We start from the raw sequence: 48,868 nt of genomic DNA on the forward strand, positions 1-48,868 counted from the left end.
CATTACGGGCATCAGGCTGGCGATGACTGCCTGCGAAGCATTGCTAATACGTTGAAAGAACATGCCCAACGGGCCGGTGACCTGGTGGCGCGTTATGGCGGTGAAGAGTTTGTCCTCATCACCACGACGCCCAATGTCGACAGTGCGTTCCAGCATGCTCAGGCCCTGGGCGATGCCGTGGAAACCATGGCGCTGCCCCACGCCAAGTCACCGTTCGGCTTCGTGACGGTGAGCATTGGCCTGGCGGTCACGGTGCTCATGGAAGAGGTGACGGCGCAAGACCTGCTCAAACAAGCCGATCAGGCGCTCTACATGGCCAAAGGCCCGAGGTCGCAATCGGACCATGCTGGCGAATGCTTCGATCCTGTGATTTAAATGAACCCAGTGCCACTCCCTCCTGTCACTCGTTTGTCCAGGAACGACAACAGGGAGTCCACTGATGCGACCTTTGCATTTCACCAGCCTGTCCTTCGCCGTCGTGCTTTGCACGGCCTGTTCCAGTCAATCGCCGGCAACATGGAGCTACGCCGATGCCCAGGGCCGGGCCAATTCGCCGCCTGACCAGGCCTACCCGGAGCTGTTCGAAGCAGTGCAGCGTGGCCAGCTGTTTACCGACCAGAAACACTTCGTCGACGCGCTGCCCAACCGCGACCCGGCGCAGATCCGTGCCGATTACCTGGCCCGTCGCGACAGCGCCGGCTTCGATCTCAAGGCTTTCGTGAAGGACAATTTCACCGAATCCGGCCAAGCCGAAAGCCCGGCTCCCAAACCCGGCGCGCCGATCCGGGAGCACATCGACAATCTCTGGCCGGTGCTGAGCCGAACCTACAGGGAAGTGCCTCAGTACAGCAGCCTGTTGCCCTTGCCCCAACCCTATGTGGTGCCGGGCGGGCGTTTTCGCGAGATGTATTACTGGGACTCCTATTTCACCATGCTCGGCCTGGAGCAAAGCGGCGACAAGGCCCAGGTGCGGCAGATGGTCGACAACTTCGCCTACATGATCGACACCTACGGCCATATTCCCAATGGCAACCGCACGTACTACTTGAGCCGGTCGCAGCCGCCATTCTTTGCCTACATGGTGGAGTTGCAGGCGCACATCGAGGGTGACCAGGCCTACAGTCGATACCTGCCACAACTGCAAAAGGAATACGCCTACTGGATGGCCGGCGCGCAGACGCTCAAGCCCGGCGCGGCGACCCAGCATGTGGTCAAGCTGGCCGATGGTAGTGTGCTCAATCGCTACTGGGATGCCAGCCCGACGCCGCGGCAGGAGTCGTGGTTGCAAGACGTCAAGACCGCCTGGCAGACGGACAGGCCGAAGCAGGAGGTCTGGCGTGACCTGCGTGCCGGGGCAGAAAGTGGCTGGGATTTCAGCTCCCGCTGGCTGGGCGACAGTAAGGACCTGGCGACAATACGTACCACCTCCGTCGTGCCGGTGGACCTTAACAGCCTGATGTATCACTTGGAACGTACCATCGCCAAAGGCTGCGAGACCGTCCAGAACCTGCCTTGCGTCCAGAACTATGGCCAGCGCGCCGACCAGCGTCAGCGTGCCATCGAACAACATATGTGGAAGGCCGATGGCGGTTACTACGTGGACTACGATTGGCAGCTGAATCAGCAACGCCCCAACCTGACCGCTGCGACATTGTTTCCGCTATACACCGGTTTGGCCTCGGCCGAGCGCGCAGGTCGTACTGCCGATGCGGTACGTTCAGGCTTGCTGCGTCCGGGAGGTATCGCGACCACTCAGGTCAGCAACGGTCAGCAGTGGGATGAGCCCAATGGCTGGGCGCCGCTGCAATGGGTGGCGGTGGAAGGCTTGAGCCGTTATGGGCAAGCCGCGCTGGCGGAGCAGATTGGTACACGCTTTTTGCAGCAGGTGCAGAACCTCTATCGCGACGAGGACAAACTGGTGGAGAAATACGATGTGTCCGGCGCGGGGCAGGGCGGCGGCGGGGGCGAGTATGAGTTGCAGGATGGCTTCGGCTGGACCAATGGTGTCACGCTGAAGTTGTTGGAGAAATATGGCGTAAGCGCCGAATCCGGCAGCCATTGACCGTGAAGTTTCGAGGGGCTTGGTCATGAACAATGTTTATACGATAGGTCATTCGACCAGGACCCTCGAACAGTTCGTGGACACCATCGCAAGCTTCGGTATCGACACTGTGGTCGACGTGCGAACGGTTCCGCGATCCCGGACGAATCCCCAGTACAACCTGGATAGCTTGCCTGGAGAATTGGCCCGGCTTGGGATCAACCATGAGCAGATCGTGGAGCTGGGCGGGCTGCGAAAGAAGTCGAGCACCGTCCCGGAAGAGGCCAACGCGTTCTGGACCAATCGCAGTTTCCACAATTATGCCGACTATGCGCTCTCAGAGGCGTTCGAGGCCGGTCTGAACCGGCTGCTGGCGCTCGGTGAAAACCAGCGGTGCGTCATCATGTGTGCGGAAGCGGTCTGGTGGCGCTGCCATCGCAGGATCATCGCCGATTATCTGTTGCTTCGCGACGTCGAGGTCATCCACATCATGGACAAAGATAAATCGAGCAAGGCGATATTGAACTCCGCCGCCAAGGCGCACGGTCTCAAGCTGACTTACCCGGCGTCGGACCTGCAGGGTGGTGGGCCAAGTTCCACCACCCTTTAGCTTCAGCGAGTCGACAAGGGTGGCGTGCGCGCTGGTACCCGGCGCTTCGACCCGGTCGCTTCGAAGGCCGAAGCCAGGCGCAGCAGGTTCGAGTCGTCATAGGCGCGACCGGCAAACGTCAGCCCGACAGGCATGCCGATGTCCGCCATGACGCCCATCGGCACGGTGACGGTAGGCACGCCCAGGTGGCGGATGGCGAGGTTGCCGTTGGCGACCCAGACGCCGTTGCTCCAGGCGATATCCGCAGAGGCCGGGTTGACGTCGGCGTCCGCCGGCCCGACATCGGCGACGGTGGGGAAGATCACCGCATCGAGTCCAAGCCGTTTCATCCAGTCTTCCAGGTCGATCTGACGGGTCTTCTCCAACCCCCGCAGGCCGTCCGGCAACGTCGGGATCTGGTCCCAGGGCGTGATGCCGCGCTCGGCCATTTTCACGTATTCGTCCATGCCGGCGGCCAGATCGTCCTCGCGGTTGGGCAGGGTGCCTGGGTCGTGGGGGAAGATCAGCGGGCCGTTCACGTCGGCCAGGCGATTGAGTTTCGGATCGCCATTGGCCCGCAGGAAATCATCGAACGCCCAGGCCGACAGGTCCCACAGTTCGTGGTGGAGGAATTCCTTGGAAACCAGGCCACGGGTAAACACCGTCGGTGCGCTGGGGCGATCGCCCTCGCAATTGGACACCAGCGGGAAATTCACTTCGATCACCTCGGCGCCGCAAGCTTCGAGAGCCTGGCGTGCTTCTTCCCAAAGAGCGATCACCGAAGGCCGGGTGATGATGCGTTGCCCGGTCGGGCCACCGATGCCCGGGGCTTCGGCTGTGCCGGCGTCGGGATCGGCATTGATGTACATGCGCGGAACCCCGAAGCGGATACCTGCCAACGCTTCGGAAGAGGCGGCGAGCGCGGGGTAGGAGGCAGGCCGCACGGCGTCGACGCTCGGAATGGGCACCCAGGGTTGCAAGCGCCACAGGTCGCCCCGGGCGTCCGGGTCCTGCGCGACCACCACATCCAGCACTTCCAGCAGATCGGCCATGGTCCGGGCGTATGGCACCACCACGTCCATCGTTGGCGTCAGCGGCCAGTTGCCGCGCACTGAAATCACGCCACGTGACGGTGTGTAGGCGCACAAGCCATTGTTCGAGGCCGGGCCGCGCCCGCTGGACCAGGTTTCCTCGGCCAGGCCGAATGCGGCGAAACTGGCCGCCGTTGCCGTGCCGGCGCCGTTGGAAGAGCCGGAGGCAAAGGGTGCGGTGAGATAGTCGCCGTTGTACGGGCTCTCGGCGCGGCCGTATACGCCGCGCTGCATGCCGCCGTTGGCCATGGGCGGCATGTTGGTCTTGCCCAGGCAAATCGCTCCGGCACCGCGCAGCCGCTCGATGGTGAAGGCATCGCGGTAGGCAATCAGATCCTTGAAGGCCGGGCTTCCCGAGGCGGCGGTGAGGCCTTTCACCAGGTAGCTGTCCTTGGCGGTGTAGGGGATGCCATCGAGCGGACCCAGTGTCTTGCCCTGGGCCCGGCGGGCATCGGATGCCCGCGCTTCGTTCAACGCCTCCGGGTTTCGCACCACCACCGCGTTCAGGGCGGTGGGCGTGTCCGGCCCATCGTAGGCTTCGATCCTGGCCAGGTAGGCCTGGACCAGCTCCACGGCTGTGGCCTGTCCGGACTCGAGCGCGGCGCGCAATTGGGCAATGGAAACTTCAGTGATTTCGATCATGCTTGTTATCGCTGCGGATGACGAGAGATGGAGGTTGGACACCCCGGGCCTCTCAAAGTGGGTTCACATTCGATTGCCGTGCACTTTACCACCGCCATCGCGAGCAGGCTCGCTCCAACATTGGACCGGCGGTGGATGCATTACTCTCGTGCGACACAGGGCCCTGTGGGAGCGAGCCTGTTACCGGCGCGGGGGCTTCCTATTACATACGGGAAAACATATATTCGCTTTTTCGCATATGAGTTCAGACAACATGACGATCAAAGTGGGCATCAATGGTTTTGGCCGGATCGGTCGTCTCGCGATGCGGGCTGCCTGGCATTGGCCCGAATTCGAGTTTGTACAGGTCAACGACCCGGCCGGTGATGCGGCCACCCATGCGCATCTGTTGAACTTCGACTCCGTGCACGGCCGCTGGAACCATCAGGCCGACGCAGACGGCGACGACATCGTCATCGAGGCCAAGCGGATCAAGGTGACGGCCAACAAGACCATTGTCGAAACCGACTGGTCCGCCTGCGATCTGGTGATCGAGGCCAGCGGCAAGATGAAGAGCGTCGCCGTGCTTCAGGCATACCTCGACCAAGGCGTGAAACGTGTGGTGGTGAGCGCGCCGGTAAAGGAAAAGGGCGCGCTGAACATCGTCATGGGGGTCAATCACCACCTGTTCAAACCCGCCGAGCACCCCATTGTCACCGCCGCGTCCTGCACCACCAACTGCCTGGCCCCGGTGGTCAAGGTCATCCACGAAAAACTCGGCGTCCGCCACGGCTCGATCACCACCATCCATGACCTGACCAACACCCAGAGCTTGCTCGATCAGCCTCACAAGGATCTGCGCCGTGCCCGCGCTTGCGGTATGAGCCTGATCCCCACCAGCACCGGCTCGGCCACCGCCATCGCGGAAATCTTCCCCGAGTTGCGTGGGCGCCTGAACGGCCACGCCGTGCGGGTGCCGCTGGCCAATGCGTCGCTGACCGATTGTGTCTTCGAAGTCGAGCGAGCCACCACTGTCGAAGAAGTGAATCAATGGCTCAAGGACGCCGCCGAGAACGAATTGAAAGGCATCCTCGGTTTCGAAGAGCGCCCCCTGGTGTCCATCGACTACCGGACCGACCCAAGGTCATCCATCATCGATGCGTTGTCGACCCTGGTCGTCAACGGTACCCAGGTCAAGCTCTATGCCTGGTACGACAATGAGTGGGGCTATGCCAACCGCACCGTCGAGCTGGCGCGGATGGTCGGTCTGGCCGGGCATCCATGAGGACATTGGCGGCCCTTGCGCCAGAAGTGCGGCAATACCTGCTCGTCACGGGTAACTACTGGGCGTTCACCCTCACCGACGGTGCCTTGCGCATGTTGGTGGTGCTGCACTTTCACGCGTTGGGCTACAGCCCGCTGCAGATCGCCGCGTTGTTCCTGTTCTACGAACTGTTCGGCGTCATCACCAACCTGGTGGGTGGCTATCTGGGGGCCCGGCTCGGTTTGAACCGCACCATGAACATCGGCCTGGGGATGCAGGTCGTAGCCTTGCTCATGTTGACGGTGCCGGCCGTGTGGCTGAGCGTTCCCTGGGTCATGGCGGCCCAGGCCCTGTCCGGGATCGCCAAGGACCTGAACAAGATGAGTGCCAAAAGCACCCTCAAGCTTCTGGTCCCCGACGGTCAACAGGGCACGCTCTATCGGTGGGTGGCGATGCTCACCGGCTCGAAAAATGCCCTCAAGGGCTTAGGATTTTTCCTCGGCGGCGCCTTGTTGGCGACGCTGGGATTCAGGGGCGCGCTGCTGACAATGGCGAGTGCGTTGGGGCTGATCTGGATCGGCAGTCTGATCCTGCTGAAGAGGGACCTGGGCAAGGCGAAAGCCAAGCCCAGGTTCCGCGACTTGCTGTCCAAGAGTCGGGCGATCAACCTTCTGTCGGCGGCACGGCTGTTCCTGTTCGGCGCCCGTGACGTCTGGTTCGTGGTGGCCTTGCCGGTGTACCTGAGCAGCGCCTTCGGCTGGGACTTCTGGAAGGTCGGCGGTTTCCTCGCCGCCTGGGTGATCGGCTACGGCCTCGTGCAGTCATGCGCGCCCTACATCACCGGCAAAAAACGTGGGCATGTACCGGACGGCCGCGGCGCGTTCCTCTGGGCGCTGGCACTGGCGGGGCTGCCAATGGCTATTGCGCTGGGCCTGGGCACCGGGCTGTCGCACCAGATGGTGCTGCTCGGCGGACTGGCGGTGTTCGGTGGGTTGTTCGCGGTGAATTCGTCCTTGCACAGCTACCTGATCGTGTCCTATGCCAAGGAGGACGGTGTGTCGCTGGACGTGGGCTTTTACTACATGTCCAACGCCATGGGCCGGTTGATCGGCACGCTGCTTTCCGGTTGGGTCTATCAGGTTCAGGGGCTGGAAGCATGCCTATGGATTTCCAGCGGCTTTGTCTTGCTCGCCGCAGTGATCTCCAGGGCATTGCCCCGTCACGCGGGTCATTGATCAAAGGTGCGATCGGTTTTCCAGCACAGAAAACACCGCCATGCCCGCCAGCATGGCCAAGGTGAAGACAACGACCTGCCAATGTCCGGTCAGCAGGGTAGTCACGGCGGGGCCCGGGCAGATGCCCGCGATGCCCCAGCCGACGCCGAACACCAGGCTGCCGCCGATCAGGCGCCGGTCGAGTTCGCGCTTGACCGGTAACTGCATCATGGCTCCCAGCAGCGAGCGCGATTGCCGGCTCGCCCAGGCCAGCGGTCCGATGGCAACGCCAATCGCCCCGATCATCACCAAGGCCAGTGACGGGTCCCAGGCGCCGCTCAAATCGAGGAAAGCCAACACCTTGGTCGGGTTGGTCATGCCCGCCAGCAGCAAGCCGATGCCAAACAGCAGACCGGCCATGAACGCAGTCAGTTTGCGCATGTTCAAGCTCCCAACCCATGGCGCAGCACAAATACCGTCGCGAAGCCGCAGACCATGAAACACGCCGTGGCGACCATCGAGCGCGGCGAGAGCCGTGAAATGCCGCACACGCCGTGGCCACTGGTGCAACCCGAGCCGTAGCGGGTGCCGATACCGACCAGCAAACCTGCAACAACCAGCCCGATCCCGCTGGTCTGGAATTCAATCCGTGGCACGAAGGCGAACAAACCCCATACAAGCGGAGCAACGAGCAACCCCAGGAGAAACAGCACCTTCTCGCTTGCACCCTCGCGGCTGCGTTGCAACAGACCGCCAATCAACCCGCTGACCCCGGCAATGCGCCCATTGGCGACCACGAACAGGCTGGCCGCCAGGCCGATTAATGCACCGCCTGCAAGGGATGACCAAGGTGTGAAATTCAGCCAGTCGATGCTCATCAAGCTTCTCCGCTCATGGATTCCAGGCAAGCGTAGTGTACGCGAGCCTTGCCATTCGTCAGTTCTCTAGTGAACCCATTCTTGACAACCTCCTGATCGGGACGAATACTCGGCGCATATTCATATATATGACTAGATAATAAGGTGAATAAAGTCGATGAAAGCCCTTCCCAGCGATGTTCGCTTGCCGCTTTATCAACGTCTGCGAGACCAGTTGGCCGAGCAGATCGCCAATAATCGCTGGCGTCCGGGAGAAGCGATTCCCACTGAAGCGGCACTTTCGGCGGAATACCAATTGTCTACCGGTACCGTGCGCAAGGCGGTCGATGCGTTGGTAAGCGAGGGCATCCTCGAACGTCAGCAAGGGCGCGGTACTTTCATTCGCCGGCCTCAGTTCCAGTCTTCGTTGTTCCGCTTCTTCCGGTTTCAAAGCGCGTCGGGAGAACGTCGGGTTCCAGAGAGTCGCATTTTGTCCATCGAGCCGGTGGCTGCGCCATCGGCGGTGGCGCAGGCGCTGGGATTACCCGTCGATGCGCCGGTGATCCGCATCGTTCGTGTGCGTCTGCTGGAGGTCGAGCCGGTGCTTGCCGAAGAGATCTGGTTGCCACGTGGTCGCTTTCAACCGTTGCTCGACATCGACCTGAGCCAGAAAGGGCCGCTGCTTTATCCCATCTACGAAGAAACCTGCGGCCAGGTGGTCGCCTATGCCGAAGAAACCCTCACTGCCGAATCGGTGAATGACGTTCACGCGCGGTTGCTGCAAGTGCCGGTCAACAGCCCGGTCGTGGTGATCGAGCGTCTGGCGCGGGACTACGCCGGCAACCCGCTGGAGTGGCGACGCTCTCGCGGGCATGCCGAGCATTTCCGCTACAGCGTGGAAATCCGTTGACCCTGCCGGATTAGCGGGGCACCCGGCGGCGCGTCGTTCGCCGCAGCTTTTACCGTTGTGTTTGCCATTACTGGCCCTGTAGCGGCGCGGTTCGCTCTCGGCTGCCTTTCGTTCTGCTTATAAGGATAAAAATCATGTTCAGCTGGTATCGCCAAGTCACTGCGCGGGAGCGCAAAACGTTCTGGGCCTGTTTCGGCGGATGGTCACTCGACGCACTGGAAGTGCAGATGTTCGGCCTGGCGATACCGGCGCTGATCGCTGCGTTTGCCTTGTCCAAGGGCGATGCGGGGTTGATCAGCGGCGTGACCCTGGTGACCTCGGCCCTCGGTGGCTGGGTCGGCGGCACGTTGTCGGACCGCTACGGTCGGGTGCGCACGCTGCAATGGATGATTCTCTGGTTCTCGTTTTTCACCTTTCTGTCCGCGTTCGTCACTGGGTTTCACCAACTGTTGGTCGTCAAGGCGTTGCAGGGCTTCGGCATTGGTGGCGAGTGGGCCGCTGGTGCGGTGCTGATGGCCGAAACCATCAATCCCAAGTACCGCGGTAAGGTCATGGGCACGGTACAAAGCGCCTGGGCGGTGGGTTGGGGGCTGGCGGTCGGGGTCTTCACGCTGATCTACTCGTTCGTGCCCCAGGATACGGCTTGGCGGGTGATGTTCATTGTCGGCCTGTTGCCGTCGTTCCTGATCATTTGGGTCCGACGCAATGTCGAGGAACCGGACAGTTTTCAGCGTCTGCAAAAAGAACAGGCCATCGCGCAGAGTTTCTTCAAGTCTCTGGCAGGCATCTTTCGCCCTGAACTGATCCGCGTGACGCTGCTCGGTGGGTTGCTGGGGCTGGGCGCCCATGGCGGTTATCACGCGGTGATGACCTGGCTGCCGACCTTCCTCAAGACCGAACGCAACCTGTCGGTACTCAACTCCGGCGGCTATCTGGCGGTCATCATCTTCGCCTTCTGGTGTGGCTGCGTGGTCAGCGGCTTGTTGATCGATCGCATTGGTCGTCGCAAGAACATCGTGCTGTTCGCGTTGTGTTGCGTCGTGACCGTACAGTGCTATGTGTTCCTGCCACTGACCAACACGCAGATGCTGTTCCTGGGGTTCCCGCTCGGCTTCTTTGCCGCCGGCATTCCTGCGAGCCTTGGCGCATTGTTCAACGAGTTGTACCCGGCGGATGTGCGCGGCGCCGGCGTGGGCTTCTGCTACAACTTCGGTCGGGTGCTTTCGGCGGTGTTTCCTTTCCTGGTCGGCCACATGAGCGATTCGATGTCCCTGGGATCAGCCATTGGCATTGACGCGGGGATTGCCTACGGCGTAGCAGTGCTCGCGGCACTGTGTCTTCCGGAAACCCGCGGGCGCAGCCTTGAAGCCGCCATGGCGCCGGCAAATGCCACGCTCGACGGTAACGAGCGTGCCCATGCCTGAGACGTTTTTTACGCCGATCACCGGCATCGACTCCCATGCCCATGTGTTCAGCCGTGGGCTGGAGTTGACCTCCGAGCGGCGCTATACACCTGACTATGATGCGACGCTCGACCAATACCTGCACCACTTGCAAGCCCATGGCCTGAGCCATGGCGTCCTGGTGCAGCCAAGCTTTCTCGGCACGGATAACAACTATTTGCTGGCAGCGCTCCAGCAGGCACCGCGGCAATTGCGTGGGGTCGTGGTACTGGAGCCAGACGCCAGCCGTACCGAGATGGATAGCATGGCTCGCCTGGGCGTGGTTGGCGTTCGTCTGAATCTGATGGGCAAGGACCTGCCTGATTTTCGCGACGCAGCCTGGCAGGGCTTCTTCGGCCACTTGGCTGAGCTGGACTGGCATGTCGAGTTGCACCGCAGCGTGGAGGATCTGCCAGGACTGATTCGCCACCTGCTGCCGTTTGGCATCAGGCTGGTGGTCGATCATTTCGGGCGCCCGGACTCCCGTTTGGGTATCGAGCAAGCGGGTTTTACCGAGTTGCTGGCGCTGGGCTCGAGCGGACAAGTATGGATGAAGGTGTCCGGTATTTACCGATTGGCAGGGACGGATCAGCAGAACCTCGAGTTCGCCCGAGCCTCGTTGGCCTTGCTGGAGCGCAGCTTCGGCCCGCGCCGGCTGGTATGGGGCAGTGATTGGCCGCATACGCAACATGAACCCACCATTGGGTTCGAGACGGTGATGGAGCAGTTGCAGGCATTGGACTGTTCGGCGTCGCTGAGGCGAGCACTGATGCTGCAAGCGCCTCAAGAACTGTTCGGTTTTTGAGCGCCAGGGGCTGGGGTATCCAGTCAATCTGAACTCGTACGACGAATAGGGATCTAGACTCCATTGTTCCTGTATGCAAGATACCCCACCTGACTTCAGAGTGCGTTATTCGAGCCGGCACCGCCGGCACGGGCATACGCATGGGGCGATGGACAGCAAGGGCGCTTAGCCAGGTGGATTGAGGATCGCTGATGTCAAACGTTGAAGAACTTCCCAGGGAAACGCTGGTGCCAAGCGAGTATGAAAGCCTGGTCTCGATGGGGGTAAATGCGCTCGAGGCCATTCCCGGCGCGGTGTACCTGTGCGACCGCGACGGTTGGCTCGTCAGGTACAACAGTGAGGCGGCTGAATTGTGGGGGCGCAAGCCGGAGCTCGGCGTGAACGGCGATCGCTTCTGTGGTTCCCATCGGTTGTTCTTGAGCGATGGTACGCCTTTGGCGTTTGAGGACTGCCCGACCGCCTCGGCGCTCAGCACGGGGGATGTGACGCGCAACCAGGAAATCGTCATCCAGCGCCCGGACGGGTCGCGGTTCGTGGCACTCATGAACATCCGGGCCTTGAGGGATCGGCGAGGTGTCATTCAAGGGGCGATCAATTGCTTCCAGGACATTTCTGCACAACACGCCATGGCCGAGGAGCTTCGGCGCAAGAGCGCCGACCTTGAAGATTTCTTCGAAAACAGCGCCGTGGGCCTGCATATCGTCAGTGGCGAGGGCGTCATCCTGCGCGCCAACAAGGCCGAACTGGCCCTGCTGGGTTACTCGGAAGAGGAATACATCGGTCGCCATATCACCGAGTTTCATGTCGATGAACCGGTCATTGGCGACATTCTCAATAAACTGGGCAGCGGTGATTGCCTGGAGAGCTATCCGGCGCGCTTACGAGCCAAGGACGGCTCCATCAAACATGTTTCGATTACTTCCAATGGGCGGTTCGAGGAGGGGAAACTCTTCAACACCCGCTGTTTCACCATCGACATGACTTGTGTTCATACCGCCGAGGCGGCGCGCCAGGAGAGCGACGACAGGCTTTCGGCCACCTACGAGGCGGCGACCATCGGCATTGCCGAGGCCGACGAGGACGGTCGCCTGCTGCGGGTAAACGATGCCCTTTGCCGTATGCTGGGCCGTACTCGCGAACAACTGCTGGCAATGACCTTCCTGGACTATACCCACCCGGACAGTGTCGGGCAGGACGCGGCCCTGTACGCACGGCAGGTTGCCGGCGAACTGGACCATTACGTGCTGCGCAAGCGCGCGTTCAAGCTCGATGGCGAGATCGTCTACCTCGACATCCACAGCTCGTCGGTACGCGATGCCGACGGCGAGTTCCGCTATGGCGTGCGGGTGTTGCAGGACGTCACCCTTGCGCAGCGCATGGAAAACCAGGTTCGCGAGAGCGAGCGGCAACTGCGCAATGTGCTCGAAGCAATGCCCGCTGCGGTCTACACCACTGATGCAGAAGGCCGCATCACCTTCTATAACCGTGCGGCTATCGAGCTGTCGGGACGCACGCCCGAATTGGGCGATATGTGGTGCGTGACCTGGAAGCTGTTCAACACCGACGGAAGTCCGCTTCCCCATGACCAATGCCCCATGGCGGTGGCGTTGAGGGAAAACCGGGCCATTCGAGGTGCCGAGGCTATTGCCGAACGGCCGGATGGAACCCGTGTGCCGTTCAATCCCTATCCCACGCCCCTGCATGACGCCGATGGCAACGTCGTGGGCGCGATCAACATGCTGGTGGACATTACCGAGCGCAAGCAGGCGGAAAACCGCCAGAAGACGTTGATCGACGAACTCAATCACCGGGTCAAGAACACCTTGGCCACGGTGCAATCCCTGGCGGCCCAGACTGCGCGCAACGCCGAGGATGCAAAAGATGGCTATCGGCGGTTCGAAGCCCGGTTGCTGGCGCTGTCGCGGGCCCATGACCTGTTGACGAAGCGGCACTGGGAAAATACACCCCTGGACGCCCTGGCCAAGGAAGTGCTGATGCCGGTCTTCGGGCTCGAGCCCGATCGCATCACGATCGAAGGCGCGACCATCGACGTCGGCACCCGGGTGGCGCTCAACCTCACGATGACCCTCAACGAACTGGCGATCAACGCGCTCAAGTATGGCTCGATGTCCGTCGAGACGGGCACGCTTTCGGTGACCTGGGAGCTGTTGCCCCAGCCAAACGGCACTTTGTTGACCCTGGATTGGCGGGAGCAGGGCGGACCGCCCGTCGCTCGACCGGAGCGGGAAGGGCTGGGGTCACGGTTGATGAAGCGCTGCATCGAGCGCGACCTGGGCGGCCAGTTCGACCTGACCTTCGCCCCGGAGGGTGTTTGCTGCCGCTTCTCGTTTCTGATCGGAGTCTAGGCATGCCTCCATTCGCTGGCGTCAGGGTGCTCGTCGTCGAAGACGAAGGCGCGATTGCCATGTTGATCGAGGAAATGCTGGAGGATTTCGGCTGCGAAGTAGTGGCTTCGGTGGCCCGGCTCGCAACGGCGCAGGATCAGGCAAGTACAGCACTCGTCGACCTGGCTATCCTGGACGTCAACCTGGCCGGCGAGCGGGTTTTTCCGGTGGCCGAGGTCCTGCGCAATCGTGGCATTGCGTTCTTGTTCAGCACCGGATACGGCGCCAGCGGAGTGCCCGGTGAGTTTGCCGGGTACCCGGTTCTGCACAAGCCGTTTTCGGAAAGCGAGTTGCTGCAGCGGATGACCCAGGCATTGAGGCATCGAGCGTCGACGTCGGCTTGATTCCCTTCCGTAAGCTGATCCACCGCTATCGCGAGCAGGGGATTGGTGGTGGACGCTGCTTCTGTGAACACCTCGGAAAACTGTGGGAGCGAGCCTGCTCGCGATAGCGGCGGCACATTCAATCAAGCCGCGACCGGGTAATGACAGGCTGATCAACCATGCTGTCGATGCGCTAATATCCGCGCTCACTTCCCGTACCTTGGACTTTCCCTCCATGAAATTGCACTTGCTTGCCGCCAGCTTGTTCCTCGCCTGTACCCTGACTCACGCCGCCGAGCCAAAGTCTCTTCCAAAGCCTCTGGAGGAACAGGTCGGGCATCTGGTCGCGCTCCTCAAGGACAGCTACGCCACCGGCTACCCCGAAGCGACGCTGGTGCAGACGCTGGGTACCGGGGAGGATAGCGAAGTAACGCTCGCAGTGTTCACCATCGAAGGTTTCGGCATGGGCAACAATTACAGCCAATACCTGGCGGCCTTTACCCCTGAAGAAAACGAAGAAGGCCAGCAGCACTACAGCTTGCTGGACGTGATTCGCATCGGTGGGGACAGCTGGCGTTCGATCGATAAACTGAATGCCAAACTGGTCAGCGATCCGGCGGGGGAGCAAACGTTGATCGATATTCCAGTCATGGAGAATACCGACGACGATGCGCCGAATTTTCCTAGCCGGGCGGTCACCATTCACCTGTCGCTGGACGGGTCGCAGTCGCTGCGGTTGGTGGAGTTGAAGTAGGGGCGGTGTTCATGGGCCAGGTTCGTGGGAACGGACGGCGTAGGCGCCATGGGTTCGCGGATGGCAGCTTGCAGCGGATTTGGCCGAAAATGTCACGCAGGTCGCCGACTGGTTGGAAAACACCACGAAAGATATGAGTGAGCCTGCTCGCGAAGATTATCCATTGAATATCGATGCAATCTAATCCGCCGCCATCGCGAACAGGCTCGCTCCTGCAGTATTGATGGCGGCTGAACATCCTTCCGCTTGTCCGCACTGTCATGTCTGACAGTAGAGTAGTCGTTGTGCTTGCTCTAGATTTTGAACAACGAATAAAGCGTGTCATGAGTGTTCAAGACTCATAGGGTTACATGACTTAAAAGAACTGGACGTCCGCTGTTGGTCTCGATAAGCATGGATCGGGTCGTTGGAGTGTGCACCGTTTTATGGGCCGCTTGATTTGCAAGGGAGTGAGGAAACTCACGATTGCGTAATTGACGAGGGCCGATTCATGAAAACTTTTTTCCAATTGTTTGGATTTGCGCTGTTTGCTGCCTGTTATCAGGCAAATGCCCAATGGGTCGCGGGTAATGCGGAAAACTCATTGGCCGAGGGCAGTGCGACACTGACGGCTATTCGTAATCAATATGCCAATGTGGCTGAGAATTGTGGCACAAATAACAGACCGGCATTTCTTTGCAGTGGCGTGACCTTAAGAGTGACAAAAAAATCCACCCAGTATAGGTCTTGGGACCCGAGCCCTTTGTCGCAACAGCGAGGAGGTGTTGCGTTTTCCTATTTGAGGGCGGATGCCAAATTCCAGACATTTGCCTGGGGTTTTAATAATGGTTATGTGCTTTATCCTAAATTCATGGCGCCTGCCAATAAACTTTCCCTCGGGGTTATTTGTTCATTTCCAATGGATTCGTGGGATTGGCATCGCGATGCCCTGTGTGGCCGAATCACATTGGAAGAAAACAAGCACTACGAAGCCAGCCGACCCTGTCAGTCACAAGGCATAGTCAATTCGGATCAGTGGGCCAGTCACTGGAATCAATCGGTCGCCAGTAATCCCCACATGGATGCGTGTGGGTTTGATGTGGCAAGCGGTACCGCCAACGGTGCTGTGTTCTTCTATGAATCACTCAAAGCCAAACAAAAGATCAATGGTTTCTATGAGTGGAATGAGATGCAGGTGACTACCTGGCCCCAGAGCAGTGCGGGCACGCTGCCGGTCCAGGCGTTCTTTTATTCTGATCCTGCCGGTCTGCCAGATGCGCGAACTAATCAGAAGGAGTTCTATACCGATAGCGGAGGCATCGTCGTTCCGATTATCAAAGTCAGTCTTCCAACTTCGGTGGACCAGGATGTTACCTTCGACTTCTCTACCCAAGATCAAGAAGTCATGGCGGGAGAAGGAACCGTCCCGTCTTCATCGGAGCAACCCTGGATTGTCAATCCGCAGGAGGGCGCTACCGTTGCGACACCCTTCAGGATTTCAGGTAAAAGTGCCGCGGGCGCAACTATTGATGTATGCCTGGAAGGCGGGGGGTATTGTTTTGGTTCGCCAGTGGTTGCCGATGGTAATGGATACTGGTTTATCGATGGCGCCCAATTAAGCTCGGGAGCTTATAGATTTACGGCGAGGCAGAGATTGAATGGTCAAGTGTCGAGCTGGGCGGTTAATCGAACTATCACGGTTCCCTGAGTGCTTGGAGCAAAGACTGTAGATTCATCTCCAGTTGGCGAGGGTTCGCCAGTGTGAGCGTTAAACGGGCAGGCAGGAGAATGGTGATGAGACTTTACATGCTGGTTTTATTGTTTGTAATCCAGGTTTCTTATGGTGACGTGGAGGGGGGGGCCATGTGAACAATATATTGCTTCCGCAACTTGGACCCTGCGTGACGATCCCGGGACCCATAAACAAGAATGGAGTTTATCTGTCATACCGACTGAATGTGGCAGAGGGGTAAACTCGAATTGGACTAATGCCGAATATGCTGAGCTTGTTCAGAAATATGGCAATGATTGGCAATGGAAAAATAATGATGGGGGAGGGATGCGTCGTCAGTTGGTATGTCATCTGTTCATCGCCCGAGGCAAGGTGCCGTGGAATCTGGAGCCCTACCGGCCCGATGTGTCACATGAAGAGTCGATTCAGAATGGTTGTAACAATGGTTTGCCAGCGTTCTCAGGACCCCCATTGATTTCAAGCCCGACGGAGGGCGACACTGTGGCGGTACCCTTCATCATTTCGGGGAAAAGCGCAGCGGGCGCGATGGTGGATGTATGCCTTGAGGGCGGAGGCTACTGTTTTGGCAATCCAACCGCGGATGGCAACGGAGACTGGCGTATAGAGGGCGCTCAGTTAGGCTCGGGTTCTTATAGGATGACAGCGCGACAAACCCTGGGAGGGCAGGTGTCGAAGTGGGCCGATTACCGGACGTTCACCGTCCCTTGAATGTCGGCAAAGGTTTCGCCCTCGAGTCGCTTTCAGAACGCGTTTTGTCGTCCATGTGCAATTGCCAGTTCCCGGGAGTGGCAAGCTGTAAAGATGCCCCGGATCAGGCGCGCCAAGACGCCTGACCGGAGAGCGAGGAGGGCGACCGGACAACCACGCTTCCGTGACGTGGCCGGACGCCGCAGCCAAGACTCCGGGCGACTGCCAACATTGCGCAGGGTCGTCCGAGATGCCGAGGTAAGTTTATGCCCGATGAGACGCTTCACCTGCCTCTGATTCAACGTGTATTGGAGCGCGAAAAGGACACCCCCGGTGCCTTGCTGCCGATTCTTCATGCCATCCAGGAGGGTTGCGGGTACGTTCCCGACGCCGCCGTCCCGGAGATCGCCCATGCCCTCAACCTCAGCCTGGCTGAAGTGCGCGGGGTGATCAGTTTCTACCACGATTTTCGTACCACGCCGCCCGCGCGCCATACCTTGCGTCTGTGCCGCGCGGAGTCGTGCCAAAGCATGGGGGCCGAACAGCTGGCTGCCCAATTGCGCGAACAGTTGTCGCTTGACGATCACGGCACCAGCGCCGATGGCAGCATCAGCCTGCGGCCGGTCTACTGCCTGGGCGCCTGTGTCTGCTCGCCGGCCCTGGAGCTGGATGGTCAGTTGCACGCACGGCTGACGCCTGAGCGCCTGCGTGAACTGGTCAATGGCTGCCTGGAGGGAGGCACATGCTGAAGCTCTGCATTCCCCGCGATTCGGTAGCCCGTGCCGTCGGCGCGGACACGGTGGCCGTTGCGCTGATGCGCGAGGCCGAGCGTCGGCAGTTGCCGCTGGAGGTGCAGCGCACCAGTTCCCGTGGCCTCTATTGGCTGGAACCGCTGCTGGAGCTGGAAACCACCAGCGGCCGGCTGGGCTTCGGCCCCGTCACACCGGCGGACGTGCCTGGGCTGCTCGACGCCCTGGCAGGCGACCCCGGCAACCATCCATTGGCCCTGGGGCTGGTGGAGGAAATCCCCTATCTCAAGAGCCAACAGCGCCTGCTGTTCGCTCGCGCCGGTATCACCCGGCCGCTGTCCCTGGATGACTACCGCGCTCATGGCGGCTTCCAGGGCCTGGCTCGCGCCATTCAACAGGATGGCGTGCAAGTGGTTGCCAGCGTGCTCGACTCGGGTCTGCGCGGCCGGGGCGGTGCGGCGTTCCCGGCGGGCATCAAATGGCGCACCGTGCGCGATGCACCGGGTACGCAAAAATATGTGGTATGCAACGCCGACGAAGGTGACTCGGGCACATTCGCCGACCGCATGCTGATGGAAGGCGATCCTTTCCTGCTGATCGAAGGCATGATCATTGCCGGTATCGCCGTCGGCGCCACCATGGGCTACATCTACGTGCGCTCGGAATACCCCGATGCTGTCGCGACGTTGAACGACGCCCTGGGCATCGCCCGCGAGGCCGGCTACCTGGGCGCCAACGTGGCGGGTAGCGGCTGCGCCTTCGAGCTGGAAGTCCGGGTGGGCGCCGGTGCCTACATCTGCGGCGAAGAAACCGCCTTGCTGGAATCCCTCGAAGGCAAGCGCGGCACAGTTCGCGCCAAGCCACCGTTGCCTGCGCTGCAAGGCCTGTTCGGGCTGCCGACCCTGGTCCACAACGTGCTGACCCTGACTTCGGTGCCGGTGATCCTGGAGAAGGGCGCCCAGTTCTACCGCGACTTCGGCATGGGTCGTTCCCTGGGCACGATGCCGTTCCAATTGGCCGGCAACATCCGTCATGGCGGCCTGGTGGAACGCGCCTTCGGCCTGACCCTGCGGGAGCTGGTGGAAGAATATGGTGGTGGTACCGCCAGCGGTCGGCCATTGAAGGCCGCCCAGGTGGGTGGCCCGCTGGGCGCCTGGGTGCCGCCTTCACAATTCGACACGCCGCTGGACTACGAGGCGTTCGCCGCCATGGGCGCGATGCTCGGCCACGGCGGCGTGGTGGTGGCCGATGACAGCCTGGACATGGCCCACATGGCCCGTTTCGCCCTGCAATTCTGCGCTGAAGAATCCTGCGGCAAATGCACGCCGTGCCGGATCGGCTCCACCCGTGGAGTGGAAGTGGTGGACCGACTGCTCGCCAGCACCGATGCCGGTGCCCGCCAGGAACAGGTCCTGTTGCTCCAGGATCTTTGCGACACCCTGCAATACGGTTCGCTCTGTGCCTTGGGTGGGATGACGTCCTATCCTGTCGCCAGCGCCCTCAAGCATTTCCCTGCCGACTTCGGTCTGGCGACCACGGAGGCCGACCAATGATCAATATTTTCGATCCCGCCAGCGATATCGACCTGGGCACCCCGGAACGCGAAAGCGAGGTGCAGGTCAGCCTGAGCATTGACGGCCGCGAAATCACCGTTCCCTCCGGGACTTCGGTGATGCGCGCCGCGGCATTGCTCGGCACCACCATCCCCAAACTCTGCGCCACCGACAGCCTGGAGCCGTTCGGCTCTTGCCGCATGTGCCTGGTGGAGATCGACGGCATGCGCGGCTATCCGGCCTCGTGCACCACGCCGGTCACCGAAGGCATGGTGGTACGCACCCAGACGTCGCGACTCGCCGGGCTGCGGCGGAACGTGATGGAACTGTACATCTCCGACCACCCGCTGGACTGCCTGACGTGCTCGGCCAACGGCAATTGCGAATTGCAGACGGTGGCGGGGCAGGTCGGCCTGCGTGAAGTGCGCTATGGCTACGAGGGTGACAACCACCTGGCCGAAACGAAGGACGTTTCCAACCCTTATTTCGACTATGACCCGAGCAAATGCATCGTCTGCAACCGCTGCGTGCGTGCCTGCGAGGAAACCCAGGGCACCTTCGCGCTGACCATCACCGGACGCGGCTTCGATTCGCGCGTGGCGGCCGCTGGCGGCGACAACTTCCTCGACTCCGAATGCGTGTCCTGCGGCGCTTGTGTGCAAGCCTGCCCGACGGCCACGCTGATGGAAAAAAGCGTGGTGGAAATCGGTCAGCCGGAGCGCAGCGTCATCACCACCTGCGCGTACTGTGGTGTCGGGTGCTCTTTCCGTGCGGAAATGAAAGGCGACCAGCTGGTGCGCATGGTCCCGGACAAGAACGGCCAGGCCAACCATGGCCATTCCTGCGTCAAGGGTCGTTTCGCCTGGGGCTACGCCACCCACCCGGATCGCATCACCAAGCCGATGATCCGCAAGCACATCAACGATCCGTGGCAGGAAGTCAGCTGGGACGAAGCCGTCAATTACGCGGCCAGTGAATTCCGCCGCATCCAGCTGAAGTACGGACGCGATTCTATCGGCGGCATCACCTCCAGCCGCTGCACCAACGAAGAAACCTACCTGGTGCAGAAGCTGGTGCGTGCCGCTTTCGGCAACAACAACGTCGACACCTGCGCGCGGGTCTGCCATTCGCCGACCGGTTATGGCCTCAAGCAGACACTCGGCGAGTCCGCCGGCACTCAGACCTTCGACTCGGTGATGCTGGCCGACGTGATCCTGGTGATGGGCGCCAACCCCACCGATGCCCACCCGGTATTCGGTTCCCAGCTCAAGCGTCGCCTGCGCCAGGGCGCACGGCTGATCGTCATCGACCCACGGCGCATCGACCTGGTGGATTCGCCCCATGCCCGTGCCGAGCTGCACCTGCAGCTTCGCCCAGGCACCAACGTGGCGATGCTCAATGCACTGGCTCACGTGATCGTCACCGAAGGACTGGTCAACCAGCCTTTCGTCGACGAGCGTTGTGAAGCGGCGGAATTTGCCCGCTGGCGTGACTTCGTCAGCCTGCCGGAGAACGCGCCCGAGGTCTTGGGCCCGGTCTGCGGCGTGCCTGCCGAGCAGATCCGCGCCGCCGCGCGGCTCTACGCCACGGGTGGCAACGCGGCCATCTACTATGGCCTCGGCGTGACCGAACACAGCCAGGGCAGTACCTCGGTGATGGGCATTGCCAACCTTGCGATGGCCACCGGCAACATCGGCCGCGAAGGTGTCGGCGTGAACCCGCTGCGTGGACAGAACAACGTGCAGGGTTCCTGCGACATGGGCTCGTTCCCCCACGAACTGCCCGGTTATCGCCACGTCTCCAACGAGGTGGTACGCGCCCAGTTCGAGCAGGCCTGGAACGTGACCCTGCAACCCGATCCGGGGCTGCGCATTCCGAACATGTTCGAGGCGGCGCTGGATGGCTCCTTCAAGGCACTTTATTGCCAAGGCGAGGACATCGCCCAGAGTGACCCGAACACCCAGCACGTGACTGCGGCCCTGAGCGCCCTGGAATGCGTGGTGGTCCAGGACATCTTCCTCAACGAGACGGCCAAGTTCGCCCACGTATTCCTGCCGGGCAGTTCGTTCCTCGAGAAGGACGGTACGTTCACCAACGCCGAGCGCCGCATTTCCCGGGTACGCAAGGTGATGGAGCCCCTGGCCGGCAAGGCCGACTGGGAAGCAACCATCGCCCTGTCCGAGGCCCTGGGTTACAAGATGGACTACAAGCATCCTTCCGAAATCATGGATGAGATTGCCCGCCTGACGCCGACCTTCACCCGGGTCAGCTACGCCGAACTGGATCGCCATGGCAGCCTGCAATGGCCGTGCAACGATGAGGCGCCGGACGGTACGCCGATCATGCACATCGAGCAATTCGTGCGCGGCAAGGGGCGCTTCATGCTCACCGGCTACGTGCCGACCGATGAGAAGGTCAACAGTCGCTATCCATTGCTGCTGACCACCGGGCGTATTCTCAGCCAATACAACGTGGGTGCTCAGACCCGACGCACGGAGAACGTTGCCTGGCACGAGGAAGACCGGTTGGAGATCCATCCGACCGACGCCGAGAACCGCGGTATCGTCGAGGGCGATTGGGTCGGCATCGGCAGCCGTGCCGGGCAGACGGTGCTGCGCGCCAAGGTCTCCGAGCGAGTGGCGCCGGGGGTGGTCTACACCACCTTCCACTTCCCGGAATCGGGTGCCAACGTGATCACCACCGACAACTCGGACTGGGCCACCAACTGCCCGGAATACAAGGTGACGGCGGTGGAAATCGTGCGGGTCAGCCAGCCTTCGGAATGGCAGAAACGCTACCAGGCCTTCAGCGATGAACAGGGGCGCCTGCTGCGCGAACGTCGTCATGCCGAGAAAGCCGAGGTGCGTCGATGAGTACCGAAAGCCTGATCAAGATGGCCAACCAGATTGGCCAGTACTTCTCCAGCGAGCCGGACAAGACATTGGCCGTGAATGGCGTGCGCCAGCATATCCAGAGTTTCTGGACGCCGGTCATGCGCAATCAGCTGATGAAGTGGCAGGTGGAGAACCCGGGCGATAGCCTGCACCCACTGGTGCAGGCGGCATTGAGGGAGTCGTAGCGGATGGTTCGGTGCACCGCCCCGGTGGGGTTGTGCACCGATCAGTTGCCGCTCAGTTGACGGTGATGAAGGGGTCCCAGCTGTACTCCTGACTGGATTTCAGGTTTTGGTCCAGCAGGACGAAGGTAATGGTGTAGGAGAGTTTGCCTTTGTTCACGGCCAGGGCCGGCCATAAAGTGTATTGCACTGGGGTTGAGGAGTAGCCGCCCTTGGCATTTGGATCTATGAAGGGCACCACGCCAGGGAGGGTGGCAGGAGGGTCGATGGTGATGCTACCCAAGTAATCACCGCCTACCTTGGAGGTTTGTTGCACCGCGGTAATCATTGCGATGCGGTCGAAGTTTCGTGACAGGGTCGTGGCACGCCAGCGAATGTTGTCGCCGGAGTTGACGTCGAACCATAGCTCGTCGCCACCGTTCAAGCCATCGCCGCTGGCGTGGCTGTCGATCAGATCGCGATTCACCAGCATGGAAACCGACTTCGCTACATCGTTGTGGGCCAGCAGGTAGTCGGCATCAATGGTGACAAGTACATCAACCGTTCGGGTCGCGCTAGACATCGAATTGCTCCTTTATCCATATCCATGTTGACGTCAACGACCGCGGGTGTCCGGGCACCCGGTCCCTGGGTGCGGTCCTGGGAGGAACGATAGGTGATGGCTCAATGGAGTCAAATTTTCGTTTTTTTGACAGTCGTTAAGCGAAGCGAAACGTGGCAGAGGTATTTTCTTGATTTGGCTCTGATCCGGGCACGGTTCTGACGTGTGTCGGGTGATTGTCCTGCGCTGTTAGTGGGAAAAAGCTGACAGCAATTATCGGCAGTATGGCAATAGAGGCTTGTTAGGTTCAGGATGTACACAGCTATTGCGTACCCACCGGGCCCTGTGGGAGCCGGGCTTGCCCGCGATGGCGGGGGTACATTCAGAATTGCTGCCAGCTGACCCACCGCCATCGTGAGCAGGCTCGCTCCCACACTGAATTGGGGGTGTACGCAGCTTTTGCATACCCACTAGACCCTGTGGGAGCGAGCCTGCTCGCGATGACGTCAGCACATTCAGAGTTACGGCCAACTGATCCACCGCTTTCGCGAGCAAGCTCGCTCCCACCAGAGCATCGTCACTCGCGCAACGCTCGAAAGAATGCCCGGATATCCGCCGCCAACAACGCCGGCTGTTCCAGCGCCGCGAAGTGACCACCCCGTGGCATCGTGGTCCAGCGTTCCACCGTACAGCACCGCTCCACCCAGCTTCTTGGCGGCATGGGCAGTTCCTTGGGAAACAGCGCAACCCCAACCGCAGGCTTCACCCGCTCCCCACTGTTGAACTGCAACGGTCGCTTGCTGCCTTCCACGTACTGACGAAACGACGAGCCGATACAGTTCGTCAGCCAGTAGAGCGTCACATTGGTCAGCAACCAGTCACGGTCGATGGCCGGATCGGTATCACACCAGGCCAGCAGTTTTTCCCCCATCCAGGCCAACAGTCCGGCCGGTGAGTCGTTCAAGCCCACGGCCAGGCTCTGGGGTTTGGTTCGTTGCAGGTGGGCGTAGGCGCCTTCGGTATCGCCAAATGCCGCGGCGCGCTGGAGGAAAAGCGTTTCATCCGCTGTCTGCGGTGGCTCGGTTTTGCCCAGGGGAGGGCGGTAGGAGCCCGGAATGTAATTGAGATGAATCCCTGTCACCTGCTCGGGAAACCGCACACCCAGCCAGGTCGAGACCCCCGCGCCAATGTCCCCGCCCTGGGCGCCAAAGCGCTCATAACCCAGCCCGCCCATCAGCTCCTGCCACAACCCGGCAATCGCATGGGGCCCCATGCCCGCTTGCATGAACGGCGCGGAAAAGGTGTAGCCCGGCAGCGACGGCACCACCACATGGAACGCGTCCGCCGGGTCGCCACCGTGACTGGCCGGGTCCGTCAGTAGCGCAATGATGCGCTGCATCTCGATGAACGAACCGGGCCAGCCATGGGTCAGGACGAGCGGCATCGGATCCGGCCCGACGCCACGTTGATGAACAAAGTGCACCCGCTGCCCGCCGATGTCGGCAACAAACTGCGGCAAGCGATTGAGCTCAGCCTCCCGCGCGCGCCAGTCGAACCCAGTCGACCAGTAAGCAAGCAGATCGCGCAGCACGTCCATGTCCATGCCTTCGCTCCAGCCTTGATCGAGCAACGGCTCGGGCAGCCGTGTATTGCGCAAGCGATGGCGCAGGTCTTCCAGGGCGCGCTCGGGGATGTCGAGGGAGAAGGGTTCGATGAGCATGGTCTGGGCCTGGTTACTTTGTATGGGCTGGTGACATCTTATGACGCAAGCCAACTACCAGGCGGGCTCAACGCAAACGCGATACCTGATCTCCCGATCAAACGAGTCCTCAGGGTTCTCATAAGCTTCAAGCGTTTCCAGAAACCCCATCTGCTCCAGACCCGCCAGGTCTTCGAGCGACCATCCAAACGGAAAGTCGCTGGAGACGTCTTCGCCCCGGCATTCGACCCAGTGGTAGACCCCGAATGGGATGTAGCCGAGCCACTCCGACTGATAGACGATTTCGTTGGATTTATGGGCCTTCACCACTGCTGTGATCAAGTCTTTGATGATTGCCTGACGGTCATTCATGGTGCCTGCTCATTTCGTTCACTGGCCTGCCGGTCGGCCAGGACCGGTTATAGGTGCGAACGCCGCTCTTGTCAAAAGACACGGTCCTGGTCGCGTACATTTGAAATGTACGGCGTTGCTCGCCAGAATCGCAGCCCGATCCGGCCAACGCTGTCGGACGTGTGGGGTGAGAGAGGGTGCGATTGAACGAACAGACATTGTCCATGCGCCTGGAGCGGGTGGCGGCGCAGGTGCCGGTGGGTGCGCGGCTGGCCGATATTGGCTCGGATCACGGTTATTTGCCGGTGGCACTGGTGCGCCGTGGCGTCATTGTCGCGGCGGTGGCCGGGGAGGTGGCGATGACGCCGTTTCGCTCGGCTGAACGGACGGTGCGGGAAAATGGCCTGGAGCCGTGGATCACCGTGCGTCTGGCTGACGGCCTGGCGGCCATCGAGCCGGGAGACGGGATCACCGCGGTCAGCTTCTGTGGCATGGGCGGCGAGACGATCCGCGACATCCTCGACCGCGACCAGTCACGCCTGAGCGGCCGGGAGCGCCTGATTCTGCAACCCAATGGCGGCGAGCAGCCGCTGCGCCTGTGGTTGATGGAGAACGGCTACCGCATTCTCGGCGAGGAAGTGCTGCGGGAAAACCGCTTCGACTACGAAATCATCGTCGCCGAGCGCTCCGGGCCGGTGCTGTACACCGCCGAGGAACTGTACTTCGGCCCGCTGCTGCTGGGCGTGCGCAGCTCCGCATTCCTGGGGAAATGGCAGCGCAGGTTGCGCCAGAAACAGAAGACCCTGGCGGGCTTCTGTCGGGCGCGGCAGGCCGTGCCGGAGGACATGGTGCAGGATCTTGTCCGGCAGATCCGGTGGATTGCCGAGCTGCTGGCTTGAGCTGGCATTGATAACCAGGCACCGGACCCTGTGGGTGCCTGCTCGCGATGAGGGCTGTGTGTTCGACATCGCCGTCACTGATCACCCACGAATACGAATGTGCGGCGTGACCGACATCCCCACCCGCAGTTTCGCCGTTGCCGGCTGGTCGGGTTCGATGCGGATGCGCACGGGCAGGCGTTGGACGATCTTCGTGAAATTGCCCGTAGCGTTGTGTGGGGCGATGGCGGAGTAGCTGACGCCGCTGGCGGGCCCCAGGCTTTGTACGGTGCCTGTCAGCGTTTCCCCCGGCAGCGCATCCACTTCGATGTCCACGGCCTGGCCGGTTTGTACCCGGGCCAGTTGTGTTTCCCGGAAGTTGGCGGTGATGTAGACCGCATCGAGCGGCACAATCGCGAGCAAGGGTTTGCCGGCATTGACGAACGCGCCGACGCGCACGGATTTTTCCCCGATCGTGCCATTGATCGGTGCGGTGATGCGGGTATAGGACAACTTCAGTTCGGCAATGGCCTGCGCGGCTTGGGCGTGGGCGAGGGTGGCCCTGGCCTGGTCCAGGTCGGCCTTGAGAATGTCCACCTGTTGCCGGGCCGCCTGCAGGGCTGCCTGGCTTTTTTCCAGGCCGGCCTGTTGCACGCTCAGTTGCGCTTCTGCCTGTTGCTGGGCCTGCACGGTGCCGGAGCCGTCGGCGGCCAGGTTGCGATAGCGGGTGTGGTTGACCTTGGCCAGCTTGAGCGCGGCGTCGTCCGCGGCGACTGCGGCCTGGGCCTGGCGAATGACGGTCTGCTGCTGGATCAGGCGTGCTTGCAGGTTGGCGATACCGGCCTGGGCGCTGGCGACCTGGGCCTTCGCTACATTCACGGAGGCGACGAAATCCCGGTCGTCGATGAGCGCCAGCAAATCCCCTTTCTTGACGGGCTGGTTGTCTTCGACGAACACCGTTTCGATCGTCCCCGATACCTGCGGCGCTACCGTAGTGAAGTCGGCGTGGACATAGGCATCGTCCGTCGATTGGGTCGAGGCGTTGGACTCGGAGCGATTGAGATAGAACACGCCGCCAATGGCCACGGTGAGCAGCAGCGTCGCACTGATCCGGGCTTTCTTCGGTAAGGCCATGATGAGTTACCCGTGTGAGAGAGAAGGAGGCGTCAAGGCAGGCGCTGGGATGTAGGTCAGCCGTAGCACCAGGGGAATCATCAGCAGCGCCAGCACGCCCAACACCCGATAGGCGTCAGTGATGGACAGCACCAGCGACTGTTGACTGACGATGCCCATCAGTGCTGGCGGTTCAGGTACGACCAGGGCGTTACCGGCCAGGGCCGCTTGATCCAGCAGCATTTCCCCATGGAAACGGCCGCGCACGGTCATGAGCTGGCCGATGACCGCCGCGCCAAACAGCGAACCAAAGGCTCGTAGCGTGTTGATGGTGCCGGACACGTAAGGACCTTCGGGGGGCTGCACCACGCTGGTGATCAGGAACAGCATCGACACCACCGCCATCGGTTGTCCCAAGGCCTGCAGCGTTTGCGCCAGGACGAACTGGTCGCGGTTCCAGTCGGCGGTCAGTTGTGCACCGCACAGGCACGCCAGGGCGATCAGCGACAAACCCGAGGCGAACACGATGCGTGCATCGACCCACTTGCGGTACAGCAATAGCGCCACAACAGGCCCCAGTACCAGTTGTGGCAACGCGACGATCAACCCAATCGAGGCCATCTGCAGCGGACGATAGTTCTGCAACGGGCCGAGATAACTGGCCGGTAGCAATGAGCTGGATAGCAGTACCACCAGCAATGACAGAAACAGAATGCAGCCCAGGCCCAGGTTGCGGCGCCCGAGGATCTGCAGCTTGATGAACGGCGAGGGGTGATACCACTCGGTCAACAAGTACACCGTCATCAGGGTCAGGCCCATCAGCAGGGATGCGGTGATCAACGGCGAGTGAAACCAGTCCAGTCGCATGCCCTGGTCCAGTGCGACGGTGATCAGGCCCAACGCCGGTACGCCGCAGGCCATGCCGGGCCAGTTGGCCTGGCGAAAGCGCGGGGTCTGGATGGGCTCCCGGGGCAGTCCCCAGGCGATCAAACCGGCGGCGATGAACGCCAGGGGGATGATCTGCCAATACACCCAGCGCCAGTCGTGCAGCCCATCCGTCCAGTTTCCCGCCAGCCAGATGGACAGGTTGGGCGCGAAGGTCGCGGTCATCGCATACAGCGCCAAACCATACAGTCGTATGGCCGGCGGCAGGAATTTCAGGGCTGCCATCATCAGCAAGGGGATCGTCGTGCCGCTGGCGATGCCCTGGGCAAAACGCAGGGCCAACAAAAGCTCCAGGTTGTGGATCAACGGCAAGAGCAAGGCGAGCAGAGTGCAAACAGAGAGCATCCACAATTCGAAGCGCCGCAGCGACAAGGTCAGGGCGAACCAGGCCGAAAAGGGCATGGCGATCAGTTCTCCGGCGCTGTAGGCCGTAGTCAGCCAGGAGCCGTCGTCGAAACCCAGGCCCAGAGCACCCCGGACATCCGCCAGCGCCAGGGCACCGACCCGGGTGTTCAACCCGGCCATCATGGCCGCGAGGAAAATGCCGACAAGGCCGACCAACGGCCGGAGGGAGGATTGGGGCCGGGGCGCTGCGTCAGCCGCTGCGCTGGCCGGCGACACGGCGGCGACGTTCATTGTTCGCCCTCCGGATCCCAGCCACCGCCCAAGGACTTGTAGAGATTGACCACGGTGAGCGTGGCGTCGGTGGTGCTGGCGTTGAGGCGGGTCTGACTGGCAAGCACGTTGAGTTGTGCGGTCAGCACGCTCAGATAGTCGGCGGCGCCTTGCTGATAGCCGCGCTCGGCTGCATGCAGGGCCTGCTGGTTCTGCTCGAAGGACGTCTGCAGTTCGTCGTGTTGGCGCTGTTGGGCGGCCCAGGCATCCAGGGCATTGTCCACTTCGTGCCAGGCCCGCAGCACCGTTTTGCGGTACGCAAGGGCGGCGCTTTTCTGCCGCGATTCATTCAACTCCAGGCGCTGGGTCAGTCGACCGCCCTGGAAAATCGGCAGGTAAACCGTCGGGCCGATGGAGAAGGTGTGTGAATCCCAGCTGCTGAGGTCGCCGCTGTTGAAGGCTTCCACGCCGAGGCGTCCCTTGAGACCGATCCGTGGATAGAAGTCGGCCTTGGCGACGCCGATGGCAGCGGTCGCGGCATGCAGCCGTGCTTCGGCGCGCAGGATGTCGGGGCGCCGGCGGGCCAGTTCGGAAGAAATTCCGACCGGTATGCGGCTGGGCAGCGTCGGCAAGGGCATCGCCGGGCCCAGTTGGGCGTCGAGCGTGCGAGGTTGCTCGCCCAGCAGCAACGCCAGTGCGTTCATCTGGGCATTGCGGCGCTGGCCCAGTTCCGGCAGCAGGGCCTTGATCGTCGCCAGTTGCGCGCGAGCGGTCGCGGTTTCGAAGTGGGTGGCGACGCCATTGCGCTCGCGGCTTTGCGCCAGGCCCAGGGTCCGCTCGGCGACGGAGAGGTTTTGTCGGGCGATGGCCAACTGCGCCTGGGTTCCACGCAGTTGCAGATAGGTTCGGGCCACTTCGGCGGACAACGCGACCCGGGCCGCTTCGCGGTCATACACGGTGGCTTCCAGGGTCGCCGCGGCGCCTTCACGAGCCCGTCGGGCCCGGCCCCATAGATCGATTTCCCAGCTGGCGTCAAAGCCAAGCTGCCAGAAATTGGTGGCGTCGGTAGGGGCACCCAAGGCAGCGAACTTGCCGTTTTCGCTGAGGGCCTCGCGGGTGTAGCTGGCGTAGGCACCCACATTGGGTTGCAACTGCGATGAGGTGATGCCCAATTGTGCCCGGCTCTGTTCGATGCGCTCGGAAGCCATTTGCAGATCGAGGTTGCCGACCTGGGCCCGTGATTGCAGCCGGGCCAGCGTTGCGTCGTTGAACAGCAGCCACCACTGAGATGGAACCGCAGCGCTGGAAACGCGGGGGACACCGGCATGCTCGGGCCGGGGCGTCAGTTGCACGGTGTCGAGGTCGTGCCCGGGTTTCGTGAAGTCGGGACCGACCATGCAGCCCGCCAGGGAAACGGCTCCCATGCCGATAAGGCCGATACTGAATCGTCTCAGGACGCGTTGGGGTGACTTGAAAAACGCCGACATAGCCAGTTACCCGGAAGGTTCACGGGCGAGCCGCCCGCCGTGAGTCCATGCTATTGAGGGCTGCTTGCGGACGCACTTCTACATCGGTTCAGAAAAACCATACGTCGGTGGCGACGGATTATACGAAGGTATGAGCAGGGGTGATCAGTGCCGTTGGCTGAGGGCGGTTTCGATACACTCCAGCAACTGGTCGGCTTCACAGGGTTTTGGCAGGCAGGCAATCAGACCAGGGGTGCCGACGCCCAGTTGCGAGACTTTTCCGGGGTAGGCGGTGATGAAAATGGTGGGTATCCTGAAACCCATCGCACCGAGTCGCTCGTGCAGCTCCACGCCACTCATGCCGGGCATCTGGATATCGGACACCAGGCAGTTCGTCCCGGCGGGGCCGGCGTTGTCGAGGAAGTCCAAGGCGCTGCAATAGGTGCGGACGGCATAGCCACTGGAGCGCAACAAGCTTTTGAGGGCGGCCCGAACGGATTCGTCATCATCGACGACTGCAATGGTTTGCGTGTTGCGTAGCTGGGTGTCTTCCATAAGGGTCGCTCGTGACAGCGCCTGTCGTGAAATACACGATACGCGGTCTCACAAGGCGCAGAAGTATACCTACGTATGACCGGTTAAGACCAAAGGGTCGTTTCGTTCTGCTCAATGCAAGCCGATGGAAAACAGCATGCAAATATTATGGGACGATGGTGAGCGTACCTTCTGTCGGCAACTGCGTTCGGGCGCGGAGGGCAAGTATTCTGTACTGGTTGCCCGACCCGCTGGCGAACAACCTCGCCCCGGCTGCCTGGGCCGCCTTGCTCATGAATTCGGCCTGAAGGACGAGCTGGAGAGCACCTGGGCGGTGCGACCGCTGGAGATGTTGCGCGAAGGTGCCCAGATGCATCTGGTGCTTGAGGACCCGGGCGGCGTACCGCTCATGCAACTGCTGATCGCGCCTATGGAAACCGCCACGTTCCTGCGCCTTGCCGTGGGCATCGCCGTGGCATTGGGCAAGCTGCATCGACAGGGTCTCGTCCATAAGGACATCAAACCCAGCCATATCCTGGTCAACTGCACCGACGGCCAGGCCCGGCTCACGGGTTTCGGCCTTGCCTCGCGCTTGCCCCGGGAGCGGCAGGCGCCCGAGACCCTGGCCGGCACGCTCGCCTACATGGCGCCCGAGCAGACCGGGCGGATGAACCGCTCGATCGATTCGCGCAGCGACCTCTATTCCTTCGGCGTCACCCTTTACCAGATGTTGACCGGCTCGCTGCCGTTCACCGCGTCCGATCCCATCGAGTGGGTGCACTGCCATATCGCAAGGAAGACCTTGCCGCCCAGCGAGCGGGTCGCCACCGTCCCCGAGATGCTGTCTCTCATAGTCATGAAGCTGCTCGCCAAGACCGCCGAGGAGCGTTACCAGACGGCTGCCAGTGTCGAGCATGACCTGCGGCGGTGCCTGGCGGACTGGCAACAACAGGGCCGCATCGCTGCCTTTACCCTGGGCGAACACGGCGCGTCGGATCGGCTGCTGATTCCGGAAAAACTCTATGGCCGTGAGCAAGAGGTCGACACCCTGGTCGCCGCGTTTTCCCGGATCGTTCAAAGCAGCTCACCGGAGCTGGTGCTGGTCACCGGTTACTCGGGCATCGGCAAGTCTTCGGTGGTCAATGAGTTGCACAAGGCGCTGGTGCCGCCGCGAGGCCTCTTCGCCAGCGGCAAGTTCGATCAGTACCGGCGCGATATTCCGTATTCGACTCTGGTGCAGGCATTCCAGAGCCTGGTGCGTACATTGCTGGGCAAGAGTGACGCAGAGCTGGCGACGTGGCGTGATGCCTTGCAGGAAGCGCTGGACGCCAACGCGCGGCTGATGACCGACCTGATTCCCGAACTCAAACTGATCATCGGCGAGCCGCCGCCGGTCACAAGTCTTGATCCACAACAGGAGCAACGTCGCTTCCTGCTGGTGTTCCGGCGCTTTATCGGAGTGTTCGCCCGTGAGGACCATCCGCTCGCGTTGTTTCTCGATGATTTGCAATGGCTCGACGCGGCGACCCTCGACCTGTTGGAGGACCTGCTCATCAGCTCCGATGTGCGACACCTGATGCTCGTCGGCGCCTACCGCAGCAACGAAGTGGATGTCCTGCACCCGCTGACCGCCAAGCTCCAGGCCATCCGCAGCGCCGGTGGCAAGGTCAGCGAGATCAGCTTGACGCCGCTGGCCAAGTCGCATGTCGAGCAGTTGATCACCGAGGCGCTGCAGGACGAGTCCTCACGTATCGAGCCCCTGGCGCAGCTGGTGCTGGATAAAACCGCCGGCAATCCGTTCTTCGTGATCCAGTTCCTGCAGGCGCTCGCCGAGGAACATCTGCTGACCTACGACCATGAGGCGCGGCAATGGTGGTGGGACCCGGATCGTATCCACGCCAAGGGCTATACCGACAACATCGTGGACCTGATGGTCGGCAAACTGGTGCGCCTGCCGGAGGAAACGCAGCAGGCCCTGCAGCAACTGGCGTGCCTGGGTAACGTGGCTGACCTCAAGACGCTTTCGACTGCCCTGGACATTCCGCAGGAGCAGCTCAGGACCGTGCTCTGGGAGGCGATTCGCCAGGAGCTGGTGGAGCGATTGGACGGCGCCTATCGGTTCGTTCATGACCGCATCCACGAAGCGGCCTATTCGCTGATCCCCGAGGATTCACGTGCCGAGGCCCACCTGCGCATCGGACGCCTGCTTGCCGCGCAAACGTGCGAACAGGAACGGGACGAGGCGATTTTCGAAATAGTCGGCCAACTCAACCGTGGTGCTGCGTTGATCACCGACCTGGGCGAGCGCGAGCAACTGGCGCAATTCAACCTGATCGCCGGGCAGCGGGCCAAGGCCTCGACGGCCTATGCTTCGGCGCTGAGCTACTTCATTACCGGGATGCAGTTGCTGGATGAGGAGTGCTGGTCCCGTCGCCATGAACTGATGTTCGCATTGATGCTGAGTCGGGCCGAGTGCGAGATGCTGACCGGGCAACTGGAAGTGGCGGACGCGTGCCTGACCGCCCTGGCGGATCGCGCCACGACGGTGATCGAACGGGCCCGCGTTGCCTGCCTGCTGATGGATGTCTATTTGCTCCTGGACCGCAGTGACGGCGCAGTTGCGGTCTGCCTGGCCTATCTGCGGCATGTGGGCATCGAATGGTCGGCGCATCCGAACGACGCTCAGGTTCGCGAGGAGTATGAGCGCATCGGCTCGTTGCTCGGCGAGCGGGCTATCGAAGAGCTTATCGATCTGCCGCTCATGGACGATCCGACGTCCCTCATGACGCTCGACGCGTTGGGCAAACTCTTCGCGCCGGCCTTGCAAAGCGACGGCAACCTGGCGGATCTGTTGATCTGCAAAGCGGTCAACCTGAGCCTGGAGCGGGGCAACTGCGACGCATCTTGTGTGCTCTATGCCAATTTCTTCCGGGTCGCCGGCCGGCGCTTCGGTGACTACCAAATGGGGTTCCGGTTCGGCCAGCTCGGTTGTGCCCTTGTCGAGCAACGGGGCCTGACGCGCTTCGAGGCCAGCACCTACCTGTGCTTCTCGTGTTTTGCCGTGCGCTGGATGAGGCCGGTGGGGGAGTGTCGCGACCTGCTGCGCCGCTCCTTCGCAGCGGCGAACCGGATTGGCGATCTGCCCTACGGTGCCTATGCCGGCAACAACCTCGTCGCCGACCTGCTGTTCGCTGGCGAGTCGCTGCATGACGTACAAGGCGAGTCCGAACGGGGCCTGGCGTATGCAAGAAAGGTGGGATTCGGACTGGTCACCGATTTCATCGTCACGCAACTGACGCTGATCCGAATGCTCCGTGGCGAGACCCCCACCTTCGGTCGCCTGGACGACGGTGAGTTGAGCGAGTCTGTCAGCGAAGCCCACTTGTCCAGTAACCCGGACCTGGTGTTGGCCGAGTGTCTGTACTGGGTCCGCAAACTACAGGCGCGCTACCTGGCCGACGATGCCGAGGCCGCCGTCGAGGCGGCGGCCAAGGCCCACCGGCTGCTCTGGGTTTGCCAGGCGTTCTGCGAAGAAGCCGAGTATCACTTCTATGGTGCGTTGGCCAGGGCCGCCCGCTGCGACAGCGTCTCGCTGGACGAGCAGGCGCAGCACTTGATCGCCATGGCGGTCGACCACCAGTGGCTCGAGGCCTGGGCCCGGCAATGTCCGGAAAATTTCGCCAGCCGCGCCGCCCTGGTCGGTGCCGAGATCGCCCGGGTCGAGGGGCGGGTGATCGACGCCGAGCTGCTCTACGAACAAGCCCTGGACGCCGCCCAGGCCAGCGGCTTTGTCCATGTCGAAGCGCTTGCCAATGAGCTGGCCTCGCGTTTCTATCGGGCGCGCGGCTTCGGCAAGATCGCCCGCGTCTACTTGCAGGATGCCTGTTACGACTACCTGCGTTGGGGCGCCGATGGCAAGGTGCGACAGCTTGAGGACACGTTCCCCGCACTCAGGACCGACGAGCCTGCGCCCGGTCCGACCACCACGATGGCGACACCGGTCGAACACCTTGACCTGGCCACGGTGCTCAAGGTCTCCCAGGCCGTGTCGGGCGAAATCGTCCTGGAAAAACTGGTCGACACAATCATGGGCACCGCGATCGAGCAGGCCGGTGCCGAACGTGGCTTGCTGATTCTGTTGCAGGACGGCGAACAGCGGATCGCTGCGCAGGTGACTGCCGGCGGCGCCACCACGCAGCTGCGACATGCGCCGGTGAGCGCAGCGTTATTGCCGGAGTCGGTTCTTTATCATGTTTTGCGCACCCGCGAGAGTGTGGTGCTGGACGATGCCCTGGTCGAAGCGCCGTTTGCCACGGATCCCTATATCCGTCAGCAGCACGTCCGTTCTGTCCTGTGCCTGCCGCTGACCAACCAGGCCAAGCTCGTCGGCGCGCTCTATCTGGAAAACAACCTGGCGCCCCAGGTCTTCAGTCCTGGCCGGATCGCCGTGTTGAAGCTGGTGGCCTCACAGGCCGCGGTTTCCCTGGAGAATGCGCGCCTGTACCGCGAGGTCGCCGAGCGCGAAGCGAAGATCCGCCGCCTGGTGGATGCCAACATCATCGGCATTCTCGTCTGGCACGCCGATGGACACATCATCGAGGCCAACGATGCGTTCCTGCGCATGTTGGGGTACCAGCGCGAAGACCTGGCCTGCGGCGGCCTGCGCTGGAGAGACCTGACCGTGCCGGAGTTTCGTGAACTCAGCGACCGCTCTTTGGCGCAGGCGTTGCTGACCGGACACGCCCGGCCCTACGAAAAGGAATATTTCAGGAAGGATGGCAGCCGCTTGCCGGTCATTGTCGGCCTGGCCCTGTTCGAAGCGGGTAGCAATGAGGGGGTTGCCTTCGTATTGGACCTGACCGAACGCAGGCAGGCGGAAGAAAAAATCCGTGAAAGCGAACGCCGCTATCGCGAGGTGCAAACCGAACTGGCCCATGCCAACCGTGTGGCGACCATGGGGCAATTGGTGGCTTCCATCGCTCACGAAGTCAATCAGCCGATCGCCGCCGCCATTCTCAACGCCAATGCGGCATTACGCTGGTTGAACGCCCAGCCACCGGACATCGACGAGGTCCGGCCGGTGCTGGAGCGCCTTATCCTCGACGCCAACCGAGCGGCGGATGTGCTGGGCCGGATTCGTGGGCATATCCGCAAGGCGCCGCCACAGAAGGGCCCGGTGGACATCAAAGCGGCCATCGAGGAGATGATCGAGTTTACCCGTGGCCAGATCATCAAGAGCGGCGCCTCGATACAGACACAACTCATGAACGGCTTGCCCTTGATTGAAGGCGACCGCGTAGAGCTGCAGCAGGTGCTGCTCAACCTGATCATGAATGCATTGGAAGCCATGGGCAGTGTCAGTGCCGGCGAGCGGCGGTTGGTGATCTGCGCGACGCTGGACGAGACGGACTGCGTGCTGGTCAGTGTGAGCGATACGGGCCCGGGGTTCGCCTCGCAAAGCACCGACCTGGTATTCACCTCGTTTTACACCACCAAGCCCACCGGCCTGGGGTTGGGGTTGTCGATCTGTCGCTCGATCGTCGAGGCCCATGGCGGTTGCCTGAGGGCGATCGCCAACCCGCCGCGCGGCGCCACCGTTCAATTCACGCTGCCCATCGCGCCCCTTTGAGGGCGTTGGCTTAGGCTCTGCATGAAAAGCCTAATACTTAGGTTTAAAGGCCATATATCAATCGGTCACCCAAACCAACCCACGTACAAATGAAACGCGATAACTCCCGGCGATATATTCCCCATCAAGGACTGCGGAGAATGTGTCGTGAACAACTTGACCGCCAGAGCAGCAGAGCAACTGTCATCTCTTCGTTCGATAGCGCTGATTTGCATGGCGCTCATCACGACGAGCGCTTTCTATCGCTTGAGCATGCCGATAGCCGAGCGTCACGGGTTCGCCGAGCCACGCCACTGTCACTCACGTCCGGCGCGCCTGGCGGAGGTTTCATTGCGGCCGGTCGATATCGAACAGCCTGCGGGTCACCTGCCGATAGGCGCACACTTGGTCAGCCCGCGTCGGTTCTACCTGCATCATGGGATCTATCTGGGCGGAGCAGACGTTGCCCACTATTCGGGATTCAGCGGTTCGCTCCGGCCGGGTCCCATCGAAGTGACGGATCTTGAGCATTTTGCCAACGGCAAGCCGGTCTGGATGCTTCAGGAACCCTGCAAATATTCCAGCGACGAAGTCGCTGATCGGGCGCGTTCGAGATTGGGTGAAAAGCAATACCGGGTCTTCTTCAATAACTGCGAGCATTTCTGCAGCTGGTGCACCAGCGGAGAAAGCTACAGTGCCCAGGTCGACGCCTGTTTCCATCGTCCCCATGCTCTGTTCGCGTTGATTTGCGCACTGGAACCCCACTGGGTGGCCTAGTGGCCTGTGCTAGAATTTTTTCCGTCCAGCCAAGAGGATCGTGCATGAACGGTAGTCCCTCGTCCCATGAGCCGGGCAGCAAGGATTCCATGGTGTTCGTGGTGGATGACGATGCCTCCATTCGCGATGCATTGAGCAATCTGCTGCGCTCGGTCGGGATTCGCGTCGAGACGTTTGCGTCCACTGCGGAGTTTCTCCAGCAACCGAAGACGGATTGTCCCAGTTGCCTGGTCCTCGATGTGCGACTGCAGGGCAGCAGTGGCCTGGACTTCCAGCGCCGGATGGCGGAGTCGGATTCGACTATTCCCATCATCTTCATCACCGGCCATGGCGACATCGAGATGTCGGTCAAGGCGATGAAAGCCGGCGCCGTGGATTTCCTGGCCAAACCCTTCCGCGAACAGGATCTGCTGGACGCGGTGACCGCCGCACTCCAGGCAGACACCAGGCGTCGCGAAATCCGGCAGCAGTCTGCCGACCTGCATGCCCACTACCAGACACTGACCGCCCGGGAAAAAGAGGTGATGGCTTTTGCGGTCAAGGGTCTGATGAACAAGCAGATCGCCGGGCAGATGAACCTGAGCGAAATCACCGTGAAGATCCACCGCGCCCACGCGATGAAGAAAATGCACGCCAAATCGTTCGCCGACCTGGTTCGAATGGCTGAGTCGCTGGGTATCGGGCCGAATCGCTGAACCTGTGGGCACCCGGTAATCTGCGTCTGACCACCCAATCCCTGTGGGAGCGAGCCTGCTCGCGATAGCGGAATGTCTGTCACGAAGATGTTGAACAGGCCGCCGCCATCGCGAGCAGGCTCGCTCCCACAGGGTTTGGCGTCATTCGCGGATGACTCTGGAATCCCATGAAGATAAAAATGAATTGTCTGTAAAAAGTTTTATTGACTAAAAAATATTGTCGGGTAATTATTTCCCTGCATCTGCTGTCACGCAGAGTCATTTCCAGGGGCAACCCGATGAATCAGAACACCGCGCCTTCACTGGCCAGTCTTTATGTCGAGACGCATGAGTCGTCATCCGGCGCACGCTTTACCTCTTCGTTCATGCAAGGCTTTCCGGCCGAACCTCACCGTCGTGTCACCTGGCACAACTGGATGCGTGCGCCTTTCAATCAATGGGGCTTTCGCAATCTGGCGCGCCTGCGGCCTTCTATCGATGTGCAGGCCGGGGCAGGGCCGGCCAGCGTTCTGAGGCAGACGCCACGAGCGCTGGATGAACTGCACTTCAATAGCGAGTGCGGCTTGAGCATCAGCGTGATCGAGCATCTGGTGGCCAGCCAGACAGACGCATTCCTGGTCATGCAGGGCGACACCGTGCTGTTCGAGCGCTACTTCAACGGCCAGGTGCCCCAGGACCGACACGTCATGTTCTCGGTGACCAAATCGCTGATCGGCACCCTGGGCGAACAGTTGGTCAGCGACGGTGTGCTCGATCCAGCATTGCCCGCGGCCCATTACGTGCCGGAGTTCGAAGGCAGTGCCTACGCCGATGCAACCGTGCGCCAGTTGTTCGACATGGCCGTGGGCATCCACTACAGCGAGGTGTACGACGACCCGGATTCGGAGAGCTCCCAGTACGGTTATGCCTGCGGTTTCCAACCGGCGCCGGCGCAGTACGCCCAGTTCGAGTCGCTGTACCAATTCCTGCCGTCGCTGCGAAAGCAGGGCGATCACGGTGGTTTCTTTCACTACGTGACGGCCACCACCGAAGCCCTGGCCTGGGTCATGGAGCGCGCCAGCGGCAAGGCTTGTCATCACCTGCTGGAAGAGGTCTGGAGCCAGTTGGGGTGTGAGCGCGACGGCTACTTCATGGCCGACCCATGGGGTCGCAGCGTGGCCGGTGCCGGTTTCAACGCCACCTTGCGCGACATGGCGCGCTTCGGTCGCCTGCTGGCCAATGACGGCCGTTACGAAGGGCGCCAGCTGCTGTCGCCCGAGACGATCGCGCGCATCGCCGCCGGCGCCGACCCGGCGATCTACGCCACATCCCCCGACTTCGAAGCCTGGACCCCCGGCGCCTCCTACCGCAGCCAGTGGTACGTCTTCAACGATCACAGCCAGGCGCTCATGGCCGGCGGCATCCATGGCCAGTACCTGTTCGTGGACAAGCCATCCGGCGTGGTGATCGTCAAGCAATCGTCCCTGAACGAAGCCGTCAGCCCGTTTGACGGGGACAGCGTGCGAATGCTGCGCGCCATCGCGGCGCACCTCGGCGACTGACCACGCTTCCCGATTACAAGATCGCGTTCCATTCACCTGGCCCTGCCAGGTGTTGGCGACGTTCTGCGCCGCCATTCACTGCCCTGTAACAACAATAAATCACACAGGAGCTTCACATGGTTTCCATGACGCGTTTATCTCGAACGTTCCTGGCGGTCGGGCTACCCCTGACCGCCCAGGCCACGCTGGCGGGCTATACCTTTGAGGACGGCAACCTCAAGGGGGAGGTCAACGTTACCGCCGGCGGCGCGGCCATCTTCACCCGCAACGTCAACTTCGGCGCTGGCCGTGTCGACATGCGCAGCCGCAAGAATGGCGGCAGCAAAATCGACTGGCAGGAGTTCTACGTCAAACCAGGCGTCAAGCTGGAGTACGCCTTGCAGCCGGACTTCAGCCTGCTGGCCGGCGGCTCGCTGGTCGGGGCGACGACCTTCGGCGATGGCGATGCCGGCGGCTTCACCCGCAGCTCCGATGGCGAGGTGGCCAGCGAAGAACTCTATGGTGGGTTCCGGGCCGGGGAGTGGACGTTCACTGCCGGCCGCCAGAACTACATGATCGGCACCGGCTTCATCGTCATGGACGGCAACCTGGATCAGCTCAAGGACGGTGCCTACTGGCTCGCACCCAGAAGCGCCTTCAAGGATTCGGCGGTGCTGGCCTGGGATCATGGTGCCTTGAAAACCCAGGCGTTCACCTTGCGCACCGACGATGACCTGGGTGACTTCCGGATGACCGGGGCCAACCTCGATTACAACCTCGACGATCAAGTGACGCTCGGAGCCATGGCCATGAAGGTCAATGCCCTCGGACCCAGGGGCGCCACGCCGCTGCGTCGGGATGGCATGCAGGTGTACAACCTGCGGGCGCTCAACGCCAGGATTCCGGGTTTGCCGGCCTTGACCCTCAACGCCGAGTACGCGTTGGAACGCGGCAACGGCGAAGGCGTCGAGTATGATGCCAAGGCCTGGTATGGCCAGGCGGATTATGCGTTCGATGCCTTGCCGTTGACGCCGGTCGTGGGTTACCGCTATGCAAGCTTTTCCGGCGATGACAATCTGAGGGACAACCGCCAGGAGTCCTGGGATCCGCTCAGCAAAGGTTATGTCGATTGGGGCACCTGGCTGGTAGGGGATGTCGTCGGCAACTATCTGCTGTTCAACAGCAACGAAAATGTTCAGCAGTTCTCGATCAAGACCCACCTCAACGAAACCCTCAACCTGGGGGCCATCCACTATCAGTTCTGGCTGGACGAAAAGAACTACATGGGGACGGCGGTCAGTGACCGGCGTTTTGCCGATGAAAGCGTCGTGTTCCTGGATTGGGCGCCGTCGAAGGCGTTGGTTTCTTCGCTGTCCTATAACTGGGTCAAGCCGATGGCCGCGGCCAAGCAGGTGTTTGGCAACGACCGGAAATTCAGCGCGCTGGAATTATCGTTCACCTATCGCTATTGATGCCGCGAGCCTTCGCGGCCGCGCTGGAGTGTTTTGCCATGAACAAGTCTTTGCGTAACACGGTGTTGGGTGCTTTCGTTTCGTTGCTGGCCAGCGGTGCATGCGTGGCTGAAGAGCGGACGGTGCGAATCTATAACTGGATCGAGTACCTGCCGCCGGAAATCCTCAAGAGCTTTCAGGAAGAAACCGGGATCCGCCCGATCTATGACGTGTTCGACAGTGTCGAGACCCTGGAGTCCAAGCTGCTGACCGGCAACTCCGGGTATGACGTGGTGTACCCGGGCAGTTCCAATGTCAGTCACTTGATCGCCGCTGGCGCCGTCCAGCCCCTGGACCGCAGCCAACTGCCAAGCTGGCAGCAACTGGACCCGGAGTTCATGAAAGGCCTTGAAGCCGTGGGGGATCCGGGCAACCGCTATGCGGCGCCGTACCTGTGGGGCACGACGTTGATCGGCTATAACGTCGACAAGGTCCGGCAGGTGCTGGGGGCCGATGTGCCGATAAATAGCTGGGACATCATCTTCAAGGAAGAGAACCTGGCCAAACTGGCCAGTTGCGGGGTCGGTTTTCTCGATGCCGCCAACGAGATCGTGCCCATTGCCTTGCACTATAAGGGGCTGGACCCCAATAGCCAGAAACGTGAGGACTACCCGCAGGCACAGGCGGCGATGGCCAAGATCCGGCCGTTCATCTCCTACTTCAACTCATCACGCTACGGCATGGACCTGGCCAATGGCGACGTCTGCATCGCCGTAGGCTGGTCAGGCGGCGTGGCGCTCGCCAAGCGCCTGGCCGACGCTGCAGGCAAGGGCGTCAACGTGGCAATGGCACTGCCCAAGGAAGGTGCGCCGATGTGGTCTGACGTGATGATGATTCCCACCAACGCGCCCCATACCCAGGAGGCCCATGCGTTCATCAATTACATCATGCGGGCCGATGTCATCGCCCGTATCAGCAACAAGATCGGTTACCCCAACCCCAACAAGGAGGCCACCGCGCTGGTGAATCCCGAGGTCCGTGACAATCCTGCGATGTACATCCCGGATGAAGCACGCAAGACGCTGTTCGCCCTGGAGCCCATGCCGGCGGCAATTGAGCGGATCCGTACACGGACCTGGACGGCGATCAAGACCAATCGCTGATCCGGGCTGTAAAAATTGTGGGAGCGGGCTTGCTCGCGAGGCGGTTTATCAGTCGACTCTGCAGTGGCTGACCCACCGCCATCGCGAGCAGGCTCGCTCCCACAGGGATCAGCGCCGGACGCAGAATACGTGTCCACTGAAGAGCCAGTGTGGGAGCGAGCCTGCTCGCGATGGCGCTCTGTCAGGTCTTCCTTCAGGCACGCATCCCTTGGAACAGCAGCTCGGTAATCCGCTTGACCTGGGCTGAATGCGCCTCGATGTCCGGTTGTTCCTGGTTGACCAGCCTGAACAGCTGCAGGTGTGAATAATCGTTCAACAGGAAGGCGGCCAGCTCGACGTCGAGGTCGGCGCGCAGCTTGCCGGCTTGCTGCAGTTCCTTGATCAGGCCACTGATCTCAGCCCTGAGCGCATCGTTCATGGCGCGATAGCCGTCCGGCAATCCGCCGTCGCCGCCAAACAGAATCAAGGGCAGTAATTCGCGCCACAGGCTGGGGTGCATGACCTCCAGGGCGTAGCCCGTCAGCAGCCGTTCCAGGTAACACAGCGCCTCGACCGGATCCTCGATTTCAGGGACCTGCAACCGGGTGTCCTTGAGCGCACGCTGGTCGGCCTCGTGGAGGATCTCCAGGATGATCTCCTGCTTGTTGCCGAAGTACTTGAACACGGTAGGGGCTGATACACCGGCCTGGCCGGCGATCTGTTCGATGGTGGTGTTCTGGAAGCCCTGGCGCTCGAACAGTTCGATCGCCGCCTTGCTGATGGCTTGGCGTCGTTCGGCTTTTTGACGTTCACGCAGTCCGCTCACGGGAGGTCCTTGTCACTGGAAAAGAGGGCATTACAGCCCCCGGGATCCATGCAAAATACTTAACTCGATAAAATATTTAAAGCGTTTATTTGGATGCTGGCAGTTTAGTGCGAACGCTCTGCAGTGCACCTTGGATGAGGGGTATATGGCCAAATGCTAGGTAATTTATGACGAGATCAGGCACAAAAGGAGCGCTTACAGATAATTCAGCGAGCAAGTGAGACGGGTAACGTGGCGCACCGTTTCTGCGTAGCGTCTGTTCCTCGGTACGTTCAATGTCGATTAAAAAGAGAACAAGAAAATGACCAGCCCCAGTTTCAAGGATTCGAACGGCCATCTGGCACAGGGCTTCAAGCCTCGTCACGTCACCATGTTGTCCATTGCCGGAATCATCGGTGCAGGTTTGTTCGTGGGTTCGGGGCATGCCATTGCGGCAGCGGGGCCGGCGGTGTTGCTGGCCTACCTGTTCTCCGGCCTGCTGGTGGTATTGGTCATGCGCATGCTCGGTGAAATGGCGGTGGCCCGCCCGGACACCGGCTCGTTCTCCACCTATGCCGACCAGGCCATCGGGCGCTGGGCCGGCTTCACCATCGGTTGGCTGTACTGGTGGTTCTGGGTCCTGGTGATTCCCATCGAGGCGCTGGCCGCCGGGCATGTGTTGAACCAGTGGTTTCCGTCTGTCGATGCCTGGCTGTTCGCTTCGGTATCGATCGTGGCCCTGGCCGTGACGAACCTGTTCAGCGTTTCCAAGTATGGCGAGTTCGAGTTCTGGTTCGCGATGGCCAAAGTCGTGGCGATCATCGGTTTCATTTCCCTGGGGTTCGCTGTCCTGATGGGCTGGATTCCCGAGCGGGAGGCCAGCGGCCTGAGCCGCCTGATGGAAGAACATGGCGGCTTCGCGCCCAATGGTTTGTCGGCGGTGGTCGGGGCCTTCATCACTATCATGTTCAGCTTCATCGGGACCGAGGCGGTGACGATTGCGGCGGCCGAATCCGATAACCCTGCGCAGAACATTGCCAAGGCGACCCGTTCAGTGATCTGGCGCATCGGCGTGTTCTATCTGCTGTCGATCTTTGTGGTCATCTCCGTGGTGCCGTGGAACGATCCGCAGCTGGCTTCGGTGGGCTCTTACCAGCGGGCGCTGGAACTGATGAACATCCCCCATGCCAAGTTCCTGGTGGATGCCGTGGTATTGATCGCGGTGGCCAGTTGCATGAACTCCTCGATCTACATCGCCTCGCGTATGCTCTATTCGCTGGCGCGGCGCGGTGATGCGCCAAAGGCTCTGAAGGTGACGTCGGGAGACGGCGTCCCGCGTTCCGCGGTGATTGCCAGTACTGTGTTGGGGGCGGGTATCACGCTGTTCAGCTACTTCATGCCCGCCGGCCTGTTTCAATTCCTGCTCGCCAGTTCCGGCGCCATCGCGTTGCTGGTGTACCTGGCGATTGCCATCTCCCAACTGCGCATGCGCCGGCTGCTGCGCCGCCAGAACGTCGAGTTGACCTTCCGCATGTGGCTGTTTCCGTGGCTGACCTGGTTGGTCATCGTGTTCATCTGCGCGGCGCTGGGGGTGATGATGGTGACGCCGGAGCACCGTAGCGAAGTCAGCTCGACCCTCGGCCTGGCACTGATCATTTCCTTTATCGGGCTGGTCACGTCGCGGCAGCAGCCGCAGGTGGAGAGGGCGGCTTCCCTGGGATAGCCCAGGGAAAAGTCAGATGAAACACCTGTGGCGAGGGGATGAATCCCCTCGCCACAATGGAAGTCTTTTCCCCGATCTGTTTCACCTCTGAAACACCCTCCTGAAGTCCGCTCCTCCGCCCGTCACCCTGCCTGTAAACCCTCTCTGCCGATCTGGCACTAACCCGCGCGGGCGTTGTCAGTAATTGGCGCGCCGGAGTGGCGTCACGTCAGCTGTATCGATGGGCTTCTCAAACGCCTTTGGGCAAAAACTCGCGATGGATTGCGTCCTGGACCGACTATATTTTTGCGGGTTGCCATTCTATGGGGCTGCTTCTCGATCCTCGTCACGACATCGATGCTGCGTTATTGAGCTACCGCCGGGTGTTCTGGTCCCTGGCGCTGTTCAGCGGCGTTATCAATCTACTGGTGCTGGTACCGTCGCTCTACATGATGCAGGTGTACGACCGGGTCCTGACCAGTCGCAACGAAACCACCTTGTTCATGCTCACCTTGATCGCTCTGGGCCTGTTCATGTTCAGCGCCTTGATCGAGTGGGTACGCGGCGAGGTGATGATTCGCATGAGCGCGGGGCTGGACGACGCCCTGGGCGAACGGGTTTTCGATGCGGCTTTTGCCCGCAGCCTGCGCGAGCACAACGCCAACCCGGCGCAGGTGCTCAGCGACCTGGCGACGCTGCGGCAGTTGATTACCGGGCAGGGGCTGATCGCCTTGCTCGATGCGCCGTGGCTACCGATCTTCCTGTTGGTGGCGTTCATTTTTCATCATTGGTTCGGGGTGCTGACCCTGGTGCTCGCCCTCGTGCTGATCGGCCTGGCGCTGTGGGGCGAACTGGCAACCCGCACGCGCCTGGGCGAAGCCAACCGACTGGGCGTGCAGTCGGCCGCCTATGTCAATAGCACGCTGCACAATGCCGAAGTCATCCAGGCTTTGGGCATGCTCGGGCCGTTGCGTCAGCGCTGGAGCCTGTTGCAACAACGCATCATCGCTGCCCAGGCCCATGCCAGTGACCGCGGCGCCCGTATCACCGCGATGACCCGTTTCGTGCGCATCTCCGGCCAATCCCTGTCGCTGGGGCTGGGGGCATTGCTGGTGCTTGAAGGGCAACTGTCGGCAGGCATGATGATCGCCATGTCGCTCCTGCTGGGGCGGGCCCTGGCGCCCGTGGAAATCGCCATCGGTTCGTGGAAGCAGTTCAATGCCGGGCGCCAGAGTTATCAGCGGCTGAGCCTGCTCCTCGCCCAGCATCCCCGTGATCGCCTGCGCATGCCCTTGCCGCCACCCACCGGTGCGGTGCGTCTGGAGCAGTTGTACGTCGGCCCACCCGGCGCCGCGCAGCCGATTCTGCGGGGAATCAATTTCCATCTTGAAAAGGGGGAGGTGCTCGCCGTGGTGGGCCCAAGCGCCAGCGGCAAGTCCACCCTTGCCAGAGCACTGGTCGGCGTATGGCCGCCCCTGGGTGGATCGGTGCGCCTGGACGACGCCGAGATAAGCCAGTGGTCCCATGATGCCCTCGGGCCCCACCTTGGGTATCTACCCCAGGACATCGAGCTGTTCGACGGCAGCGTGGCCGACAACATCGCCCGTTTCGGCGAACAGGATGCCGACAAGATCATCGCCGCCAGCCGTCACGCCGGCATCCACGAGATGATCCTGAGGTTTCCCAAGGGCTATGACACGCCGCTGGGGCCCGGGGGGCTTGGCTTGTCCGGTGGACAGAAGCAACGCCTCGGCCTGGCCCGTGCGCTCTATGGGCGCCCGGCGCTGATCGTGCTCGACGAGCCGAATTCCAACCTCGATGAAGCCGGCGAGCTGGCCCTGGTGCAAGCCATCGCCGTGCTCAAGGCGGCGGGCAGTACGGTGGTGCTGATCACCCACCGGCCCAGTGTGCTGGCGATGGTCGACCACATCCTCGTGCTCAAGGACGGAATCCAACAGGCATTCGGCCCCCGCGACCGGGTGCTCAAGGCGCTGATGCCAGGGCCGCGACCGGCTGCGGTGAGGGAGGCTGGCGAAGATGCATGATCTGACTCCGAATCCACACGCGTATAGCGAGCAGGGGAGGAGCCTGCGCAACGTCAGCACCTTGCCCGGTGCCAGTACCGATGCCGGCGGTGCGGCGCGTTATGGCGTGGGTTTCCTGGTGCTGGCATTGGGCGGTGCGTTGCTCTGGGCCTGCCTGGCGCCGCTGGACCAGGGTGTCGTCGGCAGCGGCACCGTGGTGGTGGCGGGTGAGCGCAAGGCAGTGCAGTCGCTGGTGGGGGGCGTGGTGGAAAAGCTGCTGGTCAGCGATGGCGATCGCGTCAGCCAGGGGCAGTTGCTGGTGCAGCTCAATACCGTGCAGGCGCAAGCGCAGTTGGACGTGACCCTGGGCAAGTTGCTCAACGACCGCAGCATCGAGGCACGCCTGATTGCCGAGCGTCTGGGCAGCGCCGAGATCCAATGGCCCGAGGACCTGCTGGCCCGTGCCGATGAACCGCGGGTCAAGGCGGCCATGGCGTTGCAGAGCCAATTGTTCCTGAGCCGCCGCGCTGAGCTGGGCAGCCGCTTGCAGATCATCGAGCATGAAGTGGCGGCGCTGGAGCAACAACTGCTCGGCTACGAAGGGGTCAAGCGTAACTACGACGCGCAGATGCGCTTCCAGCGTCAGGAACTGGAGGGCCTGCGGGACCTGGCGCGCGAAGGCTATGTTCCGCGCAACAAACTCTTCGAGGCCGAGCGCAACGCCGCCCAATTGGCCGGTCAGATTGCTTCCGGGATCGGCGATGTCGGCAGGACCCGCCAATCGATCAACGAAAGTCGGCTCAAGGCTTTGCAGGCGCAGCAGGAGTTCCGCCGCGACGCCGAGACCCAGCTCAGCGAAGTGTCCGCCGAGGCGGCGGGTTACGCCGATCAGATCCGCGCCTTGCAATTCGAAGTCGACAACGGTGCGATTCGCGCGCCGGCGGCCGGGCAGGTCATGGACTTGAGCATTCACACGGTCGGTGGCGTCGTCCAGGCCAGCCAGACCCTGATGCAAGTGGTACCGCTGGATGCGCCGATGGCGATCACGGCGCGGTTCGAGCCGCTGATGGCCAACAAGCTGCGGCCGGGGCTGCCGGTGCATGTGCATTTTACAGCGCTGCAGCGGGTGGATACGCCGACGGTCACGGGCACGGTCAGTACGGTGTCGGCGGATCAGTTGATCAACGAACAGACGCACCAACCGTACTTCTCTGCCAAGGTCGAGATTCCCGCCGACACTGTCGCCTCGCTGCAGGCCGCCGGCCTGTGGGTGCGTCCCGGCATGTTGGCCGATGTCACGGTGGTGACCGGCGAACGGACCCTGATGAATTACCTGATGAAACCTTTGCGTGAACGCTTGCTCGCTGCCTTCAAGGAGGAATGAGCATGACTGGCCGGCGCTTTTATCGCTCCCGTGTGTTGTTGAGCCTGTATACCAGTTGGGTGGCGATCAGCCCCACATGGGCCGCCGAGGGTGGCCTCAGTCTGACCGCGGCGTACGATGCCTCTCGGCTGAATGACCCGACCCTGCAATCGGCCACCCATGCCTTCGATGCTTCGCGCAACGAAGAGGCCATCGGTCGCGGTGGCCTGTATCCGCAGGTATCCCTGACGTCACGCTATGGCTACGGCGGACGTACCGACGGTGGTGACGACAGGAGTTACGTCAACAGCAACGACTACCAGGCGAACAGCGTCACCCTGGCAGCGCAGCAACCGCTTTATGACAAGGGCCGCTGGGCGGCTTATCAAGAGGGCAAGGCTCGCGGGCAACTGGGTAGCCAGTTGTTCGATGTCGCCGGCCAGACTTTGTACGACCGGGTAGCCAAAGGGTATTTCGATGTGGCTCGGGCGGAGAATGAAATCAAGTTGATCGCCCAGCAGAAGGCGGCCATCAACGGATTGGTCATCCAGAGCAAAAAACTTTACGAGGGGGGCCAGGGTGCGATCACCGACATCGATGAGGCCCAGGCACGGCTCGATCTGGTCGAGGCCCAGGAGGCCGAGGCCCAGGCTCGTCGGGTGGCGGCGTTGCGGGCCTTGTCTGGCCGGGCCAGCGTGCCCATCGACGATATCCAGCCGATGCGCGAGGAACTGCCTCTTGGCAGCCCGATTCCGCCGGAACAGGATCTGCGCTACTGGACGGCCATCGCCCGTGACGCCAGTCCCGAACTGGCGGCCCGCCTGGCGGCGGTGAAAGTGGCCGAGGCCCAGGCCGACAGCCAGCGCGCGGGGCATTACCCGAGCCTGTCGCTGACCACTCAGTTGACTCGCCGGGAGACCCGTCAGTATCAGGAACTCGATCCGCGCCAGGACACTTATTACGTGGGAGTGCAATTGGATATTCCGCTGTATCGCGGCGGTTCGGTGCGTGCTTCGGTAGCCAAGGCCGAAGCGCAACTGGCCGGTGCCCAATCGGACTATGACGTGCAGCGTCAGCAATTGGCCGAGAACATCGAGACCGATTACCTCGGCGTGGTGGCCGGGTTCGCCAAGAGCAAGGCGATGCAGCGCGCGGTGGAGTCCAACCAGCGCGCATTGACGTCGACGGAGAAAGGCTTCCAGGGCGGCGTGCGGTCCACCGTGGACATTCTTGATGCCCAGCAGCGGGTGTTCCAGGCCCGTCGGGATCTGCTCAATACCAAGCTCGATATGCTGCAAAGCTATGTCAGCCTGCACACCCATACCGGCCAGATGAACCGCGCGGTGCTGGAGCAGGTGCAACGGTTGTTCTGAGGTTTCGGGTGGGCAGGTTCGTCGAGGGCGCCTGGGCCGCCGTCATCGCGAGCAGGCTCGCTTGTATGGTAGGACTTGAAGGGAGGAAGAGGGACAAGGCTCGATTCTGACTGTTAGCCGCAGTACAGACCGTGGGAGATTTCATCCCTCCTC

At 61.6% G+C, this 48,868-nt stretch carries 39 protein-coding genes (1 of these 39 running past the window's edge); 28 read left to right on the forward strand and 11 right to left on the reverse strand.

Annotated features, from left to right (window positions below; translation table 11 throughout):
• The 3 genes from FBY02_RS18550 to FBY02_RS18560 all read left to right on the forward strand — a co-directional run.
• Positions 1-375: the end of a diguanylate cyclase gene (locus FBY02_RS18550; RefSeq protein WP_218570575.1), read on the forward strand. Its footprint begins 1,557 nt before the window's first position; the window shows 375 of its 1,932 coding nt (coding positions 1,558-1,932); the start codon falls outside the window, past its left edge; its stop codon occupies positions 373-375.
• Between the two features lie 64 nt (positions 376-439).
• Entirely contained in the window at positions 440-2,062 is a 1,623-nt protein-coding gene (gene treA / locus FBY02_RS18555; protein WP_144929690.1) for an alpha,alpha-trehalase TreA, read from the forward strand.
• 25 nt (positions 2,063-2,087) lie between these two features.
• Positions 2,088-2,651: a DUF488 family protein gene (locus FBY02_RS18560; protein WP_144929691.1), complete on the forward strand. Its 564-nt coding sequence runs from the start codon at positions 2,088-2,090 to the stop codon at positions 2,649-2,651.
• A gap of 2 nt (positions 2,652-2,653) precedes the next feature.
• Here FBY02_RS18560 and FBY02_RS18565 read toward each other — a convergent pair whose 3' ends face one another.
• Positions 2,654-4,363 (reverse strand): amidase, encoded by a 1,710-nt coding sequence (locus FBY02_RS18565; RefSeq protein ID WP_144929692.1) that lies wholly within the window; start codon positions 4,361-4,363, stop codon positions 2,654-2,656.
• A 253-nt stretch (positions 4,364-4,616) separates the two neighbouring features.
• Here FBY02_RS18565 and FBY02_RS18570 point away from each other — a divergent pair, with 253 nt between their 5' ends.
• Both FBY02_RS18570 and arsJ read left to right on the forward strand, forming a co-directional pair.
• The gene (locus FBY02_RS18570) at positions 4,617-5,627 is read left to right on the forward strand and encodes an ArsJ-associated glyceraldehyde-3-phosphate dehydrogenase (protein ID WP_144929693.1); all 1,011 of its coding nucleotides are present in this window, start codon (positions 4,617-4,619) and stop codon (positions 5,625-5,627) included.
• Positions 5,624-6,841 carry an organoarsenical effux MFS transporter ArsJ gene (gene arsJ, locus FBY02_RS18575; protein WP_144929694.1) on the forward strand — a complete coding sequence of 406 codons (1,218 nt, stop codon included), beginning with the start codon at positions 5,624-5,626 and terminating at the stop codon, positions 6,839-6,841. The genes FBY02_RS18570 and arsJ overlap by 4 nt, the downstream gene beginning before the upstream one ends.
• Here the strand turns inward: arsJ and FBY02_RS18580 are convergent, their stop codons facing one another.
• Together FBY02_RS18580 and FBY02_RS18585 are read right to left on the reverse strand one after the other, a co-directional pair.
• A complete protein-coding gene (locus tag FBY02_RS18580; protein ID WP_144929695.1) occupies positions 6,842-7,261 on the reverse strand; it encodes a DUF6691 family protein in 420 nt (139 codons plus the stop codon).
• Positions 7,262-7,263: 2 nt separating this feature from the next.
• Positions 7,264-7,698, reverse strand: coding sequence for a YeeE/YedE family protein (locus FBY02_RS18585; RefSeq protein ID WP_144929696.1), 435 nt, complete (start codon positions 7,696-7,698; stop codon positions 7,264-7,266).
• A gap of 157 nt (positions 7,699-7,855) precedes the next feature.
• Between FBY02_RS18585 and FBY02_RS18590 the strand changes: the two genes are divergently transcribed.
• The 12 genes from FBY02_RS18590 to FBY02_RS18645 all read left to right on the forward strand — a co-directional run bounded on the left by FBY02_RS18590 (position 7,856) and on the right by FBY02_RS18645 (position 22,116).
• The gene (locus FBY02_RS18590; RefSeq protein WP_144929697.1) at positions 7,856-8,587 is read left to right on the forward strand and encodes a GntR family transcriptional regulator; all 732 of its coding nucleotides are present in this window, start codon (positions 7,856-7,858) and stop codon (positions 8,585-8,587) included.
• Between the two features lie 134 nt (positions 8,588-8,721).
• Positions 8,722-10,011 (forward strand): MFS transporter, encoded by a 1,290-nt coding sequence (locus FBY02_RS18595; RefSeq protein WP_144929698.1) that lies wholly within the window; start codon positions 8,722-8,724, stop codon positions 10,009-10,011.
• Positions 10,004-10,834: an amidohydrolase gene (locus tag FBY02_RS18600; RefSeq protein WP_144929699.1), complete on the forward strand. Its 831-nt coding sequence runs from the start codon at positions 10,004-10,006 to the stop codon at positions 10,832-10,834. Before FBY02_RS18595 ends, FBY02_RS18600 begins: the two co-directional genes overlap by 8 nt.
• A gap of 191 nt (positions 10,835-11,025) precedes the next feature.
• The gene (locus FBY02_RS18605; RefSeq protein WP_144929700.1) at positions 11,026-13,200 is read left to right on the forward strand and encodes a PAS domain S-box protein; all 2,175 of its coding nucleotides are present in this window, start codon (positions 11,026-11,028) and stop codon (positions 13,198-13,200) included.
• A 2-nt stretch (positions 13,201-13,202) separates the two neighbouring features.
• On the forward strand, positions 13,203-13,583 hold the full coding sequence (locus tag FBY02_RS18610) for a response regulator (protein WP_144929701.1): 381 nt from the start codon (positions 13,203-13,205) through the stop codon (positions 13,581-13,583).
• Positions 13,584-13,797: 214 nt separating this feature from the next.
• A complete protein-coding gene (locus FBY02_RS18615; protein ID WP_144929702.1) occupies positions 13,798-14,316 on the forward strand; it encodes a hypothetical protein in 519 nt (172 codons plus the stop codon).
• A 490-nt stretch (positions 14,317-14,806) separates the two neighbouring features.
• Entirely contained in the window at positions 14,807-16,003 is a 1,197-nt protein-coding gene (locus FBY02_RS18620; protein ID WP_144929703.1) for a halovibrin HvnC, read from the forward strand.
• Between the two features lie 132 nt (positions 16,004-16,135).
• Entirely contained in the window at positions 16,136-16,756 is a 621-nt protein-coding gene (locus tag FBY02_RS28820; protein ID WP_144929704.1) for a DUF2599 domain-containing protein, read from the forward strand.
• A 245-nt stretch (positions 16,757-17,001) separates the two neighbouring features.
• Complete coding sequence (locus FBY02_RS18630) at positions 17,002-17,484, forward strand: formate dehydrogenase subunit gamma (RefSeq protein ID WP_144929705.1); 483 nt, start codon at positions 17,002-17,004, stop codon at positions 17,482-17,484.
• Positions 17,478-19,037 (forward strand): NADH-quinone oxidoreductase subunit NuoF, encoded by a 1,560-nt coding sequence (locus FBY02_RS18635; protein ID WP_144929706.1) that lies wholly within the window; start codon positions 17,478-17,480, stop codon positions 19,035-19,037. Before FBY02_RS18630 ends, FBY02_RS18635 begins: the two co-directional genes overlap by 7 nt.
• Positions 19,034-21,910: a formate dehydrogenase subunit alpha gene (gene fdhF, locus FBY02_RS18640; RefSeq protein WP_144929707.1), complete on the forward strand. Its 2,877-nt coding sequence runs from the start codon at positions 19,034-19,036 to the stop codon at positions 21,908-21,910. Before FBY02_RS18635 ends, fdhF begins: the two co-directional genes overlap by 4 nt.
• A complete protein-coding gene (locus FBY02_RS18645; RefSeq protein WP_144929708.1) occupies positions 21,907-22,116 on the forward strand; it encodes a formate dehydrogenase subunit delta in 210 nt (69 codons plus the stop codon). The genes fdhF and FBY02_RS18645 overlap by 4 nt, the downstream gene beginning before the upstream one ends.
• A gap of 52 nt (positions 22,117-22,168) precedes the next feature.
• Here FBY02_RS18645 and FBY02_RS18650 read toward each other — a convergent pair whose 3' ends face one another.
• The 3 genes from FBY02_RS18650 to FBY02_RS18665 form a co-directional block, all read right to left on the reverse strand.
• On the reverse strand, positions 22,169-22,675 hold the full coding sequence (locus tag FBY02_RS18650) for an AidA/PixA family protein (RefSeq protein WP_144929709.1): 507 nt from the start codon (positions 22,673-22,675) through the stop codon (positions 22,169-22,171).
• A gap of 556 nt (positions 22,676-23,231) precedes the next feature.
• Positions 23,232-24,374 (reverse strand): epoxide hydrolase family protein, encoded by a 1,143-nt coding sequence (locus FBY02_RS18660; RefSeq protein ID WP_144929711.1) that lies wholly within the window; start codon positions 24,372-24,374, stop codon positions 23,232-23,234.
• A gap of 54 nt (positions 24,375-24,428) precedes the next feature.
• Positions 24,429-24,725 carry a hypothetical protein gene (locus tag FBY02_RS18665; protein WP_144929712.1) on the reverse strand — a complete coding sequence of 99 codons (297 nt, stop codon included), beginning with the start codon at positions 24,723-24,725 and terminating at the stop codon, positions 24,429-24,431.
• 182 nt (positions 24,726-24,907) lie between these two features.
• On the opposite strand from FBY02_RS18665, the gene FBY02_RS18670 reads away from it, so the two are divergent.
• Positions 24,908-25,603: a tRNA (adenine(22)-N(1))-methyltransferase TrmK gene (locus tag FBY02_RS18670; RefSeq protein ID WP_306085254.1), complete on the forward strand. Its 696-nt coding sequence runs from the start codon at positions 24,908-24,910 to the stop codon at positions 25,601-25,603.
• An 81-nt stretch (positions 25,604-25,684) separates the two neighbouring features.
• Here the strand turns inward: FBY02_RS18670 and FBY02_RS18675 are convergent, their stop codons facing one another.
• The 4 genes from FBY02_RS18675 to FBY02_RS18690 all read right to left on the reverse strand — a co-directional run bounded on the left by FBY02_RS18675 (position 25,685) and on the right by FBY02_RS18690 (position 30,276).
• Positions 25,685-26,716 carry an HlyD family secretion protein gene (locus tag FBY02_RS18675; RefSeq protein WP_144929713.1) on the reverse strand — a complete coding sequence of 344 codons (1,032 nt, stop codon included), beginning with the start codon at positions 26,714-26,716 and terminating at the stop codon, positions 25,685-25,687.
• 6 nt (positions 26,717-26,722) lie between these two features.
• Positions 26,723-28,276, reverse strand: coding sequence for an MFS transporter (locus FBY02_RS18680; protein ID WP_144929714.1), 1,554 nt, complete (start codon positions 28,274-28,276; stop codon positions 26,723-26,725).
• Positions 28,273-29,742: an efflux transporter outer membrane subunit gene (locus FBY02_RS18685; RefSeq protein ID WP_144929715.1), complete on the reverse strand. Its 1,470-nt coding sequence runs from the start codon at positions 29,740-29,742 to the stop codon at positions 28,273-28,275. The genes FBY02_RS18680 and FBY02_RS18685 overlap by 4 nt, the downstream gene beginning before the upstream one ends.
• Positions 29,743-29,886: 144 nt before the next feature.
• On the reverse strand, positions 29,887-30,276 hold the full coding sequence (locus tag FBY02_RS18690) for a response regulator transcription factor (protein WP_144929716.1): 390 nt from the start codon (positions 30,274-30,276) through the stop codon (positions 29,887-29,889).
• Positions 30,277-30,412: 136 nt separating this feature from the next.
• Here FBY02_RS18690 and FBY02_RS18695 point away from each other — a divergent pair, with 136 nt between their 5' ends.
• The 6 genes from FBY02_RS18695 (at position 30,413) to FBY02_RS18720 (ending at position 41,469) form a co-directional block, all read left to right on the forward strand.
• On the forward strand, positions 30,413-35,884 hold the full coding sequence (locus FBY02_RS18695; protein WP_144929717.1) for an ATP-binding sensor histidine kinase: 5,472 nt from the start codon (positions 30,413-30,415) through the stop codon (positions 35,882-35,884).
• A gap of 147 nt (positions 35,885-36,031) precedes the next feature.
• Positions 36,032-36,640: a lecithin retinol acyltransferase family protein gene (locus FBY02_RS18700; RefSeq protein WP_256662537.1), complete on the forward strand. Its 609-nt coding sequence runs from the start codon at positions 36,032-36,034 to the stop codon at positions 36,638-36,640.
• Positions 36,641-36,684: 44 nt separating this feature from the next.
• A complete protein-coding gene (locus FBY02_RS18705; RefSeq protein WP_144929718.1) occupies positions 36,685-37,335 on the forward strand; it encodes a response regulator transcription factor in 651 nt (216 codons plus the stop codon).
• Between the two features lie 278 nt (positions 37,336-37,613).
• Positions 37,614-38,876: a serine hydrolase gene (locus tag FBY02_RS18710; protein WP_144929719.1), complete on the forward strand. Its 1,263-nt coding sequence runs from the start codon at positions 37,614-37,616 to the stop codon at positions 38,874-38,876.
• 116 nt (positions 38,877-38,992) lie between these two features.
• Positions 38,993-40,327 (forward strand): alginate export family protein, encoded by a 1,335-nt coding sequence (locus FBY02_RS18715; protein WP_144929720.1) that lies wholly within the window; start codon positions 38,993-38,995, stop codon positions 40,325-40,327.
• Positions 40,328-40,365: 38 nt separating this feature from the next.
• The gene (locus FBY02_RS18720) at positions 40,366-41,469 is read left to right on the forward strand and encodes a polyamine ABC transporter substrate-binding protein (RefSeq protein WP_144929721.1); all 1,104 of its coding nucleotides are present in this window, start codon (positions 40,366-40,368) and stop codon (positions 41,467-41,469) included.
• 193 nt (positions 41,470-41,662) lie between these two features.
• Here the strand turns inward: FBY02_RS18720 and FBY02_RS18725 are convergent, their stop codons facing one another.
• Complete coding sequence (locus FBY02_RS18725; protein WP_144929722.1) at positions 41,663-42,274, reverse strand: TetR/AcrR family transcriptional regulator; 612 nt, start codon at positions 42,272-42,274, stop codon at positions 41,663-41,665.
• Positions 42,275-42,575: 301 nt separating this feature from the next.
• On the opposite strand from FBY02_RS18725, the gene gabP reads away from it, so the two are divergent.
• The 4 genes from gabP (at position 42,576) to FBY02_RS18745 (ending at position 48,715) form a co-directional block, all read left to right on the forward strand.
• Positions 42,576-43,976 (forward strand): GABA permease, encoded by a 1,401-nt coding sequence (gene gabP / locus FBY02_RS18730; protein WP_047703284.1) that lies wholly within the window; start codon positions 42,576-42,578, stop codon positions 43,974-43,976.
• Positions 43,977-44,278: 302 nt separating this feature from the next.
• Positions 44,279-46,000: a type I secretion system permease/ATPase gene (locus FBY02_RS18735; protein ID WP_144929723.1), complete on the forward strand. Its 1,722-nt coding sequence runs from the start codon at positions 44,279-44,281 to the stop codon at positions 45,998-46,000.
• Complete coding sequence (locus FBY02_RS18740; protein ID WP_144929724.1) at positions 45,993-47,363, forward strand: HlyD family type I secretion periplasmic adaptor subunit; 1,371 nt, start codon at positions 45,993-45,995, stop codon at positions 47,361-47,363. Before FBY02_RS18735 ends, FBY02_RS18740 begins: the two co-directional genes overlap by 8 nt.
• A gap of 2 nt (positions 47,364-47,365) precedes the next feature.
• Positions 47,366-48,715, forward strand: coding sequence for a TolC family outer membrane protein (locus tag FBY02_RS18745; RefSeq protein ID WP_144929725.1), 1,350 nt, complete (start codon positions 47,366-47,368; stop codon positions 48,713-48,715).
• The last annotated feature ends 153 nt before the right edge of the window (positions 48,716-48,868 follow it).

The sequence above is a fragment of the Pseudomonas sp. SJZ078 genome (assembly GCF_007828255.1).
Taxonomy (GTDB): domain Bacteria; phylum Pseudomonadota; class Gammaproteobacteria; order Pseudomonadales; family Pseudomonadaceae; genus Aquipseudomonas.

Excerpts from the sequence above, each read along its gene's own strand:
- treA (WP_144929690.1), top strand. The coding sequence starts at position 440 with ATGCGACCTTTGCATTTCACCAGCCTGTCCTTCGCCGTCGTGCTTTGC.
- FBY02_RS18560 (WP_144929691.1), top strand. The coding sequence starts at position 2,088 with ATGAACAATGTTTATACGATAGGTCATTCGACCAGGACCCTCGAACAG.
- FBY02_RS18565 (WP_144929692.1), bottom strand. The coding sequence starts at position 4,363 with ATGATCGAAATCACTGAAGTTTCCATTGCCCAATTGCGCGCCGCGCTC.
- FBY02_RS18570 (WP_144929693.1), top strand. The coding sequence starts at position 4,617 with ATGACGATCAAAGTGGGCATCAATGGTTTTGGCCGGATCGGTCGTCTC.
- arsJ (WP_144929694.1), top strand. The coding sequence starts at position 5,624 with ATGAGGACATTGGCGGCCCTTGCGCCAGAAGTGCGGCAATACCTGCTC.
- FBY02_RS18580 (WP_144929695.1), bottom strand. The coding sequence starts at position 7,261 with ATGCGCAAACTGACTGCGTTCATGGCCGGTCTGCTGTTTGGCATCGGC.
- FBY02_RS18585 (WP_144929696.1), bottom strand. The coding sequence starts at position 7,698 with ATGAGCATCGACTGGCTGAATTTCACACCTTGGTCATCCCTTGCAGGC.
- FBY02_RS18590 (WP_144929697.1), top strand. The coding sequence starts at position 7,856 with ATGAAAGCCCTTCCCAGCGATGTTCGCTTGCCGCTTTATCAACGTCTG.
- FBY02_RS18595 (WP_144929698.1), top strand. The coding sequence starts at position 8,722 with ATGTTCAGCTGGTATCGCCAAGTCACTGCGCGGGAGCGCAAAACGTTC.
- FBY02_RS18600 (WP_144929699.1), top strand. The coding sequence starts at position 10,004 with ATGCCTGAGACGTTTTTTACGCCGATCACCGGCATCGACTCCCATGCC.
- FBY02_RS18605 (WP_144929700.1), top strand. The coding sequence starts at position 11,026 with ATGTCAAACGTTGAAGAACTTCCCAGGGAAACGCTGGTGCCAAGCGAG.
- FBY02_RS18610 (WP_144929701.1), top strand. The coding sequence starts at position 13,203 with ATGCCTCCATTCGCTGGCGTCAGGGTGCTCGTCGTCGAAGACGAAGGC.
- FBY02_RS18615 (WP_144929702.1), top strand. The coding sequence starts at position 13,798 with ATGAAATTGCACTTGCTTGCCGCCAGCTTGTTCCTCGCCTGTACCCTG.
- FBY02_RS18620 (WP_144929703.1), top strand. The coding sequence starts at position 14,807 with ATGAAAACTTTTTTCCAATTGTTTGGATTTGCGCTGTTTGCTGCCTGT.
- FBY02_RS28820 (WP_144929704.1), top strand. The coding sequence starts at position 16,136 with ATGGTGACGTGGAGGGGGGGGCCATGTGAACAATATATTGCTTCCGCA.
- FBY02_RS18630 (WP_144929705.1), top strand. The coding sequence starts at position 17,002 with ATGCCCGATGAGACGCTTCACCTGCCTCTGATTCAACGTGTATTGGAG.
- FBY02_RS18635 (WP_144929706.1), top strand. The coding sequence starts at position 17,478 with ATGCTGAAGCTCTGCATTCCCCGCGATTCGGTAGCCCGTGCCGTCGGC.
- fdhF (WP_144929707.1), top strand. The coding sequence starts at position 19,034 with ATGATCAATATTTTCGATCCCGCCAGCGATATCGACCTGGGCACCCCG.
- FBY02_RS18645 (WP_144929708.1), top strand. The coding sequence starts at position 21,907 with ATGAGTACCGAAAGCCTGATCAAGATGGCCAACCAGATTGGCCAGTAC.
- FBY02_RS18650 (WP_144929709.1), bottom strand. The coding sequence starts at position 22,675 with ATGTCTAGCGCGACCCGAACGGTTGATGTACTTGTCACCATTGATGCC.
- FBY02_RS18660 (WP_144929711.1), bottom strand. The coding sequence starts at position 24,374 with ATGCTCATCGAACCCTTCTCCCTCGACATCCCCGAGCGCGCCCTGGAA.
- FBY02_RS18665 (WP_144929712.1), bottom strand. The coding sequence starts at position 24,725 with ATGAATGACCGTCAGGCAATCATCAAAGACTTGATCACAGCAGTGGTG.
- FBY02_RS18675 (WP_144929713.1), bottom strand. The coding sequence starts at position 26,716 with ATGGCCTTACCGAAGAAAGCCCGGATCAGTGCGACGCTGCTGCTCACC.
- FBY02_RS18680 (WP_144929714.1), bottom strand. The coding sequence starts at position 28,276 with ATGAACGTCGCCGCCGTGTCGCCGGCCAGCGCAGCGGCTGACGCAGCG.
- FBY02_RS18685 (WP_144929715.1), bottom strand. The coding sequence starts at position 29,742 with ATGTCGGCGTTTTTCAAGTCACCCCAACGCGTCCTGAGACGATTCAGT.
- FBY02_RS18690 (WP_144929716.1), bottom strand. The coding sequence starts at position 30,276 with ATGGAAGACACCCAGCTACGCAACACGCAAACCATTGCAGTCGTCGAT.
- FBY02_RS18695 (WP_144929717.1), top strand. The coding sequence starts at position 30,413 with ATGCAAATATTATGGGACGATGGTGAGCGTACCTTCTGTCGGCAACTG.
- FBY02_RS18705 (WP_144929718.1), top strand. The coding sequence starts at position 36,685 with ATGAACGGTAGTCCCTCGTCCCATGAGCCGGGCAGCAAGGATTCCATG.
- FBY02_RS18710 (WP_144929719.1), top strand. The coding sequence starts at position 37,614 with ATGAATCAGAACACCGCGCCTTCACTGGCCAGTCTTTATGTCGAGACG.
- FBY02_RS18715 (WP_144929720.1), top strand. The coding sequence starts at position 38,993 with ATGGTTTCCATGACGCGTTTATCTCGAACGTTCCTGGCGGTCGGGCTA.
- FBY02_RS18720 (WP_144929721.1), top strand. The coding sequence starts at position 40,366 with ATGAACAAGTCTTTGCGTAACACGGTGTTGGGTGCTTTCGTTTCGTTG.
- gabP (WP_047703284.1), top strand. The coding sequence starts at position 42,576 with ATGACCAGCCCCAGTTTCAAGGATTCGAACGGCCATCTGGCACAGGGC.
- FBY02_RS18735 (WP_144929723.1), top strand. The coding sequence starts at position 44,279 with ATGGGGCTGCTTCTCGATCCTCGTCACGACATCGATGCTGCGTTATTG.
- FBY02_RS18740 (WP_144929724.1), top strand. The coding sequence starts at position 45,993 with ATGCATGATCTGACTCCGAATCCACACGCGTATAGCGAGCAGGGGAGG.
- FBY02_RS18745 (WP_144929725.1), top strand. The coding sequence starts at position 47,366 with ATGACTGGCCGGCGCTTTTATCGCTCCCGTGTGTTGTTGAGCCTGTAT.